46 protein-coding genes, 4 tRNA genes and 1 riboswitch (2 of these 51 running past the window's edge) are annotated in these 57081 nt (G+C 64.9%); of the genes, 17 read left to right on the top strand and 33 right to left on the bottom strand.

Going from position 1 to position 57081, the window contains the following annotated elements:
* The 12 genes from rpoB to AC1MEM_RS05040 form a co-directional block, all read right to left on the bottom strand.
* Positions 1–1855, bottom strand: the 5' portion of a protein-coding gene (gene rpoB, locus AC1MEM_RS05095) for a DNA-directed RNA polymerase subunit beta (protein ID WP_499475744.1). Its footprint begins 2255 nt before the window's first position; only the first 1855 of its 4110 coding nucleotides appear in the window; its start codon is at positions 1853–1855; its stop codon lies off the left edge, out of view.
* A 283-nt stretch (positions 1856–2138) separates the two neighbouring features.
* Positions 2139–2513: a 50S ribosomal protein L7/L12 gene (gene rplL / locus AC1MEM_RS05090; RefSeq protein ID WP_499475742.1), complete on the bottom strand. Its 375-nt coding sequence runs from the start codon at positions 2511–2513 to the stop codon at positions 2139–2141.
* A gap of 64 nt (positions 2514–2577) precedes the next feature.
* Positions 2578–3108, bottom strand: a complete 531-nt coding sequence (gene rplJ, locus AC1MEM_RS05085; RefSeq protein WP_499475740.1) for a 50S ribosomal protein L10 — start codon at positions 3106–3108, stop codon at positions 2578–2580.
* A 276-nt stretch (positions 3109–3384) separates the two neighbouring features.
* On the bottom strand, positions 3385–4083 hold the full coding sequence (gene rplA / locus AC1MEM_RS05080) for a 50S ribosomal protein L1 (RefSeq protein WP_499475738.1): 699 nt from the start codon (positions 4081–4083) through the stop codon (positions 3385–3387).
* Positions 4083–4514: a 50S ribosomal protein L11 gene (rplK, locus tag AC1MEM_RS05075; protein WP_499475737.1), complete on the bottom strand. Its 432-nt coding sequence runs from the start codon at positions 4512–4514 to the stop codon at positions 4083–4085. The genes rplA and rplK overlap by 1 nt, the downstream gene beginning before the upstream one ends.
* 110 nt (positions 4515–4624) lie before the next feature.
* Entirely contained in the window at positions 4625–5266 is a 642-nt protein-coding gene (gene nusG, locus AC1MEM_RS05070) for a transcription termination/antitermination protein NusG (protein WP_499475736.1), read from the bottom strand.
* Positions 5266–5655: a preprotein translocase subunit SecE gene (gene secE / locus AC1MEM_RS05065; protein ID WP_499475734.1), complete on the bottom strand. Its 390-nt coding sequence runs from the start codon at positions 5653–5655 to the stop codon at positions 5266–5268. Before secE ends, nusG begins: the two co-directional genes overlap by 1 nt.
* Before the next feature lie 36 nt (positions 5656–5691).
* Positions 5692–5767, bottom strand: a tRNA-Trp gene (locus AC1MEM_RS05060).
* Between the two features lie 110 nt (positions 5768–5877).
* Positions 5878–7068 (bottom strand): elongation factor Tu, encoded by a 1191-nt coding sequence (gene tuf, locus AC1MEM_RS05055; RefSeq protein ID WP_499475733.1) that lies wholly within the window; start codon positions 7066–7068, stop codon positions 5878–5880.
* Between the two features lie 77 nt (positions 7069–7145).
* Positions 7146–7220: transfer RNA gene (locus AC1MEM_RS05050), tRNA-Thr, on the bottom strand.
* 36 nt (positions 7221–7256) lie between these two features.
* A tRNA-Gly gene (locus AC1MEM_RS05045) sits at positions 7257–7330 on the bottom strand.
* Between the two features lie 38 nt (positions 7331–7368).
* A tRNA-Tyr gene (locus tag AC1MEM_RS05040) sits at positions 7369–7453 on the bottom strand.
* A 222-nt stretch (positions 7454–7675) separates the two neighbouring features.
* Between AC1MEM_RS05040 and AC1MEM_RS05035 the strand changes: the two genes are divergently transcribed.
* Entirely contained in the window at positions 7676–10939 is a 3264-nt protein-coding gene (locus tag AC1MEM_RS05035) for a bifunctional diguanylate cyclase/phosphodiesterase (RefSeq protein ID WP_499475732.1), read from the top strand.
* Here the strand turns inward: AC1MEM_RS05035 and AC1MEM_RS05030 are convergent.
* From AC1MEM_RS05030 to AC1MEM_RS05015, 4 genes are all read right to left on the bottom strand, one after another.
* Positions 10902–12386 (bottom strand): HDOD domain-containing protein, encoded by a 1485-nt coding sequence (locus AC1MEM_RS05030; protein WP_499475731.1) that lies wholly within the window; start codon positions 12384–12386, stop codon positions 10902–10904. The genes AC1MEM_RS05035 and AC1MEM_RS05030 overlap by 38 nt on opposite strands.
* 121 nt (positions 12387–12507) lie before the next feature.
* Entirely contained in the window at positions 12508–14127 is a 1620-nt protein-coding gene (locus AC1MEM_RS05025; RefSeq protein ID WP_499475730.1) for a response regulator, read from the bottom strand.
* A 385-nt stretch (positions 14128–14512) separates the two neighbouring features.
* Positions 14513–15430, bottom strand: coding sequence for a J domain-containing protein (locus AC1MEM_RS05020; protein WP_499475729.1), 918 nt, complete (start codon positions 15428–15430; stop codon positions 14513–14515).
* A 134-nt stretch (positions 15431–15564) separates the two neighbouring features.
* A complete protein-coding gene (locus AC1MEM_RS05015; RefSeq protein WP_499475728.1) occupies positions 15565–16713 on the bottom strand; it encodes a class I SAM-dependent methyltransferase in 1149 nt (382 codons plus the stop codon).
* A gap of 55 nt (positions 16714–16768) precedes the next feature.
* Between AC1MEM_RS05015 and AC1MEM_RS05010 the strand changes: the two genes are divergently transcribed.
* From AC1MEM_RS05010 to ttcA, 3 genes are read left to right on the top strand one after another with little or no spacing between them, the layout of a single operon-like run.
* Complete coding sequence (locus tag AC1MEM_RS05010) at positions 16769–17569, top strand: SDR family oxidoreductase (RefSeq protein ID WP_499475727.1); 801 nt, start codon at positions 16769–16771, stop codon at positions 17567–17569.
* A 23-nt stretch (positions 17570–17592) separates the two neighbouring features.
* Positions 17593–17991, top strand: coding sequence for a dihydroneopterin aldolase (locus AC1MEM_RS05005; protein ID WP_193688053.1), 399 nt, complete (start codon positions 17593–17595; stop codon positions 17989–17991).
* Positions 17988–18920 (top strand): tRNA 2-thiocytidine(32) synthetase TtcA, encoded by a 933-nt coding sequence (gene ttcA, locus AC1MEM_RS05000; RefSeq protein ID WP_499475726.1) that lies wholly within the window; start codon positions 17988–17990, stop codon positions 18918–18920. Before AC1MEM_RS05005 ends, ttcA begins: the two co-directional genes overlap by 4 nt.
* A 59-nt stretch (positions 18921–18979) precedes the next feature.
* Here ttcA and AC1MEM_RS04995 read toward each other — a convergent pair whose 3' ends face one another.
* Positions 18980–19489 (bottom strand): GNAT family N-acetyltransferase, encoded by a 510-nt coding sequence (locus AC1MEM_RS04995; protein ID WP_499475724.1) that lies wholly within the window; start codon positions 19487–19489, stop codon positions 18980–18982.
* A 104-nt stretch (positions 19490–19593) separates the two neighbouring features.
* Between AC1MEM_RS04995 and AC1MEM_RS04990 the strand changes: the two genes are divergently transcribed.
* On the top strand, positions 19594–20115 hold the full coding sequence (locus tag AC1MEM_RS04990; protein ID WP_499475723.1) for a histidine phosphatase family protein: 522 nt from the start codon (positions 19594–19596) through the stop codon (positions 20113–20115).
* Positions 20116–20122: 7 nt separating this feature from the next.
* On the opposite strand, the gene AC1MEM_RS04985 is transcribed toward AC1MEM_RS04990, so the two are convergent.
* Positions 20123–22228: a TonB-dependent receptor plug domain-containing protein gene (locus AC1MEM_RS04985; RefSeq protein WP_499475722.1), complete on the bottom strand. Its 2106-nt coding sequence runs from the start codon at positions 22226–22228 to the stop codon at positions 20123–20125.
* A 146-nt stretch (positions 22229–22374) separates the two neighbouring features.
* On the opposite strand from AC1MEM_RS04985, the gene AC1MEM_RS04980 reads away from it, so the two are divergent.
* Together AC1MEM_RS04980 and AC1MEM_RS04975 are read left to right on the top strand one after the other, a co-directional pair.
* Positions 22375–23481, top strand: a complete 1107-nt coding sequence (locus AC1MEM_RS04980; protein ID WP_499475721.1) for a sensor histidine kinase — start codon at positions 22375–22377, stop codon at positions 23479–23481.
* Positions 23482–23486: 5 nt separating this feature from the next.
* Complete coding sequence (locus AC1MEM_RS04975) at positions 23487–24239, top strand: LytR/AlgR family response regulator transcription factor (protein WP_499475720.1); 753 nt, start codon at positions 23487–23489, stop codon at positions 24237–24239.
* A gap of 268 nt (positions 24240–24507) precedes the next feature.
* Here AC1MEM_RS04975 and AC1MEM_RS04970 read toward each other — a convergent pair whose 3' ends face one another.
* The 3 genes from AC1MEM_RS04970 to AC1MEM_RS04960 form a co-directional block, all read right to left on the bottom strand.
* Positions 24508–26268: a M14 family metallopeptidase gene (locus AC1MEM_RS04970; protein WP_499475719.1), complete on the bottom strand. Its 1761-nt coding sequence runs from the start codon at positions 26266–26268 to the stop codon at positions 24508–24510.
* 230 nt (positions 26269–26498) lie between these two features.
* Positions 26499–28061, bottom strand: a complete 1563-nt coding sequence (locus AC1MEM_RS04965; protein ID WP_499475718.1) for a S41 family peptidase — start codon at positions 28059–28061, stop codon at positions 26499–26501.
* A 167-nt stretch (positions 28062–28228) separates the two neighbouring features.
* Complete coding sequence (locus tag AC1MEM_RS04960; protein ID WP_499475716.1) at positions 28229–31789, bottom strand: indolepyruvate ferredoxin oxidoreductase family protein; 3561 nt, start codon at positions 31787–31789, stop codon at positions 28229–28231.
* Between the two features lie 336 nt (positions 31790–32125).
* Between AC1MEM_RS04960 and AC1MEM_RS04955 the strand changes: the two genes are divergently transcribed.
* Positions 32126–32638: an Lrp/AsnC family transcriptional regulator gene (locus AC1MEM_RS04955; protein ID WP_499475715.1), complete on the top strand. Its 513-nt coding sequence runs from the start codon at positions 32126–32128 to the stop codon at positions 32636–32638.
* A gap of 131 nt (positions 32639–32769) precedes the next feature.
* Here AC1MEM_RS04955 and AC1MEM_RS04950 read toward each other — a convergent pair whose 3' ends face one another.
* The 7 genes from AC1MEM_RS04950 to AC1MEM_RS04920 all read right to left on the bottom strand — a co-directional run bounded on the left by AC1MEM_RS04950 (position 32770) and on the right by AC1MEM_RS04920 (position 40968).
* Positions 32770–33429, bottom strand: coding sequence for a GNAT family N-acetyltransferase (locus AC1MEM_RS04950; RefSeq protein ID WP_499475714.1), 660 nt, complete (start codon positions 33427–33429; stop codon positions 32770–32772).
* A gap of 86 nt (positions 33430–33515) precedes the next feature.
* The gene (locus AC1MEM_RS04945) at positions 33516–35093 is read right to left on the bottom strand and encodes a DAHL domain-containing protein (protein ID WP_499475713.1); all 1578 of its coding nucleotides are present in this window, start codon (positions 35091–35093) and stop codon (positions 33516–33518) included.
* A 60-nt stretch (positions 35094–35153) separates the two neighbouring features.
* Positions 35154–35897 carry a CPBP family intramembrane glutamic endopeptidase gene (locus tag AC1MEM_RS04940; protein WP_499475711.1) on the bottom strand — a complete coding sequence of 248 codons (744 nt, stop codon included), beginning with the start codon at positions 35895–35897 and terminating at the stop codon, positions 35154–35156.
* A 69-nt stretch (positions 35898–35966) separates the two neighbouring features.
* Positions 35967–37220 carry a multifunctional CCA addition/repair protein gene (locus AC1MEM_RS04935; protein WP_499477568.1) on the bottom strand — a complete coding sequence of 418 codons (1254 nt, stop codon included), beginning with the start codon at positions 37218–37220 and terminating at the stop codon, positions 35967–35969.
* Positions 37221–37222: 2 nt separating this feature from the next.
* The gene (locus AC1MEM_RS04930; RefSeq protein WP_499475710.1) at positions 37223–37942 is read right to left on the bottom strand and encodes a glutathione S-transferase family protein; all 720 of its coding nucleotides are present in this window, start codon (positions 37940–37942) and stop codon (positions 37223–37225) included.
* A gap of 25 nt (positions 37943–37967) precedes the next feature.
* Entirely contained in the window at positions 37968–38930 is a 963-nt protein-coding gene (locus AC1MEM_RS04925) for a complex I NDUFA9 subunit family protein (RefSeq protein WP_499475709.1), read from the bottom strand.
* 31 nt (positions 38931–38961) lie between these two features.
* Positions 38962–40968 carry a lytic transglycosylase domain-containing protein gene (locus tag AC1MEM_RS04920; protein WP_499475707.1) on the bottom strand — a complete coding sequence of 669 codons (2007 nt, stop codon included), beginning with the start codon at positions 40966–40968 and terminating at the stop codon, positions 38962–38964.
* 30 nt (positions 40969–40998) lie between these two features.
* Between AC1MEM_RS04920 and AC1MEM_RS04915 the strand changes: the two genes are divergently transcribed.
* From AC1MEM_RS04915 to AC1MEM_RS04905, 3 genes are all read left to right on the top strand, one after another.
* A complete protein-coding gene (locus tag AC1MEM_RS04915; RefSeq protein WP_499475705.1) occupies positions 40999–41778 on the top strand; it encodes a 5-formyltetrahydrofolate cyclo-ligase in 780 nt (259 codons plus the stop codon).
* Positions 41779–41966: 188 nt separating this feature from the next.
* On the top strand, positions 41967–44267 hold the full coding sequence (locus AC1MEM_RS04910; RefSeq protein WP_499475704.1) for a hypothetical protein: 2301 nt from the start codon (positions 41967–41969) through the stop codon (positions 44265–44267).
* A gap of 60 nt (positions 44268–44327) precedes the next feature.
* Complete coding sequence (locus tag AC1MEM_RS04905) at positions 44328–45425, top strand: hypothetical protein (protein WP_499475702.1); 1098 nt, start codon at positions 44328–44330, stop codon at positions 45423–45425.
* Between the two features lie 49 nt (positions 45426–45474).
* On the opposite strand, the gene metF is transcribed toward AC1MEM_RS04905, so the two are convergent.
* The 4 genes from metF to metK all read right to left on the bottom strand — a co-directional run bounded on the left by metF (position 45475) and on the right by metK (position 49702).
* Positions 45475–46302 (bottom strand): methylenetetrahydrofolate reductase [NAD(P)H], encoded by an 828-nt coding sequence (gene metF / locus AC1MEM_RS04900; protein ID WP_499475701.1) that lies wholly within the window; start codon positions 46300–46302, stop codon positions 45475–45477.
* Positions 46289–46642, bottom strand: a complete 354-nt coding sequence (locus AC1MEM_RS04895) for a phage holin family protein (protein WP_499475700.1) — start codon at positions 46640–46642, stop codon at positions 46289–46291. The genes metF and AC1MEM_RS04895 overlap by 14 nt, the downstream gene beginning before the upstream one ends.
* A gap of 98 nt (positions 46643–46740) precedes the next feature.
* Entirely contained in the window at positions 46741–48168 is a 1428-nt protein-coding gene (ahcY, locus tag AC1MEM_RS04890; protein WP_499475699.1) for an adenosylhomocysteinase, read from the bottom strand.
* 26 nt (positions 48169–48194) lie between these two features.
* Positions 48195–48267, bottom strand: a riboswitch (S-adenosyl-L-homocysteine riboswitch).
* 268 nt (positions 48268–48535) lie between these two features.
* Positions 48536–49702: a methionine adenosyltransferase gene (gene metK, locus AC1MEM_RS04885; RefSeq protein WP_499475698.1), complete on the bottom strand. Its 1167-nt coding sequence runs from the start codon at positions 49700–49702 to the stop codon at positions 48536–48538.
* Between the two features lie 192 nt (positions 49703–49894).
* Between metK and AC1MEM_RS04880 the strand changes: the two genes are divergently transcribed.
* From AC1MEM_RS04880 to dapF, 3 genes are read left to right on the top strand one after another with little or no spacing between them, the layout of a single operon-like run.
* On the top strand, positions 49895–50746 hold the full coding sequence (locus AC1MEM_RS04880; protein ID WP_499475696.1) for a lysophospholipid acyltransferase family protein: 852 nt from the start codon (positions 49895–49897) through the stop codon (positions 50744–50746).
* The gene (locus AC1MEM_RS04875) at positions 50743–51606 is read left to right on the top strand and encodes an LpxL/LpxP family acyltransferase (protein WP_499475695.1); all 864 of its coding nucleotides are present in this window, start codon (positions 50743–50745) and stop codon (positions 51604–51606) included. The genes AC1MEM_RS04880 and AC1MEM_RS04875 overlap by 4 nt, the downstream gene beginning before the upstream one ends.
* 7 nt (positions 51607–51613) lie before the next feature.
* Positions 51614–52477 carry a diaminopimelate epimerase gene (dapF, locus tag AC1MEM_RS04870; RefSeq protein WP_499475693.1) on the top strand — a complete coding sequence of 288 codons (864 nt, stop codon included), beginning with the start codon at positions 51614–51616 and terminating at the stop codon, positions 52475–52477.
* 189 nt (positions 52478–52666) lie between these two features.
* Here dapF and AC1MEM_RS04865 read toward each other — a convergent pair whose 3' ends face one another.
* Entirely contained in the window at positions 52667–54370 is a 1704-nt protein-coding gene (locus AC1MEM_RS04865) for a tetratricopeptide repeat protein (protein ID WP_499475692.1), read from the bottom strand.
* Between the two features lie 452 nt (positions 54371–54822).
* On the opposite strand from AC1MEM_RS04865, the gene AC1MEM_RS04860 reads away from it, so the two are divergent.
* From AC1MEM_RS04860 to xerC, 3 genes are all read left to right on the top strand, one after another.
* On the top strand, positions 54823–55887 hold the full coding sequence (locus AC1MEM_RS04860; RefSeq protein WP_499475691.1) for a porin: 1065 nt from the start codon (positions 54823–54825) through the stop codon (positions 55885–55887).
* Positions 55888–56103: 216 nt separating this feature from the next.
* Positions 56104–56766, top strand: coding sequence for a DUF484 family protein (locus AC1MEM_RS04855; protein WP_499475689.1), 663 nt, complete (start codon positions 56104–56106; stop codon positions 56764–56766).
* Positions 56767–56780: 14 nt separating this feature from the next.
* Positions 56781–57081, top strand: the 5' portion of a protein-coding gene (gene xerC / locus AC1MEM_RS04850; RefSeq protein ID WP_499475688.1) for a tyrosine recombinase XerC. 629 nt of this gene lie beyond the right edge of the window; the window shows 301 of its 930 coding nt (coding positions 1–301); the start codon lies at positions 56781–56783; its stop codon lies off the right edge, out of view.

The raw sequence follows: 57081 nt of genomic DNA, 5'->3' as shown, positions 1-57081 counted from the left end.
CTTCTTCGATGGCGGACAGGTAATCGATCTTGTCGGTGACCTTCGAACCTTCGACCTTGCGGTACGGGGTTTCCAGGAAGCCGTATTCGTTCAGGCGGGCGTACAGGGCCAGCGAGTTGATCAGGCCGATGTTCGGGCCTTCAGGCGTTTCGATCGGGCAGACGCGGCCGTAGTGGGTCGGGTGCACGTCGCGCACCTCGAAGCCGGCGCGTTCGCGGGTCAAACCGCCCGGTCCCAGTGCGGAAACACGACGCTTGTGCGTGATTTCCGACAGCGGGTTGGTCTGGTCCATGAACTGCGACAGCTGGGACGAACCGAAGAATTCGCGGATCGCGGCCGAGATCGGCTTGCTGTTGATCAGGTCATGCGGCATCAGGTTGTCCGCTTCGGCCTGGCCGAGGCGTTCCTTGACTGCACGCTCGACACGCACGAGGCCGGCGCGGAACTGGTTTTCGGCCAGTTCGCCCACGCAACGCACGCGACGGTTACCCAGGTGATCGATGTCGTCGACTTCGCCGCGGCCATTGCGCAGCTCAACCAGGATCTTGATCACGGCCAGGATGTCTTCGTTCGACAGCGTCATGGCGCCGACGAGTTCGTCGCGGCCGATACGGCGGTTGAACTTCATGCGGCCGACAGCCGACAGGTCGTAGCGCTCAGGGCTGTAGAACAGGCCGTTGAACAGGGCCTCGACCGACTCTTCGGTTGGCGGTTCGCCAGGACGCATCATGCGGTAGATCGCCACGCGCGCGGCCATCTGGTCGGCGGTGTCGTCGGTACGCAGGGTTTGCGAGATGTAACCGCCCTGGTCGAGGTCGTTCGTGTACAGGGTCTGGATCGCGTCGACGTCGGCGTCGCGCAGTTTGCCCAGCAGCTCGTCGGTCAGCTCGTCGTTGGCCGAGGCGATGATCTCGCCGGTGTCGGCGTCGACGATGTTGCGGGCGACGATGCGGCCGATCAGGTAGTCTTCAGGAACCGAAATAGCCTTGATGCCGGCCGCTTCGATGTCGCGCACATGCTTGGCATTGATGCGCTTGTCCTTGGTGACGATGGTCTTGCCGGTCTTCGGATCGACGATGTCGAAGCGCGCAACTTCGCCGCGCAGGCGCTCGGCCACGAATTCGATTTCCCCGCCTTCCGAGCGCAGGTTGAAGTTGTCGAACACGAAGAAGTTCGCCAGAATCTGTTCCGGCGTCATGCCAATGGCTTTGAGCAGGATCGTGACCGGCATCTTGCGGCGGCGGTCGACGCGGAAGAACAGGATGTCCTTCGGGTCGAACTCGAAGTCCAGCCACGAGCCGCGGTAAGGAATGATGCGTGCCGAGAACAGCAGCTTGCCCGACGAGTGCGTCTTGCCGCGGTCGTGCTCGAAGAACACGCCCGGGGAACGGTGCAGCTGCGAGACGATGACGCGCTCGGTGCCGTTGATGACGAAGGAACCGTTGGCGGTCATGAGCGGCAATTCGCCCATGTACACTTCCTGCTCTTTCATTTCCTTGACGACCGGCTTGGTTGGCGATTCCTTGTCCAGGATCACCAGACGCACCTTGGCGCGCAGCGGGGAAGCGAAGGTCAGGCCACGCTGTTGGCATTCCTTGACGTCAAACGCGGGGTCGCCCAGCACGTAGGACAGGAATTCGAGACGTGCGAAGCCGTTGTGCGACACGATCGGGAAGATCGAGCTGAAAGCCGACTGCAGGCCTTCGTTCTTGCGGACGGATGGACCAGCATCCGCCTGCAGGAAATTCTCGTAGGATTCAAGCTGGGTAGCCAGAAGATATGGAACGTTGTGAACGTTGGCGCGCTTCGCGAACGACTTGCGAATGCGTTTCTTCTCAGTAAATGAGTAGTGCATGGACACTCCGTGAGTGACAGAAAGGATGAGAATTCAGAGATTGCCAGTGGTGGAGCGACCACATACAAGGCCTCAAGTCTCTTGCTGTTCCATCAGATGAAAAGGACTAGCGACTGCTGTGCTACATTGCTGCGGTGATGCGTTCTTGCGGTACCGCGGTCGTGCCAGGAATTACGTTTGCCGTAGGGACGACAAAAGAGCCAAAGCCGCAGCACCGCCTTCCGACGGGGCTTGCAAGCTTTGACTCAGGCTTTGGGCACCTTGCGATGCCCATTGCTTTTGATTACTTCAGTTCTGCCTTGGCGCCTGCATCTTCCAGCTTCTTCTTGGCGGCTTCAGCGTCAGCTTTAGGCATGGCTTCCTTGACGGTCTTTGGTGCACCGTCGACCACGTCCTTGGCTTCTTTCAGGCCCAGACCGGTGATTTCGCGGACGGCTTTGATGACGCCGACTTTGTTCGCGCCGATTTCGGTCAGAACGACGTTGAACTCGGTCTGCTCTTCAGCAGCAGCAGCAGTAGCGCCGCCGCCAGCTGCCGGTGCTGCCATTGCAGCTGCCGACACGCCGAACTTCTCTTCGAATGCCTTGACCAGGTCGTTCAGGTCCATGACGGACATTTCGCTCACTGCGTTCAGGATATCGTCTTTGCTAATTGCCATTTGAAACTCCAGATTTGTGTGTGTTTGTAGTACAGATCAGTTACTTGAGAAAAAAGGGCTGCGCTTACGCTGCAGCGGTTTCTTCGGCTGCAGGAGCAGCTTCCGAACCTTCGCCTTTTTTCGCTGCCAGGGCAGCCAAGCCACGTGCAAAGCCCGACACCGGAGCCAGCATCACGCCCAACAGCTGCGCGATGAGGACTTCACGGGATGGGATGCTTGCCAACGCGGTAACACCAGCTACGTCGAGCGGCTTACCTGCGTAGTTACCGGCTTTCACGACCAGTTTGTCGTTGGTTTTGGCGAAGTCGTTGATGACTTTCGCTGCTGCAACGGCGTCGTCCGAGATCGAATAGATCAGCGGACCGGTCATGGCGTCAGCCAGTTGGGCAAACTGCGTGCCTTCGACAGAGCGGCGCGCCAGCGTGTTCTTCAGAACACGCAGGTACACACCCTGGGCACGTGCGGTTGCACGGAGTTTCGTCAAGTGACTAACCTGGATGCCACGGTACTCGGCCACGACGATCGTTTGCGCGGATGCTACTTTCGCGCTCACTTCTTCGACGACGGCCTTTTTGTCATTCAGATTAAGACCCACGGTCAATCTCCTTAATTAATGCGAACAAAAGCGTTCGCATCGGTTCGAACACGGCGTCCGAAGTTAAGAAGTCAAACTAACGCGGATGAATTCACGCAGCATGGACTACAAAACTTGTTCGGGTACACCATCTGCGTTGGGTGATGTATTAACCAGGTGCCCACCCACTGCTCCCGGCCCAACGGTCTTTGATTGCCTGCCGGAGCGGTGTTCTTGCTCCGACAGCCCAAAGATGCGCCCCGCTGGTGTTTTGCGGGGACTTGATTCTTTTAATGCTTAAGCAGCGGCGATCGAAGCGTGATCGACACGGACGCCCGCGCCCATCGTCGACGAGATCGCGACCTTGCGCAGGTACACGCCCTTCGAAGTGGCCGGCTTGGCCTTGTTCAGCGCGTCGAGCAGTGCAGCCAGGTTGGCTTGCAGGTCGGCGTCAGCGAACGACTTGCGGCCGATCGTTGCGTGGATGATACCTGCCTTGTCGGTACGGTACTGGACCTGACCGGCTTTGGCGTTCTTCACCGCGGTAGCGACGTCAGGGGTGACGGTGCCGACCTTCGGGTTAGGCATCAGGCCGCGTGGGCCCAGGATCTGGCCCAGGGTACCGACGATACGCATGGTGTCTGGCGAAGCGATGACGATGTCGAACGGCATGTTGCCGGCTTTAACCATCTCAGCCAGGTCTTCCATGCCGACGATGTCGGCGCCGGCTGCTTTGGCAGCTTCAGCCTTGTCGCCCGAAGCGAAGACAGCGACGCGCACGGTCTTGCCGGTGCCTGCTGGCAGGACGACCGAACCGCGAACGACCTGGTCCGACTTCTTCGGATCCACGCCCAACTGGATCGACACGTCGATCGACTCGTTGAACTTGGCGGTGGCGAATTCCTTGACCAGCGATACTGCGTTGTCGAAGGCGTAGACCTTGTTACGGTCGACTTTCGCTTTCATTTCTTTGACGCGCTTGGAAATCTTAGCCATTACACACCCTCCACCGTGATGCCCATCGAACGTGCCGAGCCGGCGATGATACGCACTGCGGCGTCCATGTCGGCGGCGGTCAGGTCCGGCTGCTTGGTTTTTGCGATCTCTTCAGCCTGGGCGCGGCTCAGCGTGCCAACCTTGTCGGTATGTGGCTTCGGCGAACCTTTGGTGATGCCGGCAGCTTTCTTGATCAGGTAGGTTGCCGGAGGCGTCTTCATCACGAAGGTGAAGGACTTGTCGGCGAACGCGGTGATCACGACCGGGATCGGCATGCCTGGCTCGAGACCCTGGGTCTGGGCGTTGAACGCCTTGCAGAATTCCATGATGTTCAGGCCGCGCTGACCCAGTGCTGGGCCGATCGGTGGGGATGGGTTTGCTTTACCAGCTGCAACTTGCAGCTTGATAAAACCAATAATCTTCTTTGCCATGAGTGGCTCCTAATTGGCTTTGAGTAGTAGCGCCCCACCGCGACTACTCGCTCGGCGGGGCTCCTCTTACCGGATTCCGCCTTGCTGCTGCGACGCTCCGATTATTGCGTTTAAACTTTTTCTACCTGCCCGAACTCCAGTTCCACCGGAGTTGCGCGGCCGAAGATGGTGACAGTCACACGCACCTTCGATTTTTCGTAATTCACTTCCTCGACGTTGCCGTTGAAGTCGGTGAACGGGCCCTCCTTGATCCGGACCTGCTCGCCCACTTCGTACAGCACTTTCGGCCGTGGCTTCTCGACGCCTTCCTGGACCTGCTGCATGATCTTGTCGATCTCGCGCGCTGGAATCGGGGTTGGCTTGTTCGATTTGCCGCCGATGAAACCGGTGACCTTGCTGGTGTTCTTGACCAGGTGCCAGGTCTCGTCGGTCATCTCCATCTCGACCAGCACGTAGCCAGGGAAGAAGCGGCGCTCGGTCACCGATTTGGTGCCGTTCTTGACTTCCACGACTTCTTCGGTCGGGACCAGGATCTGGCCGAACTGCTCGCTCATGCCGCCGCGCTCGATGCGCTCGGTCAGGGCGCGCATGACGCTCTTTTCCATACCCGAGTAGACATGAACGACGTACCAGCGCTTGTTGCTGACCGGGACGCTCACGGGGGCGGCGCCCTGCGGCGCGTCCGGAGTCAAATCGCCAGCGTCAGACGCCGGAACTTCGTCCGGCGCATTGTCTTGCACATTTTCGTTCATTATTGTTTCCACCCCAGGATCAGGTCGTACAGCAGGAATTCCAACAGCTTATCCGTGCCCCACAGGAAGATCGCCATGACGACCACGAAGGCAAAGACGATCATCGTGATCGTGGTTGCTTCCTTGCGGGTCGGCCAGACGACTTTCTTGGTTTCGCGAACGGACTCTTTGGCGAAGTTCAGGAACTCACGACCGGTAGTGGAAGCCCACAAAAGCAGGAGAGCAAAAACTAAACCAGCCAAGAGGGCGCCGCCGGCGACCAAGGCTGGTTTGTTCTGGCCTTTCAGGTAAAAGAACCCGATTACGCCTGCAATCGCGGCAACCACCGCCAGGATCACCTTAAACTTGTCATTCGAGGTGCTAACGGTTTGCACGGATTGATTAGACATTCTTCTTTACTTTCGGTGCTGCGCACCAGAATTCGGTGGCAGGGGCGGAGGGAATCGAACCCGCGACCTTCGGTTTTGGAGACCGACGCTCTGCCAATTGAGCTACACCCCTACGAAGACTTCAGCTGAATCGCGCATTCTACAGCATACACGCGCATGCCGGAGAATGTTTTTGAAGAGGTGGTTGGCGCCACCTCTTCGGACCTACACACTGCTTATTGCTTAGGCAATGATTTTTGCAACCACGCCGGCGCCGACGGTACGACCGCCTTCGCGGATTGCGAAGCGCAGGCCTTCTTCCATCGCGATCGGGTTGATCAGCTTGACGGTGATCGACACGTTATCGCCTGGCATGACCATTTCCTTGTCCGCTGGCAGCTCGATCGAGCCGGTCACGTCGGTGGTACGGAAGTAGAACTGCGGACGGTAGTTGTTGAAGAACGGGGTGTGACGGCCGCCTTCATCTTTCGACAGAACGTAGATCTCGCCGGTGAAGTGGTTGTGCGGCTTGATCGAACCTGGCTTTGCCAGGACCTGACCACGCTGGACATCTTCACGCTTGGTGCCGCGCAGCAGCAGGCCGACGTTGTCGCCAGCTTGACCCTGGTCCAGCAGCTTGCGGAACATTTCCACGCCGGTGCAAGTCGTCTTGACGGTGTCGATGATGCCGACGATTTCGATTTCTTCGCCGACCTTGACGATACCGCGCTCAACGCGACCGGTAACGACGGTGCCGCGACCCGAGATCGAGAACACGTCTTCCACTGGCATCAGGAAGGCGCCGTCAACAGCGCGCTCTGGCGTCGGGATGTAGGTGTCGAGGGCATTTGCCAGCGCGATGATGCAGTCTTCGCCCATTGGACCTGGTTTGCCTTCGAGGGCCATACGTGCCGAACCCTTGATGATTGGCAGGTCGTCGCCTGGGAACTCGTACTTCGAAAGCAACTCACGCACTTCCATTTCGACCAGTTCCAGCAGCTCTTCGTCGTCGACCAGGTCGCACTTGTTCAGGAACACGATGATGTACGGAACGCCAACCTGACGCGCCAGCAGGATGTGCTCGCGGGTCTGTGGCATTGGGCCGTCGGCGGCCGAGCACACCAGGATCGCGCCGTCCATCTGCGCAGCACCGGTAATCATGTTCTTGATGTAGTCGGCGTGGCCTGGGCAGTCAACGTGTGCGTAGTGACGGTTTTCGGTCTCGTACTCGACGTGCGCGGTGTTGATGGTGATGCCGCGTGCCTTCTCTTCCGGAGCTGCATCGATCTGGTCGTATGCTTTAGCTTCGCCGCCGAATTTCTTCGACAGGACGGTAGCGATTGCTGCGGTCAGCGTGGTCTTGCCGTGGTCAACGTGTCCGATGGTACCGACGTTGACGTGCGGCTTGGTCCGCTCGAATTTACCTTTTGCCATTTGAGACTCCTAACGATATTTTGAGAATTACCAGGCACACCTGACGGACAATGCTGCGGACTGCCGTGCTTAAATTCTGGTGCCCTTTACGTGGATTGAACACGTGGCCTCTCCCTTACCAAGGGAGTGCTCTACCACTGAGCTAAAAGGGCTGATGTTTGCACCGCACAAGCTGCGGCACAATTTACTGGAGCGGGTGAAGGGAATCGAACCCTCGTCGTAAGCTTGGAAGGCTTCTGCTCTACCATTGAGCTACACCCGCGAGGTACAACTTCAATTCGACTTCACGACTTCTTCATTTGGTGGTGGGGGCTGGATTCGAACCAGCGTACTCAGAGAGGGCAGATTTACAGTCTGCTGCCTTTAACCACTCGGCCACCCCACCGCGAAGAACCGCAGAGTATGAAGCAAGCTCAACATGCTGTCAACTATTTGTACCAACTACACTTACCTGGCTCAAATAGCAGCGTTGCTTCGGGGCGTGATTGTAACCGTTAGGGGTAGGAATCTGCAAGGTTCTTTTTTACGCCGGTTGCCGTACGAGCGGCGCGCCGCACGGCCGTGTGCTGGAGTACTGTATGCCTCAGGCATGTAAAGACTCTCGCACATGGACAGCAAGGCGCCCCACTACCCCCGTTGGAGCTGGCCGCAGATCCTCATTGCCGGCCTGTCGATCGTCGCGGCCTATCTGGCCATGCGATTGCTGAACAACTGGCTGTCCTTGCCGGCCGGGTATGCGCTGCCGCTGTTCCCGCCGGCCGGGATCGGCCTGGCCATGGCCACCGCGGGCGGCATGCGCGTGCTGCCGGCGGTCGCCCTCGGCGCCGGCCTGGCCGCCTTTCCCCTGCACGCCACCAATCCGGCGCTGTCCGAATCGAGCGCCCTGCTGGCGACCCTGGGCGCCGCCGTCGGCGCGACCCTGCAGGCCTGGCTCGGGGCGCGCCTGTTCCGCCGCCACATGCGCCCGGCCATCGACTCCGGCCACGACGTGCTGGCTTTCCTGCTGCTCACGCCCATCGTCTGCCTGGCCAGCGCCACCGTGTCGGTACCCTCGCTGTACTGGCTGGGTGCTTTCGAGGAAGTCGCGCAGCTGCGCTTCTGGTTTGCCTGGTGGGCGGGCGACACCCTTGGCGTGCTGCTGGCCGCGCCCCTGTGCTGGATCGTCTGCGGCTCGCCACGCCGGCTGTGGCGCCGGCGCGCGGCGCTGGTGGCCGTGCCGCTGCTGGTGGCGAGCACCGCCGTGGTCACGATCTACCGCCTGTCTCTCGGCTGGGAGCACGAGCAGCACCTGCAGCCCTACCGTTTGAAGGCGCAGCAGACGGCCGACATGCTGCAGGCCGAGTTCAACGAGCACGTGCGCTTTGTCGGCACCTTTGCCCGTACGCTGGCCGACACCGAGCACATCCTCGCGCGCGACAAGTTCCTGCGCATCGCCGACGGCTATGCCGATGGCCGACCGGAGATCCAGGGCGTGAACTGGGCGGTGCCGGTGACCGCCGCCGAGCGCGCCGGCTTCGAGGACTGGGTGCGGCGCACGGTCGACCCGCACTTCAAGGGCATTTCCGACATGGACGAGGCGCGGCGCCTGGTGCCGGCCGGCGAGCGCGAGGCCTACCTGCCGGTGCTCTACATCTGGCCGTCGGCGAACAACTTCATCCGCGGGGTCGACTTCCTGGCCGCGCCCGGGCGCGCCAGCGTGGCCGCCCGGGCCACGGCGTCGCGCAGGCCGGTCGCGTCCGAACCCTTCGCGCTGCTGTCCGCACCCGGACTCGGTATCAGCCTGCTGCGCGCCGTTGGCGAGGGAGAGGGGCCGCCGGCCGGGGTGGTGATCTTCGTGCTCAATGCCCAGCAGCTGCTGCAGCAGGCGATCGTGCGCTCGGGCTTCGGCGGTTTCAGAGCGGCCATGATCGACGTCACCGACGGCGCCGCGCTGCCGGTGGCGGGCAGCCTGGGCCAGCCGCAGCGCGACGATTACCGGGTCGGCCTGTCGTTCGCAGGGCGCAGCTACCAGCTCAGCTTCCGGCCGACGGCCGACTACATGGCCGCCGAGACCGGCGCCGGCAGCTGGATGGTGCTCTCGGCCGGCTTGCTGATGACCGGGCTGCTGGGCGCGCTGATGCTGCTCATCAGCGGCGAGCGCGCCGTGATCGAGGAGCAGGTGGCCGACCGCACGGCGCGCCTGCGCGACCGCGAAGCGCGGCTCGAGGCGGTCCTCGACAATGCGGCCGACGCCATCATCACGGTCGACGCCCACGGCATCCTGGTATCGGCCAACGCCGCCACCGCGCGCCTGTTCGGCTACCCGCCGCCGCACCTGAACGGCCTGTCCTTCAGTGCGCTCGTTCCCACCGGTGCCACCGGTCCCGGGCGCGACGCGGGCGCGGAACTGGCGCGCCTGGCCACGGCGCCGCCCGAGGAATGCGTGCTCGCGGGCCGCAATGCGCGCGGCGAGGCGGTGCCGCTGTCGATCTCGGTGGCGCCGGTGCTGATGGGGCGGGAGGCGATTTTCGTCTGCATCCTGCGCGACCTGACGGAGCAGCAGCGCGCGCAGGAGCGCATCTACCGGCTGGCCCACCACGACGCCCTCACCGGCCTGGAAAACCGCTTTGCGCTGAACGTGCGCCTCGAGCAGCAACTGGCCAGCGCGCGCCGCCACGGCGAGCCGGCGGCGGTGCTGTTCATCGACCTCGACCATTTTAAAAAGATCAACGATTCGCTCGGCCACGCGGCCGGCGACAAGCTGCTCGTCGGCGCGGCCGAGCGCATGAAGGACCTGCTGCGCGAAGTCGACACGCTGGCGCGCCTGGGCGGCGACGAATTCATCATCGTGCTGGCCGGCCCGCTCACGCCGGACAGCGTCACCAGCGTCGCGGTGCGCGTGGTCGAGTCGCTGTCGCAGCCCTATCAGCTCAATGGCGCCACCGCCCACAGCGGCTGCAGCGTCGGCGTGGCGCTGTTCCCGGACGATGGCGAAGACGCCGCCACCCTGATCCGCCACGCCGACATGGCGATGTACGTGGCCAAGCGCGAGGGACGCGGCAATTTCCAGTTTTTCTCGCCCGAGATGAACGCGGCCACCCACGAGCACCTGCTGCTGGAAAACCGCATGTGGGGCGCGCTGCATGCCGAGGGCTTCGAGCTGTATTTGCAGGCGCAAGTCGAACTCGACACCGGCCGCGTGATCGGCGCCGAGGTGCTGCTGCGCTGGAACGACCAGGAACTGGGCAGCGTCGAACCGAGCCGTTTTATTCCAGTGGCCGAGGAAAGCGGGATGATCGTGCCGCTCGGCGACTGGGTGCTGGCCCAGACGATGGCCTTGTTGGCGCAATGGCAGCGCGAGGGACTGGAAGACTTGCGCCTGGCCGTGAACCTGTCGGCGCGCCAGTTCTCGGGCGGCACGCTGCTGGCGCGCCTGGACGAGCTGGTGGCGCATTACGGGATCGACCCGGCGCTGATGGAACTGGAGATCACGGAAACGGCCGCGATGCGCGACCCGGAAGCGACGCGCCAGCTGCTGCGCCAGCTGCGCACGCGCGGCTTCAAACTGGCGATCGACGATTTCGGCACCGGTTATTCGTCGCTGGCGTATCTAAAACTGTTCGCGATCGACCGCATCAAGATCGACCGCGGTTTTGTGAAAGATATCGAGCACAATCCGAACGATGCGGTGATCGTCGCCGCCACCATCGGCCTCGCCCATTCGCTCGGATTGACAGTGGTCGCCGAAGGGGTCGAAACCCACGCGCAATGGGGCTTTTTACGCGACAAGCACGGCGACGAGGCGCAGGGTTACCTGTTCGCGCGGCCGATGCCGGCGCAGGAATTCCGCGAATTCATCCGGCGGCAAGTGCAGCCAGTACCTGACGCTTGAGGGCGCGGATCATCGCCGTCTCATCCGGCGGCACGCCTTCCGGCGCACCGTGCGCGCGGTCGGCATAGAAAAATCCCAGCTGCGCCTTGCCCACCACCAGCGGCAGCACAATAAAACTCTTCGCGTCCGGCAGCAGGGCGCGGTGCCAGGACGGCAGCAGTTCGCGGATTTTAATGCTGGCCGCATCCGAAATCATCAGGTCGGCGTCGTTCTCCATGGCGAGGGCGAACACGTCGCGCGCGCCGCCGGCCGGCACCGGGAATGCGAACCCGGCCTGCACCCGCGCCTGTTCCGGCCCGAACGAGACGCGGGCGCGGTACTGCCCGGCGCGCGCATCCTTTAAACAGACGGTGGCGAACCTGAAGCCGAGCGCCCGGTACAGCGTTTCGAGCACGGCCAGGATGACGTCGTTGACGCGCGCCTTGCCGCCGGCGCGCAACTGGGTCACGTCCTGCACCCCGGCCAGCAGCAGCTCGCGCGCGTTCTTCGGTTTGCCGCTCGGATAAGCGCCCTCCTCGTCTTCGCCGGCGTCCAGCGTGGCCAGCACCAGCACGTCGGGCAGGCCCTCCCCTGGTTCCGGTTCGGGCTTCGGGAGCGGCTGCAAATTCATGCTTTCCATGAGGCCCTGCATACCTTCGGCGACATTCGTGAACAGGCGCTCCAGCCCTTTCTCGTCGAGTTCGAAGGCGGCGCCGTAGCGCGCCAGCAGCGCGCGCGCTTCCGGCATGCCGGCCGGGTCGTCGCTGCGGCCCAGCAGGCTTGCCACCTCCAGGCTGAACGAAGCGACCTGGCGCATCCATTCGGCGCGGCTGGCGGCCGTTTTCAAGAGGCTGGAGGGCAGCGTGGCCTGGGCGCGCACGATCACGTCCGGGATTTTCCACTCGGCCAGCACCGCCGCCGACAAGGTGTCGTAGCTGCAACCGAGGATCATCTGCGAGGCTTGCGCCGGCGTGTGCTTGCCACCGGCCGTCAGCTGCTTGATTTCGCGGTAGCGCGCGTGCTCGTGCGATGCCACCAGCAAGGCGCCCAGGTTCTTGAACAGCGCGCCGATCGCCGCTTCCTCGGCGCCCTGGTAGAACGACAGCTTCGCCATCTCGCGCCCGACCAGGCTGGCGCACAGGGCCGCCTCCAGCTCCACGCGCACGCTGCCGGCATGGGCGCCGTTGTCGAGGGTGTCGACCAGCAGCATCGCCAGCGCGGTGGTTTTCACGTTGTCGAAACCGAGCAGCGCAATCGCGCGCGAGACGGTGGTGACGGCCGTGCCGGAGACCGTGCGGTAGCGGACCGTGTTCGACAGGCGCAGGATGCGCTGGGTCAGTGCCACGTCGGACAGGACGAAATAGGCGAGATCGTGCGGGCCCGGCTCGTCGGAATCGACCAGTTCGATCACCCTGGCGATCGAGCCGCCGAGGGCGAACATCTCTTCGTCGCCATTCACTTTTTGCATCAATCCCGCACGCACGCGGCGGGCTGCGCCTTCGTCGAGCGGCTGCGCTCCCGCCGCTGTTGCTACTGTCCTTGCTTCTGACATCTGGTATTAACCTGGCTTTCCGGGCGCGTGCGCCAATTTATTTGTGGGACTTCTTGTATTTTTTGAGGACCGTCTGGTGCAGCGCCGTGAGCGCGGCCAGCTTCGGGTTGCGCGGATCGAGGCGGCGCACGGCGGCCATCTGGCTCAGGGCCTGCAGGCCGAGCTTGTCGTCCCAGCCGGTGTGTTCCAGGCAGCGCAGCAGCGCCAGCGCGGCATTGAACGCCACTTGCGAGTTGCCCGGCATGCGCTGCGCCGCTTCCTGCATCAGGGTGACGGCGCCCGCGTAATCTCCGCTGCGCGCGCGCTCGGCGCCGCCGGCGACCAGGTCGACCACGTGCTGGCGCGTTTCCTGGGCCAGTACCGTACCCAGTTCCGCGTGGCCGGCCTGGGCCATGACGCTCATCGCCCGGTCCATCGCGGTGGCGTCGGCCGCATTGCGCATGACGTCGCGCACGAGGCTGGTCGCGCCCTCGGCCATGTCGTGCGCCAGGCAGCTGCGCGCGAGTTCGAGTTTCAGGTCGGCCGACATGCCCGGCAAGTCGCTGCTGGCCGCCACCGCGGCATTCAGGGATTCCAGCAGGCGCTCTTCGTTGCCGGTGTACTCGTGCAGCAGCGCCGACGAGATCGCGCTGCAAGCGTCGGCGTGGCTTTTGCCGCCCATCGAGCGGTCGAGGTCGCGGATCACCGAGGCGGCCGCCACCGGATCGCCCTTGCGCACCAGGGTGCGCACCAGTTTGACGTGGTCTTCGGGGTCGCGGAATTCCGAATATTTTGCTTTGGCGACCACCTGTTTCAGCACCTTTTCGGCGGTGTCGTCGTCGCCCGCCTCGAAGGCGACTTCGCCCAGGGTGCGCAGGCGCCGCACGGCGTGGGGAGAAACGGCCACCGCGCGCCCCAGCACTTCCTGCGATTTATCCAGTTCGCCCATCGCCGTGTGGGTGCGCGCCAGCCAGTCGTAGGCGTCGACGAAATTCGTGTTGGTCTGCACCAGGTCGGTCAACAGGCTGCCCGCTTCCTCGTACTGTTCGCGCAGGTACAGGGTCTTGGCCAATCCCAGGCGCGCCCAGGCGATGGCACGGCTTGCGGCAAGCTGGCGGTAGATGGGTTCGGCCTGGGCGGTCTCTCCCAAAAACAGGTGCAGCTCGGCGCGCAGGCGCAGGAAGTCGACGGCATGGCGCGGGTGCGCCGTTTCTCCTGCGATGCAGGCTTCGATCGCCTCGTGCTGGGCGCCCGCCTCCATCAGGCGGTACACGGGCAGGAAGACGTTTCTCTTGTCCAGCGCGCGCGCGACGCGCTCGAGCAGGCGGTCGGCCGTAAACGGTTTCAGGATGTAGTCGGTCGGGGCCAGTTCGGCCGCGCTGACGACCTTGCCGTAGTCGCCCTCGGCCGTGACCATGAAGAACATCGTCGCCAGCGACACAAGTTTGTGGTGACGTAAATCCTCGAGCAGCTGCTGGCCATCCTGGCCGCCTTCCAGGTCGTATTCGCAGAGCACCAGGTCGAAGCTGCGCAGCGTCAGTTGCTTGACGGCCTGATTGGCGCTGCTGGCGTGCTCGATGCGGGTCAGGCCGCACATGTTGAGCATGCTGTGGATGTTGGCCCGCATGCCGGAGTGGGGCTCGATGAGCAGTGCAGTGAGGCCGTCTAATTCGTTCATGGCGTGTTTCCATTGGGCCGGCGGCAGGTGCGGCTACGCTGGCCGCTGCCGGATGAGTATATTACGGCGGGGGAACAAATTAACTGAATTGGGTGGTGGCTTGCGGAAAAGCGGGTTGCAGGTGGGAAAAAGCAACAGTTGGTGAGAATTCAGACTTGAAAGTTGACCGTGCGTGGGTTGGCCCAGGCCGCGAAGCCCGTCGGCGTGGCGTTATCGGTGTGCGAAATCCGCGTGGGCACGGAGTGCCTCCCCTCCGGGAAACCTTAGCTGGTCCGGGTTTCGCTTGAGCTCGCCACTACGGTCGACCGTAGGGTGGGTACTCGTGCCCACGCGGATTCAAAACACCACGGACAAGGCAGGCAACAGCCCCACGTCCGCCTCCGGTTTAAAACCCCGCGTCCGCGCGCCGGGCCGCCCGGTTGGCGCAATCGGCGCGCGCGGCATTGCCAACCACGTTCTGGTAGCGCACCTCGTACTTGCCGGCGGCAAGGCCATCGATGGTCAGCGTGCCGTTGCCCAGCACATAGGCGTGGCGCACGTTCGCGTGGCGTTCGAGGTCGTAGATTTTGACGAACACGGGTGTCGCGTTGGCGCTGTTGTCCACCACGACCGTCATTTCGCGCCCGCTATTGCCCAGCGGGTAGCCAGGGATATAGCCGGACTGCTCCGGCCAGGACTCGCCGTTCGGCGCGGACGGGGTGGCCAGATCGGTATCGCACTCGGGCTGGCGTGCCGGCACCATCAGCTGGGTCACGGCCAGGGCTTTTACGACGGCAGGCGGCGTTTTCGCCCCGGCCGGCATGGCCCAGGCGTCCGGGTCGGGGCCGGGAACCGAGGTCGCCGCGGCGGGCTGCTCGGGCTTGCCGGAAAACGCGAGCGCGGTCGGCAGCAAGCGCGGCTGCTGCACCAGCAGCAGGACGCACAGGCCGCCCAGCGCCGCACCGCCAAGCAGGCCGAGCCACCAGCGCGGTTCGCGCAGCAGGCGCCGATGACGACGCGGCGGCGGCGGCGATTCCCAGTTGTCGCCGCGCGCACGGGGCGTCTCCTCGCCGCTGCTCTCGAGCCACTCGACTTCCCATTCCTCGGCCGCGATCCACTCGTCGTGCTCCTTGCGGCGCACGGGGTCGGACAGGGTGTTGTAGGCGGTGTTGACAATCGCCATGATGCGGGCGGCCTTTTCGTCGCCCTGGTTCTTGTCGGGATGGTATTTCTGGCTGAGCGCCTTGTAGGCCGCACGCACGACTTCCTGCGGCGCGCCGCGCGCCACCTTCAGGTTGTCGTAATGCGTGTGAATCTTGGCCATGGTGCGGGTTCTGGTGGGGATTTCAGCGGTCCCGGAGGCTGGCCGGGCGGCCAGCCGATGTCTGCAGTCTGGTCGACCTGTCCAACCGGTACAGAATAGCCGGGTTTGTATCCCCAGCGCAAGTTGCCATCATTCTAGAGACGGCGGCTGCGATCGGCCCGCACGATTGCATCCGGCAGTTCTACCCCCTTGCCGACAACCAGTACCTTGAACAATTCTCCCATTTCGCTCGGCGCCACGAGTTTGTGCACCGCTTTCGACTGTGGCAAATAACGCACGGCATCGTCGGGATCCGTACGTAATAGCAGGTCAGCGATGCCGCAGGCGAGCAGGAAACCGGACTGGTTCGTGTACGCCAGCACCGGCAGCCCTGCATCCTGCGCCGCCAGCGCCATCGCCGTGAAATCGACGTGGGCCGTGATGTCTTGTAAACCCGGCAGGAAGAAGGGTTCCGGGTGCGAATGGTGGCGGTAATGGCACATCAGGGTGCCGCCACTGCGCTGGTCGACATAGAATTCGTGCGCCGGGAAGCCGTAATCAAGCAGGATGGCGGCGCCCTTGCCGTCCGCGAACATGCTGGCCAGCGAGCCCATGAAGCCGCAGGCGACCGGGTGCAGTTCGGTCAGATAGCCCTCGGGCAGCAAGTGGGCATCGGGAACCTGGCGCGCCAGCTGGGCGGCCAGCGCGGCGTCGAGGTCCGCCTGCACGTAGGCGAAGCGCCCGTCCTCGACCGTCACCATCTGGCGGCGCCAGCCATCTGCCGTTTTCAGCACCAGCTCGACCGGCATGGCATCCAGCACCTCGTTGGCCAGGACCACGCCATTGAACGACTCGGGGAAACCGTCGCGCCACTCCACCTGTGGAAAATCCTTTAAGGCTTCCTGCTGGCGCGCGCGCAACTCTCCCGACAGTTCGATGATGGTGTAGCGCTCGACCTGCACGCCCGCATCAAGCAGGGCGGTAAGCACGTCGCGCGCCAGCTTGCCGGTGCCGGCGCCGAATTCGATGATGTTGGGCGCGCTTTGGGCGATAATAGCGGCTGCCGCGCGCGCCAGCGCCGCCCCGAACAGCGACGTGATCTCGGGCGCGGTCGTAAAATCGCCGCTGGCCCCCAGCTTGGCCGCGCCGCCGCTGTAGTAGCCGAGCCGGGGCGCATACAGCGCCAGCTCCATGAAACGCGAAAAGGGAATGGCGCCGCCGGCCTGTTCGATGGTGGCGGCAATTTCCTGTTGCAGGGCGTGGGACGCGGCCAGCGCGTCGCTGTCGGGAAGGGGCATGGACATCCCGGCATTGTAGCCAGATCGGCACGGATCAACAATTTCACCACTTGCCAAGACTATGACGCACATCATGCCTCCAGCCGGCGGCGGCCACACCCACGGGCAAACCCAGGTCGCCCTTGTGACCGGCGCCGGACGCCGCCTCGGCCGCGCCATCGCCCTTGGCCTGGCCGCCGCCGGCTGGGACATCGCCGTCCACTACCGCCATTCCGAACGCGAAGCGATCGAGACGGCGGACGCGATTCGCGCCCTCGGCCGGCGCGCCGCCCTGCTGCCCTGCGACCTGGCGGACGAAGCGGCGGTACGCCTGCTGCCCGGCCGCGCGGCCGAGGCGCTGGGCCGGGTGACTTGCATCGTCAACAACGCTTCGTTGTTCGAATACGACAGCGCCACCAGCTTTTCGCCGGCCCTGCTCGCGGCGCATATGAGCACCAACCTGGCCGCGCCCCTGCTGCTGGCGCAAGCGCTGCACGCGGCGACGCCGGAAAATTCGCAGGCCGTCGTCATCAACCTGCTCGACCAGAAACTGTACAATCTCAACCCGGATTTTTTGTCGTACACGCTGTCGAAAGCGGCGCTCGACGCCGCCACCAAAATGCTGGCGCAGGCGCTGGCGCCCACCGTGCGCATCGTCGGCGTCGCACCCGGCATCACGCTGGTGTCGGGCGAACAGAGCGAAGAAGGTTTTACGCAAGCCCATACGCAAACGCCGCTGAAACGCTCTTCGACCCCGCAAGACATTGCCGACGCCGTCGTCTACGCGGCATCGGCGCGCGCCCTCACCGGCACGACGCTGGTGGTCGATGGCGGCCAGCACCTGGTGCCGCTGGCGCGCGACGTGATGTTCCTTACGAAATAAATAACTTAACAAGGCCTTTTCTTATGCTGTCCGCCCTCACCCACCCGAGCTTGCGCGATTGCCGCCGGCTGTTCCTGCGCAATTACGAAGTGATGATCAACATCGGCGTGCACGACTTCGAGAAGAAGGGCGAGCAGCGCGTCCTGATCAACGTCGATTTATATATCCCGCTGGCCGAGTCGACCCCGACCGCCGACCAGCTCGACGAGGTCGTCGACTACGACTTCATGCGCGAGACCATCGCCCAGCGTATGGCGCAAGGCCACGTGCACCTGCAAGAGACGCTCTGCGACGACGTCGTGCGCGCCATGCTGGCCCACCCCCGCGTGCGCGCCGCGCGCGTGTCGACCATGAAGCCGGACGTGTATCCCGACTGCGAAGGCGTCGGCGTGGAAGTGTTTCAAATTAAGGAAGAAGCATGAATGCCGCGGTGTTGAATGAAGCGCTGGTGACTGACGAGGCTGCCGAAGCGAAGAAACGCGAAAAAATCGCGTACGAGAACAACAAGCTGCACAAACGCCTGTGCCGCCTGGTCGGCCAGGCGATCGGCGATTTCAACATGATCGAAGACGGCGACAAGGTGATGGTCTGCCTGTCCGGCGGCAAGGACAGCTACGCCCTGCTCGACATCCTCATGACGCTGCGCGAGCGCGCGCCGATTCACTTCGATATCGTCGCCGTCAACCTCGACCAGAAGCAGCCGAATTTCCCGCCCGAGGTGCTGCCGGCCTACCTGGATAAACTCGGTGTCGATTACCACATCGAAAACCAGGACACCTACAGCATCGTCAAGCGCCTGATCCCGGAAGGCAAGACCACCTGCTCGCTGTGCTCGCGCCTGCGCCGCGGCATCCTGTACCGCGTTGCCGATGAACTCGGCTGCAACAAGATCGCCCTCGGCCACCACCGCGACGACATTCTCGAGACCTTCTTCCTGAACATGTTCTTCGGCGGAAAACTCAAAGGCATGCCGGCGAAACTGGTGTCGGACGACGGCAAGCACATGGTGATCCGCCCGCTGGCTTATGTCAAAGAAGCCGATACCGAGCGCTATGCGGAGGTGAAAAACTTCCCGATCATTCCGTGCGACCTGTGCGGCTCGCAGGAAAACCTGCAGAGGAAACAGATCAAGGCGATGCTGCGCGGCTGGGAAAAGACGCATCCTGGGCGCGTGGACAACATCTTCTCGTCGCTGTCGACGGTCGTGCCCTCGCACCTGCAAGACCGCAACCTGTTCGGGTTCATGGACCTGAAAACGGACGGCGTGGCCAATCCGCTCGGGGATATTGCTTTCGATGAGGAGCCGTGCTCGACGCCGGCGACCAATACGATTTCGTTGACGCAGCTGTAGGTCGCTCCAGCTTGATCGAAAACGGCAGCGCGCGTGCGCTGCCGTTTTTTTTGCTTGCATCAGTCGATCTCCATGCCGAACAGCTGCAACTCACGTGCCGTGTCCGGCGCCTGGATCGCGCGCTCGAAACCCAGACCGAGTTTTTCAAGCAGGCGGATCGAGGCGCTGTTGTCGGGACGGACGGTGGCGACGATCCGTTTCAGCCCGAGTTCCCGCGCATGCGCCAGCACGGCGTGCGCTGCTTCCAAAGCATAGCCCTGGCCGCCGTACTGCGGCAGGAAGGCATAGCCGATATCGACATCGTCGAGGAAATCGCGCTTGGCCAGGCCGCACACGCCGAGCGGACAGCCGTCTTCCTTCAGTTCGACGACATAAAAGCCGAAGCCGAGGCGCGCTACCATTTCCATCGGTCCGTTCAGGATGTAATCGCGCGCGGCGTCAACCGTCCGGATGCCGCGGTCGCCAATAAAACGGTGCCAGGCGGGGTCGTTGAGGAGGCCGAGCATGAAGCCGGCATCGCCCGGTGCCATGTGGCGCAGGCGCAGCCTTTCGGTTTGCAGGACGATCATCGGGGGCTTTCTCCTCTCGGCTGGCGCCGTTTTGTTGCCAGAAAGAATAGCATCGATTATGGTAAGTTCATGCAGTGCTCACCTTATTCGATCATGGAGACTTCATGCCCCTGTTCACGCGCCTGTCGGGCGCCTGCATCCTCCTCTGCGCCCTGCTGGCGCCCGGCACCGCCATGGCCGAGCCGTCGGTGATCTACCTGGTGCGCCACGGCGAGAAGGAAGCCGTGGGCCAGGACCCGGACTTGAGCGCGCAAGGCCGGCAGCGCGCGCAGAACCTCGCGACCATCCTGGGCAAGGCCGGCATTGCGCATGTGTTCAGCACGCCGACGAAGCGCACGCGCCAGACCGCGCAGCCGCTGGCGCAGGCAAGCGGTGTGCAAGTAGCGTCCTACGATCCGAAGACGCCGCAGGCGCTGGTCGCGAAAGTCAACACCCTGAACGGCGCGGTGCTGGTTGTCGGCCACTCGAATACGCTGTCCGAACTGGTGCGCCTGTTCGGCGGCCAGCCCGGGGCGGACATCGCCGACAATGAATACGACCGCCTGTACCAGCTGGTGCCCGGCGCCGGCGGCGGCGTCGCCACCGTGCTGCTCACCTCGCTGCCGGCCACCGGCGCCGCGCCCTGAGCCGCGCCTACAAAACGCGCTCGAGGCCGATGCGGACGCTGGCCATGCCTTCCCAGGTCAGCATGCGGGTGACCGCGCTGCCGTCGGCGTCGCGGTAAAGCGTCCCTGTGTGCCGGTCCTGTCCCAAGGCATTGGCGACGCTCACGCGGGCGCGCCATTGCGCACCGAGCTTGCGCGTCCAGTACAGGTCGAGCAGCGCCGTCCTGCCGAGATAAGTCGTGACGCCATCGATCGAGCGGCTGGCCGCACTGCCGCGCACATTGACATTCGCACCCGCGTCCCAGCTGCCACTGCGGTAGTCGATGCCGGCGTTCGCCGTGAACGGCACCTGCTCGGCGAGGGTGTTGCCGGGCCCCGGGACCTTGCGCACGCGCGACCAGTTGCGGCCCATATTCAGGCGTACCTCGACAGCCATGCCGGCCAGCCTGACGGGCGACTTCAGGTCGGCCTCGATGCCGGCCAGGTCCGCGTCGCCATTGTTGACCGGACGTGACACCCAGCTGCTGCCGTCGCGGTACAGCTGCTGGACCGTCACGTCGCTCACGCGTTTCGCGTAGCCGGACAGCGTGGCCGAGCCATCCTTGCCGAGCGGGCGCTCCCAGGCGAGGTCGAGGCCCCAAGTGAGTTCCGGGCGCAAGGCCGGGTTGCCCTCGACGTCGGGATTGGCCGGGCCGTTGTTGTTGTTGACCGTGTAGCGGCGCGGGACCAGGTCGCGCGTCAGCGGCGCTTTATACGTGCGCGCCAGCGCCAGGCGCAGCTGGTTCTTTTCGGGCAGCTTCCACAGTAGCTGCAGGATCGGGCTGGGTACGCTGCTGGTGGTCGCCACGCGCGCCAGGTCGGCGCCGTCGGTCGCGGTGCGCAGGCCTTCCCAGCGCAATCCCGCATAGCCTTCGAAGGCATCGGAGATCGTCCACTCGTCCTGGGCGAACAGCGCCAGGCGCTCGACGCGCGCGCGGTAGTCCTGCAGGCGCAAGGCCGCGTTTGGCACGCCATCGACGGTATCGGACTGCTTGCGCTGTTCGCCGCGCGTGGTGCGGCTGGCATCCCAGCCCAGTCCCAGGCTGTGCGCGGCGCCCAGCGGCGCCAGGTATTTGCCGTTCAGGCTCGCCGTATGCTCGTCTGCGCCCGATTTGACTGCGCGCGCCAGGCCGGTCGTGCCGTCTGGCCGCGTGCCGAGGAACAGGTAGTCGCCGCGGCGCCGGTTGGTGTCGAATACGCCCTTCACGCTCAGCTTGCCGGCGCCTTTGAAACGGTGCGACCAGGCGAGATCGCTGCGCAGGCTGGCGGCGCGCGCACCCGAGGTCGCGACACTGTCGGGATACGCGGTCGGTTCGCCCAGCAGCGTCTCCTCGAGCGCGCGGCTGTCGCCGTGGGCGCGCGTCAGGCCGACGAGGGTTTGCCAGCTGAGCGTGTCGCCATCCTCGAAGGTCCAGTTCAGGCGCGGGTTCAGGTTGAGGCGATCGATGCGCGCCAGGCCTGCTTCGGTAAAGTGGCGTGTCGCGGTCCGCGTGTCGGCGCTGTCGGCCGTCTCGTCGGTGGACACGCTGTCGATGCGCACGCTGCGATCAAAACTGGCGCCTGCCGACCAGGCCAGGGTGCCGCGCTTGCCGCCGGCCTGGGTCGCCACCGAGGGGCTCCACTGGCCGCGCTGGTAAACGCTTGACACCTTGTCCTCGCGCCGTCCCGCGCCAGTGCGCTTGCGCAGGACGATGTTGATGCTGCCCGCGACCGCCTGCGCGCTGCGGTCGGCCGTGGGACTGCGCGCGATCTCGATGCGCTCGACCATGTCGGGTGCGATCGAATCGATCGTAAAACCTTGCGGCACCGGCTCGCCGTCGACCAGGATTTGCGTGTAGCCGGTGCCGAGGCCGCGCATGCGCACCTCGCTGCCGACGACCGAAATGCCGCCCTGGCGCTTGAGGACATCGGCCAGGTTGCCATCGCCGTAAGCGGCGATCTCGGCGCGGGCGACGACCCGCTTCGCGGCCGCCGCCTCGGCCTGCCCCACCGCGCCCCGGACGTCGACGCGTGCCGGCGCCTGTGGGGCAGGCGCCTCCTGCGCGACGGCGTACGGCAAGGGGAACAGCAACAGCAGGGAGGGCAGGCGCTTCATGGCGGTCAGGCGAGTCGGTGGAGTGCGCGATTCTAGACGCTGGCATGGCATGTGGCGGCCACCTGTGACGAAACGCCGCCAAGGCGTGACGAGCGCCCGGCGCCCCGCAATTTTGCTGCTGCCGGCGCTGCTATACTCGGCGCACCATGAACGAACAACAACGCAAGAACGCGCGCACGATCGTCAACCACGTCGCCTTCTGGACCGCACTCTGCGCCGCCGGCGCGCTCGGGAACTACATCGACAGGCTCGATCACGGCCGGGAGGCGACCTATGCCGGGGTCCTGCTCAGTTGGTGGGTCGGGCACGTGCCAGTCATGGCGCTCAGCAGCGCGCTGGGCCTGGCGCTGCTGCGGCGCCCCGCCCTGTTCGTCGAGCGCGGTACGACGCTGCGCATCTATGCCGGGGTGGCCCTGCTGTTCCTGCCGCTCGAGTGGTTCTATGTCGGCTGCGCCGAGATCCTGCTGCGCGGCGAGGCGCTCACGCTGGCCTCGAGCTGGGCGGAACTCGGGAAGATGGGCAAGATGACCTGGTTCAGCGAGACCGCGTGGTCCACCGGCACCTTCATCGCCATGGTCGCCATCGGCAACCACCGCGAAGCACGCGCCCGCAGCGAAGCGTTCATCAAGGCCCAGGCCGAAAACCTGAACCTGCACCTGGCGCTCGAACAGCAGCGCATGCAGGCCCTGCGCGCCCAGCTCGAACCGCATTTCATTTTCAATGCCCTGAACGCGATCAGCGCCCTGGTGCGCGGCGGCGACAAGGCCGATGCGCTGGCCGGCATCGGCCGCCTGTCCGACCTGCTGCGCTATGCCTTGTCCGCCACCCAGCGCGAGCACGCGACCATCGCCGAGGAGCTTGGCTTCGTGCGCGACTACCTTGCCCTGCAACGCCTGCGCTATGGCGAGCGCCTGCGCATCCGCATCGACGGCGACGACGAGGACGTACGGCGCGGCGAATGCCCGCCCCTGCTGCTGCAGCCGCTGATCGAGAACGCGCTGCGCCATGACCTCGACTGCCACGACGGCCAGGGCGACATCCGCCTGTCCTTCGAGCGCACGGCCGACGAGCTCCTGATCCGCGTGATGAATCCGGTCAGCGCCTGGGCCTCGCCGAACCCCGGCACCGGCCTGGGCCTGTCGAATACCCGGGCGCGCCTGGCGCTGGCCGACCCGCGCGCGTCGTTGCGTACCGAACGGCTGGGCGAACACTTCGTGGCCGAGATCAGCCTGCCGCTGGCGCTGCGGGATTGACGCGCATGGGCATCCGCTACGCGATCGTCGACGACGAAGAGCCGGGCCGCACCAATTTGCGCCTGGCGATGGAAGCGCATCCTGGCTGGCGTCTTGCCTTCGAGGCCGACAGCGCCGCGCGCGCGCGCGATGCGCTGGCATCAAACCGGATCGACCTGCTGTTCCTCGACATCCAGATGCCGCGCGAATCGGGCCTGCTGCTCGCGCGCGAACTGGGGCACATGCCGGAACCGCCGCTGGTGGTGTTCGTCACCGCCCACAGCGTCCATGCGATCGAGGCCTTCGAGGTGCACGCGCTCGACTACCTGCTGAAACCCCTGGACGATGCGCGCCTGGCGCAAGCTGTCGAACGCGCGGCCCTGCTGCTGGCCGGGCGCCAGCGCGGCGCTTACGGCAAGGCCCTGCACGCGTATGCCGCGGGACCGGCATACCTGGAACAGATCAGCGTGCGCTCGGTCGGGCGGATCGACCAGGTGCAGGTGGCGGACCTACTCTGGCTCGAGGCGCAGGGGAATTACGTGGCGCTGCACACGGCGGCGGGGTCGCCCCTGCACCGGCTGCCACTGAGCCGGCTGGAGGCGCACCTGGATCCGGGGCAGTTCGTGCGCGTGCACCGGGGTGCGATCGTGCGGCGCGGGCAAGCCTTGGGCTTGAGCGTGGTGGGGGATGGGAGTTATCTGCTGCGGCTGCGCGGTGGAGAACAGGTGCCGGTGAGCGAGCGGTATGTGGGGGCGGTGCGGGAGATGCTGGGGGCGTAACCCGCCACGCGCATGCGTGACGGTTTTTATCGTTGTTTCGATTGCTCTGCGGGTGGACCGCGTGGGCATGCCCACCCTACGTTACGCGACTGCCGCAGGTGATTACGGATACCGATGCGCACCGCAGGGTGGGCATGCCCACGCGGATCACCGTTACGCAGCGGCCGCAGGTGATTACGGATACCGATGCGCACCGTAGGGTGGGCATGCCCACGCGGATCACGGTTCGCATCCACGCGGCGCCACCACCTGCGGCCGCGGCCCGGCTTTACGGCGCGACGTTCGTGCGCAGCACCGGGTACAAATTCAAACGCTCGTCCCACGACGCATGGCGGCGGGCGAAGAATTCGAGGCGGGCGTGGGCGCTTTTCGCAAAGGCCGGATCGCTCTCGACGCGGCGCTTGAATTCGGCGGCCACGGCCGGGTCGGCCGCCATCTGCTCGCGCGCGACGTCTTCGGCGACATACTCTTCCATGTATTCCTTGCGCTCGAAGGCGTTGTTGAACATGCCCCAGGCCAGCAGCGAGTCCGGCGCCTGCGGTTCGAGCATCGCCATCACCAGTCTCGCCTTCGGCTGGGCGATCGGCACGAACAATGCGCCCTTGCCGACGCTGCGCGGCTCCGACTTCCAGCTTCCCTCGACCGTCAGGCGCTGGTGCGATTCGAACGAGGTGGCGCCAAAGGTGGCTTTGTCGGCACGGAAGGTTTCGACGTCGACGCGATCCAGAGGCTTGACCAGCTTGCGGAAGGCGATGCCGTGCTGATTTAGTTTCGCCGCCACCAGCGCCGCCTGCGCCGCCGGTACGATGTAGCCGGCGCGCGGCGCGGCCACTTCGAGGTCGGCCACGACTTCGTCGCGCAGCGGCACGCGCCACACCTGCGGCTTGCTTTCGTCGTAGCGCGTCATCAGGATGCCCGAGACATCGGACGGCGTACGCGTGTAGGCATAGCCGTTGAAGTCCACCAGCTTCGATTTCTCGGTCGTTTTATAACTCAGCGTCACCGGCGTTCCCGCCAGGCGTGCTGCCCGCATGTCCGCGGCAGCGGCGGCAACCTGCCACTCCTTGCCGTGTTGCGCCACTTGCTCGAGCACGGAGATCACGCTGTTGTGGGTGATGCGCACGCGGGTCGGGTAATCCTTCCACGAATGGGTCTCGACCAGCATCGCCATGCGGTTACGCAGCGGGAAGTAGCCGGTCGAGAAGCGCGGGTCGGACACGCCATCGACAAAGCCCGATTCCGGATCGTCCGTCTTCGCGAACGACATGTAGTAGGACTGCGGCGTCGAGCCCTGTTTCGTGATGTCGGCGATGACGTTCTCGCGCAGCGCCCGGCCCGCCTTGCGGAATTCCGGATCGGCCGAGTACACCGGCTCGACCTGGATCGATACGTCGTGCTGGAACTTGGCGCCGTCGGTCACGTGCAGGTCGACATAGGTCAGCGGGTCCCAGGCGTTCACCAGCGCCAGCATGGCCTGCATCTCGGGCGCGTCGGCCTTGACGTAGTCGCGATTCAAATTAAAATTTTGGGCCGTCGTGCGCCAGCCCATTTCGACCGGGCCGCGCTGGTTCGGGCGGTTCCACTGCTGGAAGCGCTCGTGGCCATCGACGTTGAAGACAGGGACGAACAGCAGCACCTGCTTGTCCAGCACCCCTTTGGCCAGGCGCCCTTCGAGGATTTCGCGCAGCGCCAGGAAGCCGGCATCCTTGCCGTCGATTTCGCCGGCGTGGATGCCGCCCTGGATCAGGGTCACCGGCAAGCCCTTTTTCAAAGCTGCCTGCGGCGTGAACGCCCCGCTGCCGGTTGCGACCAGCGCCAGCATCGGCCGGTCTTCCGGCGTGCGGCCGAATTCGATGCATTTGACCTGCTTCGGATAAGCGTGGGCGAAGGCTGCGCACAGCTTGACCACTTCGTCATAGCGGCCGGTGGACTGGAAGCCGGAGCGCTCCGAGACCGTCGTCAGGTCGGGAGCGGCATGGGACAGGGGCGAGGCGGCAAGCAGCGCAAGCAGTAACGCAGAACGAATCATCGGGAAAGCTCCGGCAGGTTTCAAGAGGGGCAAAGCGGAAAATTATAGTCGGGTTTGGACCTAAAAAACCTGGGGTCAGGTCTGACATTTAGACACGGCCTCAACGATGCCCGGCCGGATAAGGCAGAGCTCGCGCCAAGGCGGGAGTCTGAATGTCAGACCTGACCCCAGCTCTCCAAAAAAAAACGCCACCCGAAGGTGGCGCTCTTTTCGCTGCGCTGCGCTGCCGGTCAGCGCGGCCTGTTGAAGACGGCGATCCGCGCGGCCATCGGACGCACCTGGACCGGCGCGGCGATCGCCATCGCCTGGGCGGAGGTGCGGGCCGGGCAGGCGCCGGTCGTGCGATAGCTCAGTGCAGCCGCCAGCAGCGCTTCGTTGGCGTCGCCCAGGTCATGCGCCAGGTCGTCGGCCACCGAGCAGGTCGGCGCGATGCCGTTGGCGTAGTCGCCGAAGCCCTTCGCGTTCACGCCCTGGAACTCGACCGAGAAATAGGTCGTGCCGCAGTTCGGCACCGGCGTGAAGCCGTAGGGCTTGCCGCAGGTCGTGGCGCCGATCACGTTCACTTCGATATCAACCCCGCGCAGGCCGTTGATCACCGCTTCGCTGGCCGAGCAGGTGCCGGAGGTGGTCAGCACGGTGACGCGGCGCAGGCCCAGGGTCGGCAGCGGCGTGCCCTCCTTGACCGTGCCGGCGCCGGCGTCGAAGCCGTGGGCGGTCGACTCGAAGCGGATGATCTGGGGCGTTTGCTGCGCTTCGATCTTGCTGTTGTACTGCAGGCGCTCGAACACCTGGCCCTCCGTAACCGGCCCGGCAATCATGTAGGCGAGTTCGCTGGCGATGTTGAGCAGGCCGCCGCCGTTGTAGCGCAGGTCCAGCACCAGGTCGGTAACGCCGGCCGCTTGCAGCGTCGTGAACGAGTCGATCAGCTGGCGCTCGGCCACGGCGTTGTGGTTCTCGAAGCTCAGGTAGCCGACCTTGCCGCTCGGGGTGGCGATCACCCTGGTGTACTTCACCGACAGCGCCGTCACTTCCTGCGCCTGCATCGTCACCGCGATGGGCGCCGTGCCCCGTTTCAGCGTGAAGCTGTGCGAGGCGCCGGCGGTCTCCGGGAACAGGCCGGCGTTGATCCGGTCGACCGTTGCGGCGTCGCTGCCGTTGACGAAGTCGGCGCCGTCGATCGTGACCAGCACGTCGCCGCGCAGCAGGCCGGCGGCGGCGGCCGGCGAACCCGGTTCGACGATCGCCACCTGCCAGGTGCGCGGCGCGGTCGGGCCGCTGCTGCTCCAGGTCACGCCATAACCGAGTTCGATGCCGGAATTGGTCAGCTTGTCCCACTCGGCGCTCGGGTAGGTGAAGTGGTACATGTCCTTGTCGCGCGGGGACATCAGCTTGCCGAAGTAGTCGACCGGATCGGTGAAGTCCGACATCCGGAAATTGGTCGGGATCTCGTTGTACCAGAGGTAGTACTGGCTCGACCAGGCGCGGAGAAAAGTAAGCTCGTCGCGCAACGTGCCCTGCTTGTCGGGGTAGGCCTTGCCCGTGTACGGGTCGATGCCGGTGCGCGGTTTGGCGCACATGTTCCAGTAGGTATCGAAGGCATCGCCGAGGGTTGCGATGTCCGGATCCGGAACGCCCGTGGTGGGCGGCGTGCTCACCGGGGGATTGCCGAGGGTGCCGGTACCGCCTCCGCCGCCGCCGCAGGCTGCAAGCGTCAACGCGGCCGCGAGGCCGGTGCAGATCAGGCGGAGCGAAGCGGTCAGGCGAGCGGAGTGGCTGGCAGGCGATGTCATCATGGAGGGTGATCAGGCGAATTCGACAGGAAAGGTTAAGACAAGCGCCCCCGTCTGAGAAGTCCCCAGCGCCGGTATTTTCGGTTTTGTTGAGAAATATTTGGTTCTCAGAAAACAAAAACGCCAGGACCGGCGGGGCCGGGCCTGGCGTAGCAAGGCGTGTACCGGGATCAGGCCGCCTGCGTGATGCCTGCCGGGTTGTGGAAAGCCGACAACAGCTGGGCTTCCTTCGCCTTCGCCGAAGCGAGATGGCGTTCCTTCACATGGCCGTAACCGCGGATGTCTTCCGGGATGCTGGCGATCGCCACGGCCTGCGCCAGGTTCTCGTTCGACAGCTTCGGCAGCAGGTTCGAAACGGTCTCGCGATACTGGCCAATCAGGGCGCGTTCAAGCTTGCGCTCGGCGCTGTAACCGAACACGTCGAACGGAGTGCCGCGCAAACCCTTCAGTTTCGCCAGCACGCCGAAGGCCCCCATCATCCACGAACCATATTCCTGCTTGATCGCGCGGCCTTCCTTGTCGTGTTTGGCCAGCAGCGGCGGCGCCAGATGGTACTTGATGCGGATGTCGCCTTCGAACATGTTCGCGATCTTTTCCTTGAACGCCGGATCGGTGTGCAGGCGCGCCACTTCGTACTCGTCTTTATACGCCATCAGCTTGTAGAAATAGCGGGCCACGGCTTCGGTCAGGCGCGTGGATTGTCCCAGCTTCGCTTCCTCGGCGCGGACCTGGTCCACAAACGATTTGTACTGGGCCGCATACGCCGCGTTCTGGTACGCGCTCAAGAGTTCGATGCGGCGCTTGACCAGTTCATCCAGGGTCTGGGCGCGCTTGAACTCGACCACCCTGGCGGGCGTCGTCAGTTTTTTCACCGCTGCCAGGTCGTGGGCGGCGCTGCGGCCCCAGTTGAAGGCGGCCTTGTTGAAGGGCACCGAGACGCCATTGAGTTCGATGGCCTTCATCAGGGACGCTTCCCGCAAAGGCACACGGCCTTTCTGGAAGGCGTAACCGAGCATGAACATATTGGTCGCGATCGCGTCGCCCATCAGGGTCGTCGCCATCTGGCCGGCGTCGACGAAATCCACATTGTCCGCACCGCAGGCGAGCTGGATGGCGGCGCGCGAGCCTTCGGCCGGGAATTGCCATTCCGGGTTCTTGACGAAGGCCGCCGTGGTCGAGCCGGTACCGTTGACGGCGGCCCAGGTGCGGCCTTCGCCCATGCGGGAGAGCGCATCGCGGCTGGCGACGACGATCTGGTCGCAGCCGATCACGAGGTCGGCGCTGCCGGTGCCGACGCGGGTCGAGTGCAGGTCGGACTGCTGCTGTGCGATTCGCACGTGCGACATGACCGGCCCGCCCTTCTGGGCCAGGCCGCTCTGGTCGAGCACGATCGCGCCTTTGCCCTCGACGTGGGCGGCGACGGCCAGGATCTGGCCGACGGTGACGACACCGGTGCCGCCGACGCCCGCCACCAGGATGCCGAACGGAGAATCGATCTGCGGCACGACCGGTTCAGGAAGCGGTGGCGGCGCATTGTCGGTGGCGACAGCGGCTTTCTTTGGCTTTTTGAGGCCGCCGCCTTCCACCGTCACGAACGATGGGCAGAAGCCGGAGACGCACGAAAAATCCTTGTTGCACGAGGACTGGTTGATCTGGCGCTTGCGCCCCAGTTCCGTTTCCAGCGGCTCGACCGACAGGCAGTTCGACTGCACCGAGCAGTCGCCGCAGCCTTCGCACACGGCCTCGTTGATGACGGCGCGTTTGGCAGGGTCGGGGAATTCGCCTTTTTTCCGGCGGCGGCGCTTTTCCGACGCACAGGTCTGGTCGTAGATCACGGCCGTCACGCCCGGCATCTCGCGCAGCGCTTTTTGCACGTCCATCAGTTCGGAACGGTGGCGTACGGTGACGCCGGCCGCCCAGGCGTAATCGCTCGGGTATTTTTCCGGTTCGTCGGTGACGACGATGATCGGGCCCACACCTTCGGCCGCGATCTGGCGGCTGATCATGCCCGGATCGAGCGGACCGTCGACGTTCTGGCCGCCGGTCATGGCGACCGCATCGTTGTACAGGATTTTGTAGGTGATGTTCACCCTGGCCGCCACCGCCGCGCGGATCGCCAGGATGCCCGAGTGGAAATAGGTGCCGTCGCCCAGGTTCACGAACACGTGCTTTTCGCTGGTGAATGGCGACTGGCCGATCCAGGTCGTGCCTTCGGCGCCCATGTGGGTGAACGTCGAGGTTTCGCGGTCCATCCACAGCACCATGTAGTGGCAGCCGATGCCGGCCATCGCGCGCGAGCCTTCCGGCACCTTGGTCGAACTGTTGTGCGGGCAGCCCGAGCAGAAGTAGGGGATGCGGTCGGTTTCCGGGTTCGCCTTGGCCGGGATGTTTTTCAGCACCAGCTCTTTGTTTTCCAAAAAGGCGATGCGTTCTTTCACACGTTCGGCGACCGGGTGACCGGCGCAGTAGTGCGAGATGCGCGACGCAATGGCGCGCGCGATCTGCGCCGGATTCAGCTCATAGGTCGCCGGCAGCAGCCAGTCGCCGTGGCCGCTGCCGTTTTTATTGTGCCATTCGCCGGTGTCGTCGAACTTGCCGACCACGCGCGGACGTTCTGCGTCGGGCAGGTTATACAGCTCTTCCTTCAGCGCGTATTCCATTACCTGGCGCTTTTCTTCGACGACCAGGATTTCATCGAGGCCGCGCGCGAATTCGTGCACGCCTTCCGATTCGAGCGGCCAGGTCATGCCGACTTTATACAGGCGCAGGCCGATGTCGCGCGCCGCCTGTTCGTCGATGCCGAGGTCGGCCAGCGCCTGGCGCGTGTCGACATAGCTTTTGCCGGCGGTGATGATGCCGATCTTCGGCTGCGGGCTGTCCCAGATGATTTTATTGAGTTTGTTGGCACGCGCATAGGCCAGCGCCGCGTACCATTTATAGTTGTTCATCCGGACTTCCTGGTCCAGCACGGCGTCCGGCCAGCGGATGTTCAGGCCGCCTTCAGGCAGCTCGACATCGGTCGGCAGCGTGATCTGGACGCGGTCCGGATCGAGGTCGACCACGGCGCCCGATTCGATGATGTCGGTGACGCACTTCATCGACACCCACAGGCCCGTGTAGCGGCTCATGGCCCAGGCGTGCAATCCAAAATCGATGTATTCCTGCACCGACGATGGGTAGAGTACCGGGATGCCGCAGGCGGTCAGGATGTGGTCCGACTGGTGCGCGGTGGACGAGGATTTCGCCGCATGGTCGTCGCCGGCCAGCACCAGCACGCCGCCGTGTTTCGCGGAGCCGGCGTTGTTGCCGTGTTTGAACACGTCGCCGCAACGGTCGACGCCCGGGCCCTTGCCGTACCACATGGCGAACACGCCGTCGTAATTCGCGTCCTTGTACAGATTCGTTTGCTGGGTGCCCCAGACGGCGGTCGCCGCCAGGTCTTCGTTCATGCCCGGGTGAAATTTGACGTGGTGCGCCTCGAGGTGTTTTTTCGCCTTCATCGCGGTCTGGTCGACGGCGGTGACGGGCGAACCGCGGTAGCCGGTGATGTAGCCGGCGGTGTTCAGGCTCGCCTTGACGTCGCGCTCGCGCTGCAGCATCGGCAGGCGGATCAGGGCCTGGGTGCCGGTCATGAAGGCGCGGCCGCGCTCGAGCGTCCACTTGTCGTCGAGCGTGATCTCGTGCTCCGGACGGGATGGCTCGAGCTGCGAGCGGTCGAGGGGTGCGTTCATTGGCTTGTCTCCGTTGGGGGTTGTGCACGACCGATGCGGGGAGTCCCCCGCATCGGTATGCATCCTTCGAGCGCGTGAAAAAATCGCCATGGCTGCGTTGCATCGTCTCGCCGTACTCACGTACTGTCGTCGACGCTGCGCCTTGCCCTGACAATTTTTTCACACGCTCTTCATATGTGCGGCGCATGGTTTGTTTTTGTTCGCCGCGACGGAGATGTCTCCTCCGTAATTCGGGACAGTATAGTCTTGTGGACCCGGCATTAAATACCAATCAATTCCCCCCAATTCGCCAGTTGCGCAATAAAATTGCGGATCTGCTCAGCGCTGGGGAAATTTATGTCAAAGGTAGAATTGGACAAAACCGACCGCAAGATCCTGGAGATCTTGCAGGCCGACGGCCGCTTGTCGAACCAGGATGTCGCCGAGCGCGTGAACCTGTCGCCGTCTCCCTGCCTGCGCCGCATCAAGCGCCTGGAGGAAGCCGGGGTCATTCGCCAGTACGTGGCGCTGGTCGACCCGGACAAGATCGGCCTGGGGCTGCTGGCATATGTGAATGTGCGTCTGGAAAAGCACAGCGAGGGACCGGCGAATTCGCGCGTGCCGGCGACCTCGCCGCGCTTCGAGTTTGCCCAAGCGGTGGCGGCCTGGCCGGAAGTCGTGGCCTGCTATGCGATGACGGGAGACATGGATTTCCTGCTGCGCGTACATGTCGAGGACATGGACCATTTTTCGCGTTTCATGATGGCGACCTTATTGCGTCATCCGTCGGTGCTGGATGTGAAGTCGAGTTTTGCGCTGCAGAGGATCAAGGAGACGACGGCCTTGCCGATCGGGGAGACGGTACGCTGAATGTTGGCCCCCGTTTGCATGCTTACGTGGGGCTGTTGCCTGTTCTGGTATTGGTGTGCTTGATCCGCGTGGGCTCGAGAGCCCACCCTACGGTCGACGCTCCGGACTGACGGTGGCATACACCGTCCACCTCACCGTTTGCGGGGCATGAACCACTTCATCGCGGCGCGGGCGTTGGCTTTCACCGTGTAATCGATCGCCGCGAACTGCTCTTCCCACGCTTCGCGCATCACGCTGCCGGGACTCGGCGGCGGCAAGTGCAGATACGCGTCGGCCTCGCCGTATTCGCGCTTGATCTCCATACCCGCCTTTTTCGCGATGTGCATCATCGTGCGGTTGCTCGACAGGCACTGCATGTACAGGGTGTCGATATCGCTATTGCGGCAGTGGATCGCGGCGCGCTCGAACAGGCGCGAACCGACGCCCTGCCCGCGCGCCGACTTCGAGACCGAGACGCCGAATTCGGCCACGCGCTCCTTGTCCGTCGTGCCGGCACGGCCTGGCTGCGGCGTCAAAAAGGCCAGGTGGCCGACGCCGACCAGGTGAAACCCGCGGCTGACCACGCCGAACACGATGTCGCGATTGAAATCGATCTTGTCCACATAGGCGTGGATCTGCTCGTCCGGCAGCACGGTGCCAAAGCGCAGCAGGCGGTCGGCCTCATCCAGCGCCAGGAAATGCCTGAGCATGCGGCGGCGGTCGTGCTTGCCGAGTGCCTTGACCAGCACCGACGGGCGCGCGCTGGTGCCGGCCAGGCTGGCCAACCAGTTGCGTAGCGAATTGTCAGGCATGCGGGAATCCGTCTGTTTTTGTGCACTGCACCATCAGGATATTGTAGCCCAATGGCGCCGGGTGCGTCGCGACGGATGTGTGCGCTTCAAGGCAGGCCGGGCGGGGCCTCGCCGGCCCAGTGCGCGTTCGGGCTGATGATGAAGGTGCCCTTGCCGGCCTGCTTGGCGGCGTACATCGCCTTGTCGGCGTCGGCCAGCAGGGCCGCCGCGCCCCACTCGGCCCCGGCGCGGCCGCGGGCGCTGGCCACGCCGATGCTGGCGGAAATCGAGACCGGGTTGCCGTCGGCTTCCCTGATGCCTTCGATCTGGTCGAGCACCAGGCGCGCGATTCGCAGCGCGCCCTCGGGCGTGCCGACGCCTTCCAGCATGACGACGAATTCGTCGCCGCCCAGGCGCGCCAGGATGTCTTCGGCGCGCAGTACTTTTTGCACGCGGCGGGCGACCAGCTGCAGCACCAGGTCGCCGGTCGCGTGGCCCCAGGTATCGTTCACGCCTTTAAAACCGTCGAGGTCGATGAACATCGCCACCACCACGCTGTCGCGCCGGGCCGCGCGCACCAGGGCCAGTTCCAGCAGGCGCGTGAGCTGGCCGTAGTTCACCAGGCCGGTCAGGCTGTCGTGCTGGGCCAGGCGCGCCAGCTTGCTGGACTGTTCCTCCAGTTCGGCGGTGCGCTCGGCGACGCGATGCTCGAGGGTGTCGTTGGCGCTTGTGAGGCGCCGGTTGACGTCGTTGATGATGCGGTAGCTGCGGCGCAGGCGCCAGCCGGCGTAGGCGAGCAAACCGAGCAGCAGGATCGAATAGGCGAACAGGAAGCCGCGGTAGCGCTGGCGCTCGAGCACCTCGGCCTGGAAGGAGCGGTCCAGTTCGCGCCCCAGGCGGGCCATCGCCTCTCCCGTGCCGAGCGCGGCGATCTGCGCTTCGACCTCGTTTTCGCGCGGGCGGTTGGCCAGGATGGTGCGGGTATCGCGCGCCAGGGCGTCGATCTGCTCGTTCACGGCCAGCGAAAAGCGCTCTTTCTGCGCCTCGATTTGCGCCAGGTTGCCTTCGATGCGGCGCGCCAGCCCGGGGCCCGGCGCGAGGTTGTAGCGCAGGGTGTCGGCCAATAAATCGTTCAGCAGCGCGTCCAGGCGTACCACCACGGGTCCGGGCGCCAGCGCGCCTTCGATACCGCCGAGTTCCGTTTTGAGGTCTGCCAGCGCCGGCGGCAGCGACAGCAGGGCCGCCCGCAGCGGGGGATTCAGGGTGCGGAACTGCGCGACCAGGGCGGCCTTGCTGCGCAGCGAGGCGACCAACGCCGCATGTGCCTGGCGCGCAGCGCGCCCGTGCGTCATCGGCAACGCCTCGCCCAGGCGAGCGGTCAGCTCGTCGATCTGCGGCAGCGGCGCGGCCAGCTGGACATCCGCGACGTTGCTGCCGATGTGGGCGCGCAGCAAATTCGTATCCCAGGCGGCATCGACCTGCTGCAGTTCGTGCAGGTCGAACATCACGCGGTTCTGGGTGTCGACGTCGACGCCGGTAGTGCGGGTGTAGAGGAAGGCCAGCAAGGCGACCAGGGCCAGCGCCGCCGTCACGCCATAGCGCAGGCGCTGGCGCGGCCCCATCGCCTCCAGCCGCCCCATCAGCACGGCAAACACCCGGTCGGTCTGTTGTAACAATCGGCTCATGATGCGAGGAGCATAGCAAACCCGCCTCCCCTACCATCGCACATGTACGTCTTGTAACAATTACGTCCAGAGACGGGCGAAGATCCAGCCGTTCATCGCGGCATTGAAGGCGGCGTGCGCCGCGATCGCCGGCAGGATCGAGCCGCCGCGCCGGCGCAGCCAGGCGAACAGCAGCGACAGCGCGAACATCTGCGCCACCCACAAGGCGCCCGAGAGCGGCAGCAGGCGCAAGCCGCCGGCGCCCAGCACGATGCCGTGGTGGCACAGGTGCACCAGCGCGAACAGGCCCGCTTCCATGACGGTCGCCCGGGTCCGGCCATGGCGGTCTTCCAGCACCTTCTGCAGGAAGCCGCGATAAAAAATCTCTTCGCCGATCGGGCTGAACAGGCAGGCGGGAATCGTGAACGTGAGGTACAGGCGCAGGGTGCTCCAGCCGGCGCTCGGCTGCAGCTGGTAATTGCGCGCGACGCTGACGAACCAGTGTTCAGGACCGGCGCCGTACAGGGCGGCGCCCAACAGGTAGCAGAACGTGGCGGCCAGCGCGCCGAGCAGCAGGCCAAGCGGCACCCAGGCCCCATCGCGCGGGCGCTGCAGGCCGATCTGGCGCCGGCCCTCCCGGCTCAGCACCATCCAGGGCAAGGCGGCCATGGCGATGCACATGACCACGAACAGGCCGCGCCAACTGGCCGGGCCGAACATGGCCGCGGCGCGGCCGGCGGACGAGGCCAGCACGAAGGCCAGCGTCAGGCCGGCGATGCCGAAGGGTAGCGCGCGCCAAAAGGGTTTGACGTCGATCCGGTGCATGCGCTGGCCCGTTGGGTTGAAAACCCGACTATATGGGGATGGGGTAGCGCCGTCCAGTCATGGTGCATATCAGGGCTGCATCTTTGCGCGCCCGGCGCTATAGATCCACTGCGACACGGCGGCCACCCGCGCGCGGTGGACCGCTTCGGGAATGCGCTCCTTGTTCTCGCCGCAGCCTGCCGCCACTTCGCCGGCGTTCACCGCGCGGGCCGCCGCGAGTGCACCGAGCAAATATGGCCGCTGCGGATAGGCGCGCGTGCGCATTTCGTGGGCCGCATCGCCGCGCCCGCGCGCGTCGCATTCGGCGGCCCGCAGCATGTCGGCGAAGCGCTCCGGTTTACGGAAGGCGTCGCAGCGCTCGAACAGGGTAACAACCGTGTTCGGGCGCAGCTCGAAGGCGCGCGCGACGTTGCCATGCTCGCGCGCCGTCATCAGGGCCAGGTCGCGGCAGTCATTCGGCACTTTTAAACGCTTGCAGACGGCGCCGATGAGTTTCGCGCCCATGCCTTCGTGGCCGTGGTGGGCCGGCCATTTATCCGGCGGCGTGATGCCCTTGCCGAGGTCGTGCATGAGGGCGGCGAAGCGCACCGCCAGCGTGTGCTTCTGTTCGGCAGCATAGTCGATCACCAGCATCATGTGGACACCCGTGTCCACTTCGGGATGGTGCAGCGGCGGCTGCGGCACGCCCCACAAGACGTCGAGCTCGGGCATGATGCGCGCCAGCGCGCCGCAGTCGCGCAGCACCGCCAGCATGCGCGAGGGGTGTGCTTCCATCAGGCCGCGCGCCAGTTCCTGCCAGACGCGCTCGGGCACGAGGGCGTCGACCTCGCCCTCCTCCACCATTTTTTTCATCAGAGACAAGGTTTCGTCGGCGACCCGGAATTCCGGGAAGCGCGCGGCAAAACGCGCCAGGCGCAGGATGCGCACCGGGTCTTCGGCGAATGCTTCCGATACGTGCCGGAAGATCCGCGCGGCGAGATCGCGCCGGCCGCCGTAGGGGTCGACGATCGAGCCATCCTCGCCCAGCGCCATGGCGTTGATCGTCAAATCGCGCCTGATCAGATCGTCTTCGAGCGTGACGTCGGGAGACGTGTGGAACACGAAGCCGTGGTAGCCGGGTGCGGTCTTGCGCTCGGTGCGCGCCAGTGCGTACTCTTCCTGGGTCTCGGGATGCAGGAACACGGGAAAATCTTTGCCGACGGGGCGGAAGCCGGCTGCCAGCATGGCATCCGGCGTGGCGCCGACGACGACGTGGTCGCGGTCCTGCACGGGCAAGCCAAGCAGCTCGTCGCGCACGGCGCCGCCGACGACGTAGATCTGCATCGTCATGCGCGCGGCAAGTCGGCGTCGTGCAGTGGCGTGAGGTCGGACTCCGCCATCGCCTCGGCCACCCAGCGCGCTACGGCCGGATGGGCCAGCATGCGGTCGCAATAGCCTTGCAGCGCCGGGGCCAGGGCCACGCCGTAGGTTTTAAAACGCATCACGACCGGCGCATAGAAGGCATCGGCGATCGAAAAGTCGCCGAACAGGAAGCCGCGGTGGCCGAAGCGCGACAGGCACTCTTCCCAGATCTCGCAGATGCGGCCGATGTCGGCCTGGGCGCCCGGCGTGCGGCCGCGTCCCGGCAAGGATGCCTGGATGTTCATCGACATGTCGTTGCGCAGCGAACTAAAACCCGAATGCATCTCGCAGGCGATCGAACGCGCCAGCGCGCGCGCGGCCACGTCCTGCGGCCACATGTGTTTATCCGGGAACTGCTCGGCCAGGTATTCGCAGATGGCGAGGCTGTCCCAGATCGTTATTTCTCCGGCCAGCAGCACGGGCACGCGGCCGGCGTGCGAATAGGCGGCGATTTTCGCGGCGGTGTCCGGCTGGTCGAGCAGCAGGCGCACTTCGGTAAACGGAATGTTGAACGCGACCGCCGCCACCCAGGGCCGCATCGACCAGGACGAGATGTTCTTGTTGCCGATGACCAGCGTCAGGCCGGGTTTGCGCGCATTGTCGAGCGTCGTCGAGAGGGTCGGGTCGAGTTCCGTGGTCTGCATGGCGTTCCTGATGAGAGGTGCGTGGTTAGCGTCCGGCGCGGGTGCGCAGGCGGTCGAGCGGTTCGCTGGGCGCCAGGTAGTGCGGCGCGACCGCTTCGAGCGGGGTGAGCTTGATTCCCAGCGCGGCCGCTGTCAAGTCCTGGATGGCCGGATCGACCACGTTGTCGACGCTCATCGAGTCGAGGTTGTCGCGCGTGAGGATGGGCTCGCCCGGCAGCAGCTCGAACATCTGCGCCTGCAGCCGCGCCAGCGACAGCGGCAGCTCGATGATCGGCCGTTCGCAACCGGCATAGCGGCCGGCCAGGCGCACCAGCTCGGCCAGGGTGTAGATGTTCGGCCCGCCCAGCTGGTAGACCTGGTGCGATGCATGTGCATCGCCCAGCGCATGCAGGAAGGCGGTGGCGACGTCGCCGACATAGACCGGCTGGAAGGCGGCCGAGGCGCAGGCCAGCGGCACGAACGGCAAACGGCGCTGCAGTTTCGCGAACATGGTCAGGAAATGATCGCCCGGACCGAACACGACCGACGGCCGGAAAATGGTCGCCGCCACTTCCGGATGGCTGCGCGCGGCCAGCTCGCCGTCGGCCTTCGAGCGGCTGTACATCGACGGCCCGTCGACGTTGGCGCCGAGCGCGCTCATGTGCAGGTAGCGGGGCACGCCCATGGCGCGGCAGGCATCGACGATGCGCTGCGGCAGCTCGACATGGGCACGCCGGAACTCGGGACCGTAGGGGTGGGCGCGGCTGGCGTGCAGGATGCCGACCAGGTTGATGGCGGCCGTGCGGCCTTCGAGCAGGCGGCGCAGCGTGGCGTCGTCGTGGATGTTCGCCTCGACCACGTCGACGCCGGGCAAGGTGGTCAGGTGGCGCGCCACCTCGACGTGGCGCGTGGGCACCAGGGCCGGGATGCTTTCCTGCGCCAGCAGCGCAAGCAGGTGACTGCCGATGAAACCGGAACCGCCAAATACCACCACATTGGGGTTGCGCATGGGGTCCTCATCAAGATTTCATCGGGTTACGTCAGGGCAGCCCGGCGCCCCCGGTACGCGGGGTGATCGTACCGAGGCGCGCTTTCAGCGACTGCGGGCGCTTTTCGAACAGAGCCGCGTAGTTGGTAGCGTTCGACATCACATTACGCACATAGGTTCGGGTTTCGGAGAACGGAATCGTCTCCACGAACACCGCCCCTTCCATCGGAGCGTCGAGCAGGCCGCGCCAGGTGCGCGAGCGCGCCGGGCCGGCATTGTAGGCGGCCGTCGCCAGCACCTGCGAGCCGCCGTTATTCTCGAGCACCATGTTCATGTAGTTGGCGCCGAGCGTGATATTCGTCCGTAAATCGCTGAGCATGCTGTGCACGAAATCGGTCAGCCCGATCTTTGCCGCCACCCATTTTCCGGTGGCCGGCATCACCTGCATCAGGCCCGCCGCGCCGACGCCGGAGCGGGCGTCGGAAATAAAACGCGATTCCTGGCGGATCAGGCCATACACCCAGGCGGTGTCGAGCGACAGGCTCTTCGCGGTGGGCTGCAGGATGTCGTTGTGCGGCGCCGGGAAGCGCTGGTTGTAGTCGAGTTCGATGCGGGTGCGCAGCGAGGTCTCGACCATGCGGTCGAGCAGGTCGTTGCGGCGCGCGTACTCGGCCGCGGCCAGCAACTGGCGTTCGTTCATCGTGCGCGTTGCCCAGTTCCATTCGCGGTTGCCCTCGGGCCGCAGGCGCAATTCATAAAATTTCATGGCCTGGCGCACGGCCGGCAACTGGGCCACCTGGTTGACCTCGAACGGCGTCACCGCTGCCGCGCTCGGTGGAATCGTCACGAGTTCGCCCAGCTCTTCCATGGCCAGCTGGCCATAAAAATTGTTCTGGGTGGCGATGCGGCGGTACAGGGCATCGGCATCCTCGCGCCGGCCCCCGTTCGCGTAGGCCCGGCCGAGCCAGTAGACCCAGCCCGATTCGTCGCGCAGCGGAGAAGGCATCGCGTCGATGGTGGCGGCAACTTGCTTCCAGTCGCCGCGGCGCAGGGCGATACGGGCTTTCCATTCGCGCTGGAAGTTCGTCAGCGGCGCGCCTTCGGCACGGCGCCAGTATTCGGCCGCGTCCGGCGCCAGCACGAGCGAGGCCGCCAGCGCCACATTCGCCCAGCCGATCGCACGTTCCTCGTTCGAGAGCTTGCTGCTGTTTTTGTCGAGGGCGATGGTCGCCAGTTTCAGGCTGGTACGGGCCATGCGTCCCAGCGCCACCAGATAGATTTCGTGTTCGGCGCGGGTGCTGCCGATGCCGCGCGCCATGGCGACCGCCGGCACGTCGACCGCCTGCGCGGCGCGCGTGTCGGACGCACCCAGCAGCAGCGCGATGCGGCGCGATGGCCCGGTGGCGGTCATTTCTCCGGCCAGGCGCAGCTGCGCCAGCAATTCGTCCTGGCCCAGCTGGCCGGCCTGCGCCAGTTGCGCCATCAGGGCGGCGCAGCCTTCGCCGTAGGCCGGCGGATTGACCAGCAAGCCGCGCGCTTCGTCGATGACGCGTTCGCCGCGCGCGGCGCGCGCCAGCAAGGCGTAGCAGCGCACTTGTACGTCGTCGCTGCGCGCCGCTTGCGCCAGTTCCCGGTCAAAATTGTTCCAGTCGCGGGCGCGCCCGAGTTCGAGCAGCCAGTCGTTGCGCAGGCGCTCGGCCACGGCCGAACCCTGGTGCCGATCCAGCACGGCGCGGATCTCGTCGGCGCTCGCCTCGCGCAGGCGCGGTTTCAGGCGATAATAGTCGACGTAGGCAGCCAGGACGTAATTCGGCAGGCGCGAGGCGAGCGCGTTGGCGCGGGCGCTGTCGTTCTGGCGCGCCGCTTCGCGCAGCAGCAGGAAAGTGTCGTCCTCGGCGCGCGAACTCTCGTTGGCGGGCGCGCCCCCGGGGGCTGCGGGAACGGTGGCGGCGCCCGGCACCGGAGGCACCGTGGGCACATTGGCCGGGGGCGCCTCGGCCAGGACGCAGGCACTGGCGGCGGCGAGGACGGCGCCGGCTAAGATTTTCTTCGGAAGCAAAAACACAGCGTGTAAACCCTTCATCGAACCATGACCGGCAAATCAAGAATACCATGCGCATCCATTGCGCGACCAGAGCGCAAGGCTGGCGAGACGGGGCTGGATGGGGGCGATCGGCCCGCGTCCAGCATCCCGGCAGCGAGTGGGGACAGCAGCGGAACGGCGTGCAATGCGCCCGCTTCGGAGACGGCGCAAAAAGATGCGCCAAAACAACAAACGACGACGAGCGAGACGCTGTCCGGCGACGCGGCCGAGCAAGCCAAAGCGGCCAAGGCGGCGCTGCGGCGCCACCTGAAGGCCGAGCGCGCCAGCCTCGACGGCCCCGGCAAGCGCGAGCGCGACCGCCGCATCGGCGAACAGGTATTGGCCTGGTGGCGCCGCACGCGCCCGCCCCTGCTGGCCGTCTACTGGCCCCTGAGCGGCGAGCCGGACCTATCGGAAACCTACCAGATGCTGGCGCGGGAGGGCGCGGCGCTGGCGCTGCCGGTCGTCGTGCGGCGCCATGCGGCGCTGGCGTTTGCCGCCTGGACGCCGGGCGAAGCGATGGTCACTGATTCGATGGGCGTCGCGGTGCCGGCCGACCTGCGCACGGTCGAGCGTCCGCCGGCGCTGCTCGTGCCTTGCCTCGGATTCAACGAGGATCGCTACCGGCTCGGCTACGGTGGCGGCTTTTATGACCGCACGCTGGCACCGTCACCACGGCCGTGCACGCTGGGCATCGCGTACGCCTGCCAGCAAGTGCCGTTCGGCGCCGACGAGCACGATGTGCCGCTCGACACGGTCATTACCGAGCACACCGGCCAGGTTTGAGCGTTTCAGCGATTGCCGTGCATGCCGGCACGCTTGTCGTTTTTCCACCATATCCTTCCCTGACCTGTTGATTTTCCCCAAGGCGAGTTAGCCGAAACGCGACCTACACTTGCACCTTTGCAACAACGAAGTGTCGTGCAAAGGCGTCGCGTTGCTGTACGCGAATCGGAAAACCAACAGGTATAAGCATGCATAAAATTGCTGGAACGGCCGTGAAGTCGGGAGTGCTCGCGCTTGCGTTGGCATTGGGCGGATGTGGCGGCGGCGGCGGTGGCAATGGGTCGACCGCCGTCGACCCGCCGGCCGCCCAGCGCGCGGTGCAGGGAACCGCGGCGAAAGGCCTGATCAAAGGTGCGAAAGTCGGCGCCTATGCACTCGACGCCCAGGGCGTACGCGCCACCGCGGCGCTGGCGACAGCCGCTACCGGCACCGACGGCACCTACAAAATGCAGGTTCCCGCTGCAGTGCTGTCCTTCGTGATCGAAGTGAGCGCAGCGCCAGGCGCCATGATGGCCGACGAAGTGAGCGGCACGGACCTTGCCTTCCCCACGGACATGAAGCTGCGCAACGTCGTGACGTTGGCCGCGAATGCCGGCGCCACCTATGAGGGCAGCGTGTCGCCGCTGACCGAAATGGTGGCGCGTACGGCAGAAACTGCCGATGGCAAGCTGCCGCCACAGGCTGTCGCGCAAGCCAAGGCCAGCGTGCGCACCTTGCTGGGCTTCGACCCCGAGACCGTCAAACCGGTCAATTCGAACAGTCCGGCCGCCGCAAACGCCAGCGAGGACGAGAAGAACCAGAGCCTGGCCCTTGCCGCGATCTCGAAGATGGCCAGCACGGCCAGCGCCGACTGCGGGCAAAGCACCCCCGGCGAACGCATTTCCTGTGTGGTCACCAGGCTGGCGTCCTCGGTCGTCGTCAAGGACGGCCAGCCGACGCTGGAACAGAACCGTCTTGCCCAGTTTCGCGATGCAATCCAGGCGGTCGCCCAGGACAAGAACATCAACCGTACCGGCAAGGACAAGGTGGTCGGCATCCCGGTGCTGACGCCTGCGCCTACCCCGACCACGCCGCCGGTGGGAACGGCGCCGACGCCGCTCGAAGCGACGAAGGCTCTGTTCGGCAGCCTGCGCACCAACCTGCGTTCGCTCAGGGAAGGCGACGCGTTGCGCGCTACTGCCGATGCGCTCAAGGCCGACCTGAACGGTACCGTCGCCCCGCTTGGCAACGATATCAGTGGCCTGGCATCGCTTGCGGCCACCGGGATCGACGTGCTCGACAGCATCCGTGACGGTGCGTCCTACTCGCCCCAGATCGAAGTGCGCAACAACCATGTGCGCAATTCCCCGGCCTTGTCCGCCTCGATCGCAAATGGCACCGGTTATTGCGAGATCGTGGCGAATCCACTTGGCATGACCTGCACCGTCGTCCAGAACAACTATCTGCCGGGCAGCCACGCTGCTTGTTGCAATACCGGCACCCGGGTCTACGCGACGCGCGTCTTCAGGCTCGAGTCGAAAGAAGGTAGCACAAGCGATTACCACTACACAGCATCGCTGAGGAAGGCCACGGTCCAGTATCAAGGGGCGTCCACGGTCGGTACGCCGGTCACGGAAGCAATCGGCGACGCGTACAGCGGCGACATCACCTATGCGCGCACCGACCGTTCGGTGATGCAACTGGCAGTCAACGGCCGCCTGCCGGGCCGCCTCAACGCCAGCGGTACGCTCGACAGCGATTATGAAGATTGGTCGCTCAATGTGGTGCGCACCGAGGAGCCCTCCGGCACGTCCCTCTACCAGCTCGGCGGCCGATTCAGCGCCATCCGCGCAGGCGAGCCTGCAGGCACGGTCGTGATCGAGGATACCTCGTTCGTGCGCCTGGCATTCCTGCCGAGCGGCTATATCGCCTCGAGCAGCGCCAATGCGCTGGAAGTCACCCTGCGCGGCGTCGTGGGCGGCACCACGGTCAGCGGCACCCTGCGCACCTCGGACGGCAGGCAGGACAAGAACAATGCGAACCTGATGCCGACCAGGCTGTCGTTCGAGGGCTCGCTCGCGCACCTGGACGAGACTGTGTTCACCGGCAATGTCGCCCTGACCCTCAACGGCTACGAGAACTTCGACGCCTCTGCTGCCGAGTCCGGGACGAACTTCATCGGCAGCACCCTCGAAATCGGCGGTGCGCTGACGGTACCGAACCGTCCCACGCTGAGCCTGACGCTCGGCGCCACCAGCACCGCAATCGACGCCGCCGACCTCAGCGCGCAGTACCGTGATGGCAACTCGGTGATCAATGCCAGCGTGACCGCCAGGCCAGGCGAGCGCGATCCACTGGTGAAGATTTCGAGCGCCGACGGCGTGGCGTTCGCGTTCACCAAAACGACTGGTCCGGTGGAGGTGACCAAGGACGGCGCGGTCACTGCCCTGCTCGACCTGGGCAAAGGGATCATCACCTACAGCGACGGCAGTTTTGAATCGTTGCAGTAATCCGGACCCAACGAGTCCCCAGGCCTGGCGCAGTGCGCCAGGCTTTTTATCCCAGCGACTATGCGATCAATTTTGTTAACGGGCGCGCTCGCCTGCGGTGCAGCCTGCGCCCAAACGACGGCAGCACCGGCGACCGATGGCTGGAGCGTGTATTCCGATGTCTCGGCCTGGCAGGCCAGCGATGCGGTGCCGATCAGCCAGATCGACGATCAGTGGACAGCATATTCGCCGCGTGCCGGCCGCAATACTGCACTCATGCGCAGCCGGGCTGCCGTCGGCGTCGAGAAAAACCGCTGGCGCCTGGGCCTTGAACTGCGCCAGGACGCTTATCTGAGCACGGACCGCGAGAGCCTCGATACGTTCTTCATGTATCAGCAGAAGAAAAAGCCTGCGCCGCCCGCCAGCCTGGCGCTGCAGGCCCGGTATTTTTCCTGGCAGGCGCGAGGGGTGCGCATCGGGTATGCCTTCGACGGCCCGCGCATCGGCGCGCGCGCCAGTTCCATCGAGATCAGTGGCGCCGTGTACGGCAGGCAGCGGCTGCGCGAACGCAGCCTGAGCGGTACGCTGGCCTACCCGCAAACGGGAACGTATGGTGTCGCCGCCCCCTACACCGATGCCAACAGCCGCATGACCTATCCGTTCATGGGAGACGCGCCGGGCGCCTCCGGGGCCGGACTGTCGCTGGCGGCCACGCTGCCGCTGCTTGACGCCTGGACCCTGCGCCTGCGGGCCGACGATCTCGCCAGCCGCCTGCGCTGGAAAAACCTGCCGCTCATTACCGAAACGCTCAGCTCGGATGTCAGGTCCTACGATGAACACGGAAATGTCACCTACCGGCCCCTGCTCAGCGGCAGCAGGCGCCAGGAAGACCGCAATGTCAGGATCCCGCGCTATACCGCGGCCACGCTCGACTACAGGAGTGGAAACTGGGGCGCCGGCGTGCAGCTCGCACGCTACGCGGGCGAGACGGTTCCGACCTTCACGCTGTCGCGCCAGCTCGGTTGGCTGACGCTGCGCGCGAATGTCGAGACACGGTTCGACAGCGCCGGTATCGGCGTGGAAGCCGGCAATTTCCGTTTGATGCTGCAGTCCGATGCCTTCAGGCTGGACGAGGCGAAGACCCGCTCGCTCCAGCTGGATTACCGCGCGGAATTTTAAGTGCGCCGGCTCCGATCACCTTGTGGCGACCGGAGCGGCGGTGCTGGCCTTACACCAGGCGTTGCCAGATGGCGGTGGTCGCCACCGCCTGGTTCATGCTGTAGAAATGCAGGCCAGGCGCCCCGCCCGCGAGCAGGCGTTCGCACAGGCTGGTCACCACGTCGAGGCCGAAAGCCTTGATCGACGCGCTGTCGTCGCCGAAGCTGGCCAGTTTCAGGCGCACCCAGCGCGGGATCTCGGCGCCGCACATGTCGGAAAAACGCATCAGCTGCGTGTAGTTCGTGATCGGCATGATGCCGGCCACGATCGGGATCTCGATGCCCAGTTTGCGTGCATTGTCGACGAATTGAAAGTAGGCGTCGGCATTGTAGAAATACTGGGTGATCGCGGCATTCGCTCCTGCCTTGACCTTGCGCTCGAAGTTCAACAAATCGTCTTGCGGCGAACGGGCTTGCGGATGCACTTCCGGATAGGCCGCGACCTCGATCTGGAACCAGTCGCCGGTCTCCGCACGGATGAACTCAACGAGTTCGTTCGCATAACGCAGTTCGCCCGCACCGCCGTAACCGCTCGGCAAGTCGCCGCGCAGCGCGACCAGGCGGTGGATGCCGTGATCCTTGAATTGCTGGAGGATGGCGCGGATCGATTCGCGGGTGGCGCCGATACACGACAGGTGCGGTGCGGCCAGGTGGCCGTCCGCCATGATGTCGAGCACGGTGTCGAGGGTACCCTGCTGGGTGGAGCCGCCGGCGCCGAACGTGACCGAAAAATACTTCGGATTCAGTTCGGCCAGTTTGCGGCGCGTGACGCGCAGCTTTTCCGCGCCTTCAAGCGTCTTCGGCGGGAAAAACTCGATGCTGAAATTATGGGTTTCCATCTTTATTCAGGAGCAAGGTAGAAAGCGCCCACGAAATCACGCTGTACAGGATGGCTGCCAGGAAGGCTGACCAGAAGCCCGCCACCTCGAAACCCTCGACCCAATGCGACACCAGCCAGAACAGCACAGCATTGATGACCAGGATAAACAGCCCCATCGACAGCAGCGTGACAGGCAAAGTCAACAACACCAGCACAGGCCGGATCAAGGTATTGACCAGGCCCAGCACGAGAGCGGCGATCAGGGCGGTGCCGACATTGCTGACGGACACGGAATGCATGAGGTAAGGCAGGGCCATCAAGGCGGCGGCATTGATCAGCCAGGTCAGGATCAGGCGCATGTTCAGCTTTCGTGGGCGTTTTCTTGTTATGTGGCACCTACGGACGCGCCTGCGTCCGTAGGGGTCTCTACGTCGTTATGTCGACCAGCGCGCGCTGATTAATAACGATAGTGGTCCGGCTTGTACGGACCTTCCTTCTTCACCGAGATGTAGGCCGCCTGTTCGTCGGTCAGCTCGGTCAGCTGGGCGTTGAGCTTTTTCAGCTGCAGGCGCGCGACCTTCTCGTCCAGGTGTTTCGGCAGCGTGTAGACGCCGACCGGATAATTCGCCGTGTTGGCGAACAGTTCGATCTGGGCGATGGTCTGGTTCGCGAACGAGGAGCTCATCACGTAGGACGGGTGACCCGTGCCGCAGCCCAGGTTCACCAGGCGGCCTTCGGCCAGCAGGATGATGCGCTTGCCATCAGGGAAGATCACGTGGTCGACCTGCGGCTTGATGTTTTCCCACTCGTATTTCTTGAGCGAGGCGACATCGATCTCGTTGTCGAAGTGGCCGATGTTGCAGACGATCGCCTGGTCCTTCATGGCCAGCATGTGCTGTTCGGTCAGGATGTGATAGTTGCCGGTGCAGGTGACAAAGATGTCGCCGTGTTCCGCCGCGTAATCCATCGTCACGACGCGATAGCCTTCCATGGCCGCCTGCAGTGCGCAGATCGGGTCGATCTCGGTGACCCACACCTGCGCCGACAGCGCGCGCATGGCCTGGGCCGAGCCCTTGCCGACGTCGCCGTAACCGGCGATGACGGCGACTTTACCGGCGATCATGACGTCGGTCGCGCGCTTGATGCCGTCGACCAGCGATTCGCGGCAGCCGTACAGGTTGTCGAACTTCGACTTGGTGACCGAATCGTTGACGTTGATGGCCGGGAAGGCGAGCTTGCCTTCCTGGTGCATCTGGTACAGGCGGTGCACGCCGGTCGTGGTTTCTTCGGTCACGCCCAGGATTTCCGGCAGGCGCTTCGAGTACCAGTGCGGGTCGCGGGCCAGGCGGCCCTTGATGGCCTTGAACAGGCAGATTTCTTCTTCCGAACCCGGCTTGTCGAGCACCGAGATATCGGTCTCGGCGCGCGCGCCCAGGTGCAGCAGCAGGGTGGCGTCGCCACCGTCGTCGAGGATCATGTTCGAGTACACGGCGTTGCCGGCGGCGTCGTTCGGCCACTCGAAGATGCGGTGCGTGTATTCCCAGTATTCATCGAGGGTCTCGCCCTTGACGGCGAACACCGGCGTGCCGACCGCGGCGATCGCTGCGGCAGCGTGGTCCTGGGTCGAGTAGATGTTGCACGAGGCCCAGCGCACTTGCGCGCCGAGCGCTTCCAGCGTGCGGATCAGCACGGCGGTCTGGATGGTCATGTGCAGCGAGCCGGTGATGCGTGCGCCCTTCAGGGGTTGCGCGGCGGCGAATTCTTCCTGGATTGCCATCAGGCCCGGCATCTCGGTTTCGGCGATGCGGATTTCCTTCTCGCCCCAGGCGGCCAGGGAGATGTCGGCAATGTGGAAGTCTTGGGATTCTTTGAGTACGGCGTTCATCACGCCCTCCTTTCAGTTAGAAAAAAGTAACGTGAGCGCAGTGTTGATGATCCGAGCCTGGCGAAAAGGAATCTCTTCGTCGCAACGCTCCTCGGAACGCGATAGTTTAGCACGTCTGCCACGGCGTCGTACCGGACCGTGGCCATGCTGAGGGGGATTTGTGCGGTTGCAACACCCACAGGGAAGCTTTCGTAGGGTGGGCTCTGCCCACGCGGTACGGTGCCGGACGGCCCGCGGCAATAAACAAGGACACGCGACGTTCACGATGTGTAGACACGGTGCGGCGTGCATGGGCACGCCCGCGTGGGCAGAGCCCACCCTACGAAAAGCGAGCATCAGCCTTCCCGACTGACGCTCGCTTTTTGAATTACGACAAGCCCGCTTCCGCGCGCAGCAGCGCCGCCTTGTCGGTGCGCTCCCACGTAAACTCCGGCTCTTCGCGGCCGAAGTGGCCGTAGGCGGCGGTCTTGGCGTAGATCGGACGCAGCAGGTCGAGCATCTGCACGATGCCTTTTGGACGCAAATCGAAATGTTCCATCACCAGCTGGGCGATTTTTTCGTCCGGGATGACGCCGGTGCCTTCGGTATAAACCGTGATGTTGATCGGGCGCGCAACGCCGATGGCGTAGCTGACCTGCACCTGGCACTGGCGCGCGAGACCGGCGGCGACCACGTTCTTGGCGACATAGCGGGCGGCATACGCGGCCGAGCGGTCGACCTTCGTTGGATCCTTGCCCGAGAAGGCGCCGCCGCCGTGCGGAGCCGCGCCGCCGTAGGTGTCGACGATGATCTTGCGGCCGGTCAGGCCACAGTCGCCCTGCGGGCCGCCGATGACGAAGCGGCCAGTCGGGTTCACCAGGTATTTGGTGTCCTGCAACCATTCGCGCGGCAGGATCGGCTTGATGATTTCTTCGATCACCGCTTCCTCGATCTGCGCGTGCGAGACGTCCGGATGGTGCTGGGTCGAGAGCACGACGGTGTCGACCGAGACCGGGCGGCCGTCGACATAGCGCAGCGTAACCTGGCTCTTCGCGTCCGGACGCAGCCATGGCAGGCGGCCGTCCTTGCGCAGTTGCGACTGGCGCTCGACGAGGCGGTGCGCGTAGTGGATGGCGGCCGGCATCAGCTCGGCGGTCTCGTCGCAGGCATAGCCGAACATCAGGCCCTGGTCGCCCGCGCCCTGGTCGAGGTCGATACCAGTGCCTTCGTCGACGCCCTGCGCGATGTCCGGCGACTGCTTGTCATAGCAGACCATGACGGCGCAACCTTTGTAGTCGATGCCGAAATCGGTGTTGTCGTAACCGATGCGCTTGATGGTGTTGCGGGCAACGCCGATATAATCCACGTTGGCGTGGGTCGTGATCTCGCCGGCCAGCACCACCAGGCCGGTGTTGCACAGCGTTTCGGCGGCGACGCGCGCGCGCGGGTCTTGCTCGAAGATGGCGTCGAGAATCGCGTCCGAGATCTGGTCGGCGACTTTGTCGGGGTGGCCTTCCGAGACGGATTCGGAAGTAAAGAGATAATCGTTGGACATGAAGGCTCCGGTTACGGTTACGGTTCAAAAACTGCCGCAGCAACCCGTGCCTGCGACGCTTTAGCGACATTTATATTCCGCTTCGCAAGTTGTCTATTAACTCGGCGGATCCTGCGTAAAGTGGTATTTTACGCTCCTTTAAGAAATTTTTGGCGGAGCCCCCCTGGTTTCCCGTCGATGTCGATCAAGCGCATGCTAGTTATTTTATTCAGAACGTTGTCCGTATTTCCACTTCGCATGCTCCATGCTTTAGGCAGCATGCTGGGCTGGCTGGTGTATTTGTCATCTCCCTCGTATCGCCGCCGTCTGGACGCCAACCTGGCCCAGGCCGGCTATGGCGCCCAGCGTCGTGCCGCCGTCGCCGAGGCCGGCAAGGCCATCGTCGAGCTGGCTTTTGTCTGGTGCGGCAAGCCGGAACGTGTCGCACGTCATGCCACGGTCGAGAACTGGGACATGGTTCAACGCGTGCTCGATGCCGGACGCGGGATTGTGTTCCTGACGCCACACCTGGGCTGTTTCGAGATGACCGCCCAGCAAATCGCGCTGCACACGGCCCTCACTGTCATGTACCGGCCGCCGAAGAAAAGCGCCCTGAAACCGCTGGTCGAAGGCGCCCGCGCGCGCCACAACCTGCACCTGGCACCGGCCAACCTGTCCGGCGTGCGCATCCTCGCAAAAACCCTGAAAAGTGGCCAGCCGATCGGCTTGCTGCCGGACCAGGTGCCGCAGGAAGGCGAAGGCGTCTGGGCGCCCTTCTTCGGACGGCCCGCCTACACGATGACGCTTCCGGCCAAGCTGGCCCAGCTTGGCCGCGCCGACATCCTGCTGGTCTATGCCGAGCGCCTGCCGAAGGGCCGCGGCTATGTCGTGCGCTTCGTGCCCTTCGAAGGCGACTTGTCGGGCAGCGCCACCGACCAGGCCGCCAGCATCAACCGGGCGATGGAAGCCCTGATTGCCCGCTGCCCGGCACAGTATTTCTGGAGCTATAACCGCTACAAGAAACCGGATGGCGTGGCCGCGCCACAGGCCGAGGCCGTGGCATGAGGGTATTGATTGGATTCCTGTGGCTGCTGCACTGGCTGCCACTGCCGGCGCTCGGGCGTTTCGGCGAAGCCGTCGGCAGTGTGCTGTACCTCGTACTCGGCAAGCGGCGCCACATCACGCTCACCAATCTGCGCCTGTGCATGCCGGAACTGTCGGAAGCCGAACGGCGCGCGCTCGCGCGCCAGCATTTTCGCGCCTACGCACGCAGCATTTTCGAGCGTTCGATCCTGTGGTGGGCGCCGGAAGCACGGGTGCGCAAGCTGATCCAGGTCGACGGCGCCGTGCCGCAGGCGGCCATGGAAGCCGGCCCGACCATCCTGCTGTGCCCGCATTTCGTTTGCCTGGACGTGGCCGGGGTCGCCTCCCGCGTGATCCCGGTATGCAGCATGTACGTGCCGCAAAAGAACGCCGCCTTCGACAAGCTGCTGCGCCATGGCCGCGAACGCTACGGTCCGGTGCGGCTGGTGACGAGGAAGGAAGGCATCAAGCCGATCCTGCGCGCGTTGCGCGACGGCCTGCCCTATTTCATGCTGCCGGACATGGATTTTGGAGAAAAAGATGCCGAATTCGTGCCCTTCTTCGGCGTGCCGGCGGCGACGCTGACGGCCCTGGGGCGGATCGCCGGCACCACGGGCGCCAAGGTGATTCCGGTCGTGGCCACCTATTTACCGAACTACCAGGGCTGGCGCGTGCGTTTCTATCCTGCCTGGGAAAATTATCCCGGTGACGACATGATTGCGGCGACACGGCGCATGAATGCGTTTATCGAAGACCGGGTGCGTGAAGCGCCCGCCGAGTATTTCTGGACGCATAAACGTTTTAAAACCCGCCCACCGGGCGAACCTTCGCTGTACGACTGACAACGACATGAAACTCAAGTTCACCAAGATGCAGGGCGCGGGCAACGATTTTGTTGTGATCGACGCCATTCACCAGCAAATCGATTTCAGCGCCGACCAGTGGCGACGCCTGGCCGACCGCCGCTTCGGCGTCGGCGCCGACCAGATCCTGATCGTGGAACGCCCGACAGTTGCCGAGGCCGATTTTCGCTACCGCATCTTCAATAGCGACGGCGGCGAAGTCGAACAATGCGGCAACGGCGCGCGCGCTTTCGCCCGCTTTGTTGCCGACCAGGGTTTAAGTGGCGAACGCAGCATCCGGGTGCAGACCATGTCGGGCATCATCGCCCCGCGCCTGGAAGACGACGGCAGCGTAACGGTCGACATGGGCGCCCCCATACTCGAGCCGGCGGCGGTGCCCTTCGACAGCCAGGACCTGGAGGGCGTGCCGGAAGGACGCGACATGCTGTGGCCCTTGAGCCTGCAGCGTGGCGGCGCGGCGGTCAGTGTCCCGGTCTCGGTGGTCTCGATGGGCAACCCGCATGCGGTGCAGGTGGTCGCCGATGCCGACACCGCTGCGGTGGCAGAGCTGGGTCCGCAGGTCGAGCATCATCCTCGCTTCCCGAAACGCGTGAATGCCGGCTTCATGCAGGTGCTCGACCGCCACCACATCAAGTTGCGCGTGTTCGAGCGCGGTGCCGGTGAAACCCTGGCCTGCGGCACCGGCGCCTGCGCGGCGGTCGTGGCCGGCATCCGCCGCGGCCTGCTCGATTCTCCGGTGCGGGTGACGGCGCGCGGCGGGGAATTATCGATCGCTTGGGACGGCGAAGGCGAACCGGTCTACCTGAGCGGCCCGGCCGTCACGGTGTTCGAAGGCGAGATCAGCTTATAAAGAGCAGCCGGCCAACGAGCAGCGGGCCACGGGCCGCATTGAACCCGCTTCGACATCGCCGGGAAGCCGAAGCAGGTTCTATTCAATAGGATGAAGCCAACTACGCCGGCCAGCTCGGGCTAGTCCACCGCGAGGGAGGCGAGCCGGCCATGCGCTGACGGATCGGCGTCGTTCACGCAGACAAGTCTTTCAGGCCGCGATGCCATACGAAGGATTGCCGCGCTCGGGGGTGACTGGCGGGGCAGGCCTGTCATCCGTACCGTCGAGCGTTCCGCCGTACATGGCCGCGTCCGCCATCAGGGTACGCAGCCGGTACAGGCGCTGGCGGTAATTTCCTTCCGGTCCGCCCGGTCCGCAATCGACGTTTTCGAATAAGCGCACAATGCGATCGAGCGCCTGGCGTTCCTGCGCTGTATTGACCATCACCAGGCGCCGCTTGCTGCGTCCGTAGCTGGCGCGGATATCGATCACCAGGCAATGGCCCTCGTCCGCGCCGACCACGTCGAGCAGCAGGGTCTCGGCACGGCTGAGGCCAAACAGCGCCGCCAGCTCGAGCCGCGCCGCCAGCAAGGGATGGGCGGCGAGGTCGCCGACACAGTCGCGCAAGGCCCCGGTTTCGGCATGGGAAGCATCGTCGAGGCGCGGCGCGATTTTGCGCAAGGCCAGGGCCGCCTCCGCATTGCCCTGCGCCGCCGCCTGCTGCAGCCAGAACACGGCGCGCACATCATTGCTTTCGTTTTCGCGGCGCGCGCGCCAGGCATTGTTGCCGCATTCGAGCTGGGCGACCTCGTAGCCCATTTCCGCTGCCCGTTCCAGGTAGCGCTGGGCATCGGCCACATTCCGTTGCGAGAACTCGGGCTTCAGGTAGATGCGCGACAAGGCATACCAGGCCTCGGCCAGGCCCTGTTCGCCCGCCAGCAGCAGCCAGCGAATCGCTTTTTTGAAGTTTGCCGCGCCCGTGCCGCCCTGGATCCGCGTGCCGTCGACCTGCATGCGCGCATACCACAGGCCGATCGCCAGCTGCGCATGGCGGTCGTGCTCGGCGGCCGCCAGCTCCCAGAAGGCGTGGATCTCGTCGCTTCCGGCGTCGGCGCTCCCCTTGCCATCGGCCAGCAGGCGCGCCGTGCGCGACAACAGGGTGACTTCGCCCGGCGCGAGACGCCGGGTATGCTTGCCGCCGCCGCTGTCGACGAGGGCACGCGCCAGCGGCAGCGCGCGCGCGAGGTAATCGTGCCAGGACTGGGTCGTCCAGCTCTGCTCGAGCAGCGCGAACTGCGCTTCGGCCAGGCCGTTGTCGGCGGCCCGGCGCAACCAGGGTTGCCCCGGCGCCGGCGCGTCCGCTCCGTGAGCGCCCGTGCGGGCCGCAGCCCGCCGCTCGGTTGCCTGCCCTACCCTGTCGCGCAGCGCTGCGGCTTGATGCTGCACTGCGGCGCCGGTCGCGCCGGAACCGGATGCCATATTGATACCGGCGGCAATCTCGGGACGGCGCGCCAGCAGCCATTGCGCATCGGCGAAACCGGCGCGTGCGGCCTCTTCCAGCGCGCGTACCGCCTTGGCATGCAGCGCATCGGGCGCCGCGCGGCCGTCTTCCAGCAGCAACTGGGCCAGGACCAGTCCGGCGCGTACGTTGCCGCCGTCGTAGGCGCGTTCATACCAGGGCCCCAGGGGTGTCCCGTGCGCACGCGCCAGGTCGAGCGGAATGTGGCTACCGATCAGTTCGCACGACTCGGCACAGCCCTGGCGCGCGGCGCGGTCGAGCCAATGCAAGGCTGTGGGAAGGCTGCGCGGCAGGCCGGCGCTGCCGAACAGGTAGCGCTTGCCCAGTTCGAGTTGCGCTTCGGCGCGGCCACTGCGGGCGCCCCGGATGATCGCCAGTTCTTCACGATTAGCCATCGGATGTCTTTATATGATTAGTGGGCAGGCGTGGCACGGGCGGATCGGCGGAAGGTCGCGACGGATCGGCTGTCGCAGGCAAAGTTGCCAATATACAAGAACTCCTCGAATCACGCCCACACCATCGGTACAGGGAAAGTCTAAGCCAGCATCAAAGCCCACACGTCCCGAACCGCTTGAAGATTGATATCGAACAAGCGCCTCGAAACGATGCGGAACTGTGCCACCTTGCAGTGCATCAAGCACAAAACCGGGGCGACAGCAGGCTCGGGCGTTTCGAAAATACAACAGCACGATTGGTTAAATTGGCTTTCCACCAACTCGAACGTTCATAATTAACCAATCCGGCAATCTTGTCGCGTTAAGCCATTAAGGTTCACTCGTCCGAGTGTTCAGCAAACAAAGTCTCAACGCTCTATGGATTCCGATTCATCTTTAAAGGATACGAATAAATGAAAAAATCTCTGATGGCAGTCGCACTCGTCGGCGCATTCGCCGGCGTGGCCCATGCACAGACCGCAGTTCAAATCTACGGCACCATCGATGCTGGCATTCAAAAACGCAGCGGCCAGACCCTGACGATCGGCAAGCGCGCATCGAACACCCTGGGCTTCAAGGGCACCGAAGATCTGGGCAATGGCCTGAAGGCACTGTTCCAACTGGAAATGCGTTACGAGCCGGACACCGGTACCGTTGAAAACGGCAGCCGTCCGCTGTTCCAGGGCCAGAGCCGCGTCGGCCTGCAGGGCGACTTCGGTATGGTCCGCATCGGTCGCGGCCTGACCCCGTACCAGGAAACCGTCGGCGCCTTCGAGCCGTTCCACGCACTGCCGCACCAGGCTGGCTTCTACACCGACCTGGCAGTTGCTGGTTACACCTCGGCACCACTGGATCCTAACGGCGCTTCGAACAACCGCTGGTCGAATGCCATCTGGTACAACACCCCGGTCGTGAGCGGCTTCCAGCTGAACACCGCAATCGCTTCGAAAGAAAACAATGGCGGTCCTGCTGCCAACCTGAACCTGGGCACCCTGTACCCAGCGGGTGCACAGGCATCGGCCAACCCGTTCTCGGTGTCGGCAACCTACAACAACGGTCCTGCGGCAATCATGCTGGGCTACGAGCGTAATGCTGTCGAGACGAAGATCATGTCGATCGGTGCTGCGTTCAACGCAACCCCGGAACTGAAGCTGATGGCCCTGTACTCGCGTCAGGACCAGGACAACACCGCAGTGACCCTGCCGGTCGGCGCGGGTTCGAAGACCAACGCATGGGTGCTCGGCGCCAACTACACGATGGGCCCAGGCAAGTTCCTGGCAGGCTATGGTCAAAAAGATCCGGACGGCTCGGTCAAGACCAAGCAAATGTCGCTGGGTTACGAGTACAGCCTGTCGAAGCGCACCTATGTCTACGTCGATGCATCGCGCAAGGACGGCCCACAGAGCCAGGTCCTGCGTACCAACATCGATCCAGGTGCGACCAACTTCTACACCATCGGTGTGAACCACTCGTTCTAAGCTGATGCGGGCGCAAGCCCGCCAGGCTTGGGTCAAAAAAAGGCAGGGTCCGGAAACGGCACCTGCCTTTTTTGCATTTGTCGTTGACGCCCCTGCCTGCGGCTGCTCCGCGCTGATCGGCCCGCCGCGAAGGTGCTCGTGTGCACCGTTTTCTATCCGCCGTCCCTCCCCCGCTGCGGTAGAATTGCGCACACCCTATTTCTAGCAAGATTACCGATGACCGTCACCCTGGACTCCGCCGCCGTCGCCCACTACCTGGCCGAACACCCGCGCTTTTTCGAAGAACATGCCGGCCTGCTGGGCGAAGTCAAACTGTCGAGCCCGCTGACGGGAAAGGCCGTGTCACTGCAGGAGCGCCAGATGGAAGTGATGCGCGCCAAGTACAACGCGCTCGAACTGCGCATGGCCGACCTGATGCGCACGGCGGCCGACAACACCGTCATCCTGAACCGTTTTCATGCCTGGCACCTGTCATTGCTGAAGTCGAGCGGCGGCGCTGCCATGGCGCGCGACCTGGTCGACGGCCTGGTCACGCATTTCGGCGTGCCGCAAGCGACGCTGCGCCTGTGGAACCTGCGCCCCGAGCACGCCGGCGCCTGGTTCGCGGACGACGTGGCCGGGGATGCGCGCCTGTTTGCGTCCAGCCTGCGCGCGCCGTATTGCGGCCCGAACAAGGATTTCGAAGCGGTGCGCTGGCTCGACGAAGCCGAAGGCGTGCGCTCGACCGTGCTGCTGCCTTTGACCAGCAATGGCGCCACTTTCGGCCTGCTGGTCATGGGCTCGCCCGACGCCGAGCGTTTCAGCCCGGTGATGGCGACCGATTTCCTGGTCCAGCTGGGCCAGTCCGCCAGCGCCGCGCTGGCGCCGCTGCACGCCTGAGGCGAGTCGTTAAGATGGACACCGCGCGCGAGGACTGGACCGGGCGCTACCTGCGCGAGCTGGCCACCCAGCGCCAGCTGTCCGAACACACGATTGCCGCCTACCGGCGCGACTTGGCCGAGCTGCAACAGTTGGCGGGGCACGATGACTGGGCGGCGCTGACGCATGCCGACATGCGCCGCTTCGCCGCGCGCCTGCATGCGAGCGGCCAGGAACCGCGTTCGATCGCCCGTAAACTGTCGGGCTGGCGCGGTTTTTACGGATGGCTGTCGCGCCAGGTAGCGCTGCCGGCCAACCCGGTCGAAGGCGTGCGCG

This window comes from Telluria sp. AIW5 (genome assembly GCF_056680575.1).
Note: the sequence above shows the minus strand (reverse complement) of the source record. Positions and strands in the feature narration are given on the sequence as shown.

Excerpts from the sequence above, each read along its gene's own strand:
- rplL (WP_499475742.1), bottom strand. The coding sequence starts at position 2,513 with ATGGCAATTAGCAAAGACGATATCCTGAACGCAGTGAGCGAAATGTCC.
- rplA (WP_499475738.1), bottom strand. The coding sequence starts at position 4,083 with ATGGCTAAGATTTCCAAGCGCGTCAAAGAAATGAAAGCGAAAGTCGAC.
- rplK (WP_499475737.1), bottom strand. The coding sequence starts at position 4,514 with ATGGCAAAGAAGATTATTGGTTTTATCAAGCTGCAAGTTGCAGCTGGT.
- nusG (WP_499475736.1), bottom strand. The coding sequence starts at position 5,266 with ATGAACGAAAATGTGCAAGACAATGCGCCGGACGAAGTTCCGGCGTCT.
- secE (WP_499475734.1), bottom strand. The coding sequence starts at position 5,655 with ATGTCTAATCAATCCGTGCAAACCGTTAGCACCTCGAATGACAAGTTT.
- tuf (WP_499475733.1), bottom strand. The coding sequence starts at position 7,068 with ATGGCAAAAGGTAAATTCGAGCGGACCAAGCCGCACGTCAACGTCGGT.
- AC1MEM_RS05035 (WP_499475732.1), top strand. The coding sequence starts at position 7,676 with ATGGACAGCAAGGCGCCCCACTACCCCCGTTGGAGCTGGCCGCAGATC.
- AC1MEM_RS05030 (WP_499475731.1), bottom strand. The coding sequence starts at position 12,386 with ATGCAAAAAGTGAATGGCGACGAAGAGATGTTCGCCCTCGGCGGCTCG.
- AC1MEM_RS05025 (WP_499475730.1), bottom strand. The coding sequence starts at position 14,127 with ATGAACGAATTAGACGGCCTCACTGCACTGCTCATCGAGCCCCACTCC.
- AC1MEM_RS05020 (WP_499475729.1), bottom strand. The coding sequence starts at position 15,430 with ATGGCCAAGATTCACACGCATTACGACAACCTGAAGGTGGCGCGCGGC.
- AC1MEM_RS05015 (WP_499475728.1), bottom strand. The coding sequence starts at position 16,713 with ATGTCCATGCCCCTTCCCGACAGCGACGCGCTGGCCGCGTCCCACGCC.
- AC1MEM_RS05010 (WP_499475727.1), top strand. The coding sequence starts at position 16,769 with ATGACGCACATCATGCCTCCAGCCGGCGGCGGCCACACCCACGGGCAA.
- AC1MEM_RS05005 (WP_193688053.1), top strand. The coding sequence starts at position 17,593 with ATGCTGTCCGCCCTCACCCACCCGAGCTTGCGCGATTGCCGCCGGCTG.
- ttcA (WP_499475726.1), top strand. The coding sequence starts at position 17,988 with ATGAATGCCGCGGTGTTGAATGAAGCGCTGGTGACTGACGAGGCTGCC.
- AC1MEM_RS04995 (WP_499475724.1), bottom strand. The coding sequence starts at position 19,489 with ATGATCGTCCTGCAAACCGAAAGGCTGCGCCTGCGCCACATGGCACCG.
- AC1MEM_RS04990 (WP_499475723.1), top strand. The coding sequence starts at position 19,594 with ATGCCCCTGTTCACGCGCCTGTCGGGCGCCTGCATCCTCCTCTGCGCC.
- AC1MEM_RS04985 (WP_499475722.1), bottom strand. The coding sequence starts at position 22,228 with ATGAAGCGCCTGCCCTCCCTGCTGTTGCTGTTCCCCTTGCCGTACGCC.
- AC1MEM_RS04980 (WP_499475721.1), top strand. The coding sequence starts at position 22,375 with ATGAACGAACAACAACGCAAGAACGCGCGCACGATCGTCAACCACGTC.
- AC1MEM_RS04975 (WP_499475720.1), top strand. The coding sequence starts at position 23,487 with ATGGGCATCCGCTACGCGATCGTCGACGACGAAGAGCCGGGCCGCACC.
- AC1MEM_RS04970 (WP_499475719.1), bottom strand. The coding sequence starts at position 26,268 with ATGATTCGTTCTGCGTTACTGCTTGCGCTGCTTGCCGCCTCGCCCCTG.
- AC1MEM_RS04965 (WP_499475718.1), bottom strand. The coding sequence starts at position 28,061 with ATGATGACATCGCCTGCCAGCCACTCCGCTCGCCTGACCGCTTCGCTC.
- AC1MEM_RS04960 (WP_499475716.1), bottom strand. The coding sequence starts at position 31,789 with ATGAACGCACCCCTCGACCGCTCGCAGCTCGAGCCATCCCGTCCGGAG.
- AC1MEM_RS04955 (WP_499475715.1), top strand. The coding sequence starts at position 32,126 with ATGTCAAAGGTAGAATTGGACAAAACCGACCGCAAGATCCTGGAGATC.
- AC1MEM_RS04950 (WP_499475714.1), bottom strand. The coding sequence starts at position 33,429 with ATGCCTGACAATTCGCTACGCAACTGGTTGGCCAGCCTGGCCGGCACC.
- AC1MEM_RS04945 (WP_499475713.1), bottom strand. The coding sequence starts at position 35,093 with ATGAGCCGATTGTTACAACAGACCGACCGGGTGTTTGCCGTGCTGATG.
- AC1MEM_RS04940 (WP_499475711.1), bottom strand. The coding sequence starts at position 35,897 with ATGCACCGGATCGACGTCAAACCCTTTTGGCGCGCGCTACCCTTCGGC.
- AC1MEM_RS04935 (WP_499477568.1), bottom strand. The coding sequence starts at position 37,220 with ATGCAGATCTACGTCGTCGGCGGCGCCGTGCGCGACGAGCTGCTTGGC.
- AC1MEM_RS04930 (WP_499475710.1), bottom strand. The coding sequence starts at position 37,942 with ATGCAGACCACGGAACTCGACCCGACCCTCTCGACGACGCTCGACAAT.
- AC1MEM_RS04925 (WP_499475709.1), bottom strand. The coding sequence starts at position 38,930 with ATGCGCAACCCCAATGTGGTGGTATTTGGCGGTTCCGGTTTCATCGGC.
- AC1MEM_RS04915 (WP_499475705.1), top strand. The coding sequence starts at position 40,999 with ATGACCGGCAAATCAAGAATACCATGCGCATCCATTGCGCGACCAGAG.
- AC1MEM_RS04910 (WP_499475704.1), top strand. The coding sequence starts at position 41,967 with ATGCATAAAATTGCTGGAACGGCCGTGAAGTCGGGAGTGCTCGCGCTT.
- AC1MEM_RS04905 (WP_499475702.1), top strand. The coding sequence starts at position 44,328 with ATGCGATCAATTTTGTTAACGGGCGCGCTCGCCTGCGGTGCAGCCTGC.
- metF (WP_499475701.1), bottom strand. The coding sequence starts at position 46,302 with ATGGAAACCCATAATTTCAGCATCGAGTTTTTCCCGCCGAAGACGCTT.
- AC1MEM_RS04895 (WP_499475700.1), bottom strand. The coding sequence starts at position 46,642 with ATGCGCCTGATCCTGACCTGGCTGATCAATGCCGCCGCCTTGATGGCC.
- ahcY (WP_499475699.1), bottom strand. The coding sequence starts at position 48,168 with ATGAACGCCGTACTCAAAGAATCCCAAGACTTCCACATTGCCGACATC.
- metK (WP_499475698.1), bottom strand. The coding sequence starts at position 49,702 with ATGTCCAACGATTATCTCTTTACTTCCGAATCCGTCTCGGAAGGCCAC.
- AC1MEM_RS04880 (WP_499475696.1), top strand. The coding sequence starts at position 49,895 with ATGCTAGTTATTTTATTCAGAACGTTGTCCGTATTTCCACTTCGCATG.
- AC1MEM_RS04875 (WP_499475695.1), top strand. The coding sequence starts at position 50,743 with ATGAGGGTATTGATTGGATTCCTGTGGCTGCTGCACTGGCTGCCACTG.
- dapF (WP_499475693.1), top strand. The coding sequence starts at position 51,614 with ATGAAACTCAAGTTCACCAAGATGCAGGGCGCGGGCAACGATTTTGTT.
- AC1MEM_RS04865 (WP_499475692.1), bottom strand. The coding sequence starts at position 54,370 with ATGGCTAATCGTGAAGAACTGGCGATCATCCGGGGCGCCCGCAGTGGC.
- AC1MEM_RS04860 (WP_499475691.1), top strand. The coding sequence starts at position 54,823 with ATGAAAAAATCTCTGATGGCAGTCGCACTCGTCGGCGCATTCGCCGGC.
- AC1MEM_RS04855 (WP_499475689.1), top strand. The coding sequence starts at position 56,104 with ATGACCGTCACCCTGGACTCCGCCGCCGTCGCCCACTACCTGGCCGAA.